At 67.0% G+C, this 53950-nt stretch carries 54 protein-coding genes (2 of these 54 running past the window's edge); 22 read left to right on the forward strand and 32 right to left on the reverse strand.

All coding sequences use genetic code 11. The annotated features are described in order from the left end of the window. Positions 1 to 928, reverse strand: the start of a protein-coding gene (locus ACWGRX_RS03400) for a molybdopterin-containing oxidoreductase family protein (RefSeq protein ID WP_452116401.1). Its footprint begins 1160 nt before the window's first position; the window shows 928 of its 2088 coding nt (coding positions 1-928); it begins with the start codon at positions 926 to 928; the stop codon falls past the left edge of the window. A gap of 220 nt (positions 929 to 1148) precedes the next feature. Here ACWGRX_RS03400 and ACWGRX_RS03405 point away from each other — a divergent pair, with 220 nt between their 5' ends. Then, positions 1149 to 1970 (forward strand): MipA/OmpV family protein, encoded by an 822-nt coding sequence (locus tag ACWGRX_RS03405; RefSeq protein ID WP_291639615.1) that lies wholly within the window; start codon positions 1149 to 1151, stop codon positions 1968 to 1970. Positions 1971 to 2080: 110 nt separating this feature from the next. Here the strand turns inward: ACWGRX_RS03405 and ndk are convergent, their stop codons facing one another. Together ndk and ACWGRX_RS03415 are read right to left on the reverse strand one after the other, a co-directional pair. Beyond that, entirely contained in the window at positions 2081 to 2503 is a 423-nt protein-coding gene (gene ndk, locus ACWGRX_RS03410; RefSeq protein WP_291639617.1) for a nucleoside-diphosphate kinase, read from the reverse strand. Between the two features lie 259 nt (positions 2504 to 2762). Next, entirely contained in the window at positions 2763 to 3032 is a 270-nt protein-coding gene (locus ACWGRX_RS03415) for a sel1 repeat family protein (RefSeq protein ID WP_452116402.1), read from the reverse strand. 369 nt (positions 3033 to 3401) lie between these two features. On the opposite strand from ACWGRX_RS03415, the gene ACWGRX_RS03420 reads away from it, so the two are divergent. Next, positions 3402 to 3773, forward strand: a complete 372-nt coding sequence (locus tag ACWGRX_RS03420; protein WP_452116403.1) for a DUF2147 domain-containing protein — start codon at positions 3402 to 3404, stop codon at positions 3771 to 3773. A 175-nt stretch (positions 3774 to 3948) separates the two neighbouring features. Here ACWGRX_RS03420 and ACWGRX_RS03425 read toward each other — a convergent pair whose 3' ends face one another. The 4 genes from ACWGRX_RS03425 to gatB all read right to left on the reverse strand — a co-directional run bounded on the left by ACWGRX_RS03425 (position 3949) and on the right by gatB (position 7484). After that, positions 3949 to 4656, reverse strand: coding sequence for a glutathione S-transferase N-terminal domain-containing protein (locus ACWGRX_RS03425; RefSeq protein ID WP_291647131.1), 708 nt, complete (start codon positions 4654 to 4656; stop codon positions 3949 to 3951). 125 nt (positions 4657 to 4781) lie between these two features. Next, complete coding sequence (locus tag ACWGRX_RS03430) at positions 4782 to 5267, reverse strand: GNAT family N-acetyltransferase (RefSeq protein WP_452116404.1); 486 nt, start codon at positions 5265 to 5267, stop codon at positions 4782 to 4784. Positions 5268 to 5302: 35 nt separating this feature from the next. Next, positions 5303 to 5809: a GNAT family N-acetyltransferase gene (locus ACWGRX_RS03435; RefSeq protein ID WP_452116405.1), complete on the reverse strand. Its 507-nt coding sequence runs from the start codon at positions 5807 to 5809 to the stop codon at positions 5303 to 5305. Between the two features lie 196 nt (positions 5810 to 6005). Then, a complete protein-coding gene (gatB, locus tag ACWGRX_RS03440; protein WP_452116406.1) occupies positions 6006 to 7484 on the reverse strand; it encodes an Asp-tRNA(Asn)/Glu-tRNA(Gln) amidotransferase subunit GatB in 1479 nt (492 codons plus the stop codon). Positions 7485 to 7736: 252 nt separating this feature from the next. On the opposite strand from gatB, the gene ACWGRX_RS03445 reads away from it, so the two are divergent. Continuing rightward, positions 7737 to 8873, forward strand: coding sequence for an efflux RND transporter periplasmic adaptor subunit (locus ACWGRX_RS03445; protein WP_452116407.1), 1137 nt, complete (start codon positions 7737 to 7739; stop codon positions 8871 to 8873). 71 nt (positions 8874 to 8944) lie between these two features. Beyond that, on the forward strand, positions 8945 to 12133 hold the full coding sequence (locus ACWGRX_RS03450) for an efflux RND transporter permease subunit (protein WP_452116408.1): 3189 nt from the start codon (positions 8945 to 8947) through the stop codon (positions 12131 to 12133). A gap of 100 nt (positions 12134 to 12233) precedes the next feature. Here the strand turns inward: ACWGRX_RS03450 and ACWGRX_RS03455 are convergent, their stop codons facing one another. After that, positions 12234 to 12824 (reverse strand): DUF2345 domain-containing protein, encoded by a 591-nt coding sequence (locus ACWGRX_RS03455; protein ID WP_452116409.1) that lies wholly within the window; start codon positions 12822 to 12824, stop codon positions 12234 to 12236. Positions 12825 to 12991: 167 nt separating this feature from the next. On the opposite strand from ACWGRX_RS03455, the gene ACWGRX_RS03460 reads away from it, so the two are divergent. Beyond that, positions 12992 to 14464, forward strand: a complete 1473-nt coding sequence (locus ACWGRX_RS03460; RefSeq protein ID WP_452116410.1) for a cryptochrome/photolyase family protein — start codon at positions 12992 to 12994, stop codon at positions 14462 to 14464. Positions 14465 to 14467: 3 nt separating this feature from the next. Here the strand turns inward: ACWGRX_RS03460 and ACWGRX_RS03465 are convergent, their stop codons facing one another. Further along, on the reverse strand, positions 14468 to 15262 hold the full coding sequence (locus tag ACWGRX_RS03465) for an SDR family NAD(P)-dependent oxidoreductase (RefSeq protein WP_452116411.1): 795 nt from the start codon (positions 15260 to 15262) through the stop codon (positions 14468 to 14470). A gap of 162 nt (positions 15263 to 15424) precedes the next feature. Between ACWGRX_RS03465 and ACWGRX_RS03470 the strand changes: the two genes are divergently transcribed. Together ACWGRX_RS03470 and sseA are read left to right on the forward strand one after the other, a co-directional pair. Then, positions 15425 to 16141: an alanyl-tRNA editing protein gene (locus ACWGRX_RS03470; RefSeq protein WP_452116412.1), complete on the forward strand. Its 717-nt coding sequence runs from the start codon at positions 15425 to 15427 to the stop codon at positions 16139 to 16141. A 51-nt stretch (positions 16142 to 16192) separates the two neighbouring features. Continuing rightward, positions 16193 to 17047: a 3-mercaptopyruvate sulfurtransferase gene (gene sseA / locus ACWGRX_RS03475; RefSeq protein WP_452116413.1), complete on the forward strand. Its 855-nt coding sequence runs from the start codon at positions 16193 to 16195 to the stop codon at positions 17045 to 17047. 125 nt (positions 17048 to 17172) lie between these two features. Here sseA and ACWGRX_RS03480 read toward each other — a convergent pair whose 3' ends face one another. Both ACWGRX_RS03480 and ACWGRX_RS03485 read right to left on the reverse strand, forming a co-directional pair. Beyond that, positions 17173 to 17880 carry an ankyrin repeat domain-containing protein gene (locus ACWGRX_RS03480; RefSeq protein ID WP_452116414.1) on the reverse strand — a complete coding sequence of 236 codons (708 nt, stop codon included), beginning with the start codon at positions 17878 to 17880 and terminating at the stop codon, positions 17173 to 17175. A gap of 255 nt (positions 17881 to 18135) precedes the next feature. Next, positions 18136 to 18342: a TOBE domain-containing protein gene (locus ACWGRX_RS03485; RefSeq protein ID WP_291637738.1), complete on the reverse strand. Its 207-nt coding sequence runs from the start codon at positions 18340 to 18342 to the stop codon at positions 18136 to 18138. 106 nt (positions 18343 to 18448) lie between these two features. On the opposite strand from ACWGRX_RS03485, the gene modA reads away from it, so the two are divergent. The 3 genes from modA to modC are packed head-to-tail and all read left to right on the forward strand — an operon-like array spanning position 18449 to position 21032. Next, positions 18449 to 19255 carry a molybdate ABC transporter substrate-binding protein gene (gene modA, locus ACWGRX_RS03490; RefSeq protein ID WP_452116415.1) on the forward strand — a complete coding sequence of 269 codons (807 nt, stop codon included), beginning with the start codon at positions 18449 to 18451 and terminating at the stop codon, positions 19253 to 19255. Continuing rightward, on the forward strand, positions 19252 to 19950 hold the full coding sequence (gene modB, locus ACWGRX_RS03495) for a molybdate ABC transporter permease subunit (protein ID WP_291637742.1): 699 nt from the start codon (positions 19252 to 19254) through the stop codon (positions 19948 to 19950). The genes modA and modB overlap by 4 nt, the downstream gene beginning before the upstream one ends. Continuing rightward, positions 19947 to 21032, forward strand: a complete 1086-nt coding sequence (modC, locus tag ACWGRX_RS03500) for a molybdenum ABC transporter ATP-binding protein (protein WP_452116416.1) — start codon at positions 19947 to 19949, stop codon at positions 21030 to 21032. The genes modB and modC overlap by 4 nt, the downstream gene beginning before the upstream one ends. Before the next feature lie 129 nt (positions 21033 to 21161). Here modC and ACWGRX_RS03505 read toward each other — a convergent pair whose 3' ends face one another. Together ACWGRX_RS03505 and ACWGRX_RS03510 are read right to left on the reverse strand one after the other, a co-directional pair. After that, positions 21162 to 21794, reverse strand: a complete 633-nt coding sequence (locus tag ACWGRX_RS03505) for a pyridoxamine 5'-phosphate oxidase family protein (RefSeq protein ID WP_291647116.1) — start codon at positions 21792 to 21794, stop codon at positions 21162 to 21164. A 214-nt stretch (positions 21795 to 22008) separates the two neighbouring features. Next, on the reverse strand, positions 22009 to 23046 hold the full coding sequence (locus ACWGRX_RS03510) for an aldo/keto reductase (protein WP_452116417.1): 1038 nt from the start codon (positions 23044 to 23046) through the stop codon (positions 22009 to 22011). A gap of 278 nt (positions 23047 to 23324) precedes the next feature. Here ACWGRX_RS03510 and ACWGRX_RS03515 point away from each other — a divergent pair, with 278 nt between their 5' ends. Together ACWGRX_RS03515 and ACWGRX_RS03520 are read left to right on the forward strand one after the other, a co-directional pair. Continuing rightward, a complete protein-coding gene (locus tag ACWGRX_RS03515) occupies positions 23325 to 24518 on the forward strand; it encodes a CaiB/BaiF CoA transferase family protein (RefSeq protein ID WP_452116418.1) in 1194 nt (397 codons plus the stop codon). A gap of 12 nt (positions 24519 to 24530) precedes the next feature. Then, positions 24531 to 25313, forward strand: a complete 783-nt coding sequence (locus tag ACWGRX_RS03520) for an enoyl-CoA hydratase/isomerase family protein (RefSeq protein WP_452116419.1) — start codon at positions 24531 to 24533, stop codon at positions 25311 to 25313. Positions 25314 to 25349: 36 nt separating this feature from the next. Here the strand turns inward: ACWGRX_RS03520 and ACWGRX_RS03525 are convergent, their stop codons facing one another. The 5 genes from ACWGRX_RS03525 to ACWGRX_RS03545 form a co-directional block, all read right to left on the reverse strand. Next, positions 25350 to 26120: an SDR family NAD(P)-dependent oxidoreductase gene (locus ACWGRX_RS03525; protein ID WP_291637754.1), complete on the reverse strand. Its 771-nt coding sequence runs from the start codon at positions 26118 to 26120 to the stop codon at positions 25350 to 25352. Between the two features lie 26 nt (positions 26121 to 26146). Further along, entirely contained in the window at positions 26147 to 26653 is a 507-nt protein-coding gene (locus tag ACWGRX_RS03530; protein ID WP_291637756.1) for a TRAP transporter small permease, read from the reverse strand. After that, positions 26650 to 27948, reverse strand: coding sequence for a TRAP transporter large permease (locus tag ACWGRX_RS03535; RefSeq protein WP_291637758.1), 1299 nt, complete (start codon positions 27946 to 27948; stop codon positions 26650 to 26652). Before ACWGRX_RS03535 ends, ACWGRX_RS03530 begins: the two co-directional genes overlap by 4 nt. A gap of 20 nt (positions 27949 to 27968) precedes the next feature. Continuing rightward, positions 27969 to 28982, reverse strand: coding sequence for a TRAP transporter substrate-binding protein (locus tag ACWGRX_RS03540; protein WP_291637759.1), 1014 nt, complete (start codon positions 28980 to 28982; stop codon positions 27969 to 27971). Positions 28983 to 29166: 184 nt separating this feature from the next. Continuing rightward, positions 29167 to 29904 carry a GntR family transcriptional regulator gene (locus tag ACWGRX_RS03545; protein ID WP_291637761.1) on the reverse strand — a complete coding sequence of 246 codons (738 nt, stop codon included), beginning with the start codon at positions 29902 to 29904 and terminating at the stop codon, positions 29167 to 29169. 123 nt (positions 29905 to 30027) lie between these two features. Here ACWGRX_RS03545 and ACWGRX_RS03550 point away from each other — a divergent pair, with 123 nt between their 5' ends. The 7 genes from ACWGRX_RS03550 to ACWGRX_RS03580 all read left to right on the forward strand — a co-directional run bounded on the left by ACWGRX_RS03550 (position 30028) and on the right by ACWGRX_RS03580 (position 36629). Next, positions 30028 to 30699 carry a cyclase family protein gene (locus tag ACWGRX_RS03550; protein WP_452116420.1) on the forward strand — a complete coding sequence of 224 codons (672 nt, stop codon included), beginning with the start codon at positions 30028 to 30030 and terminating at the stop codon, positions 30697 to 30699. Positions 30700 to 30737: 38 nt separating this feature from the next. Beyond that, the gene (locus tag ACWGRX_RS03555; protein WP_452116421.1) at positions 30738 to 32135 is read left to right on the forward strand and encodes an NAD(P)H-dependent oxidoreductase; all 1398 of its coding nucleotides are present in this window, start codon (positions 30738 to 30740) and stop codon (positions 32133 to 32135) included. A gap of 176 nt (positions 32136 to 32311) precedes the next feature. Beyond that, positions 32312 to 33292 (forward strand): amidohydrolase family protein, encoded by a 981-nt coding sequence (locus tag ACWGRX_RS03560; protein ID WP_452116422.1) that lies wholly within the window; start codon positions 32312 to 32314, stop codon positions 33290 to 33292. Further along, positions 33292 to 33837: a TRAP transporter small permease gene (locus ACWGRX_RS03565; protein ID WP_452116423.1), complete on the forward strand. Its 546-nt coding sequence runs from the start codon at positions 33292 to 33294 to the stop codon at positions 33835 to 33837. The genes ACWGRX_RS03560 and ACWGRX_RS03565 overlap by 1 nt, the downstream gene beginning before the upstream one ends. After that, positions 33834 to 35117 (forward strand): TRAP transporter large permease subunit, encoded by a 1284-nt coding sequence (locus ACWGRX_RS03570; protein WP_452116424.1) that lies wholly within the window; start codon positions 33834 to 33836, stop codon positions 35115 to 35117. The genes ACWGRX_RS03565 and ACWGRX_RS03570 overlap by 4 nt, the downstream gene beginning before the upstream one ends. Positions 35118 to 35179: 62 nt before the next feature. Then, positions 35180 to 36175, forward strand: a complete 996-nt coding sequence (locus ACWGRX_RS03575; protein ID WP_452116425.1) for a TRAP transporter substrate-binding protein — start codon at positions 35180 to 35182, stop codon at positions 36173 to 36175. Between the two features lie 280 nt (positions 36176 to 36455). Beyond that, entirely contained in the window at positions 36456 to 36629 is a 174-nt protein-coding gene (locus ACWGRX_RS03580) for a hypothetical protein (protein ID WP_452116426.1), read from the forward strand. A 79-nt stretch (positions 36630 to 36708) separates the two neighbouring features. Here ACWGRX_RS03580 and ACWGRX_RS03585 read toward each other — a convergent pair whose 3' ends face one another. Then, a complete protein-coding gene (locus ACWGRX_RS03585; protein ID WP_452116427.1) occupies positions 36709 to 37539 on the reverse strand; it encodes an endonuclease/exonuclease/phosphatase family protein in 831 nt (276 codons plus the stop codon). A 169-nt stretch (positions 37540 to 37708) separates the two neighbouring features. Here ACWGRX_RS03585 and ACWGRX_RS03590 point away from each other — a divergent pair, with 169 nt between their 5' ends. Next, positions 37709 to 39259, forward strand: coding sequence for a phospholipase D family protein (locus ACWGRX_RS03590; protein WP_452116428.1), 1551 nt, complete (start codon positions 37709 to 37711; stop codon positions 39257 to 39259). Here the strand turns inward: ACWGRX_RS03590 and ACWGRX_RS03595 are convergent. From ACWGRX_RS03595 to dapA, 8 genes are all read right to left on the reverse strand, one after another. Continuing rightward, positions 39256 to 40467, reverse strand: a complete 1212-nt coding sequence (locus ACWGRX_RS03595) for an alpha-hydroxy acid oxidase (protein ID WP_452116429.1) — start codon at positions 40465 to 40467, stop codon at positions 39256 to 39258. The genes ACWGRX_RS03590 and ACWGRX_RS03595 overlap by 4 nt on opposite strands. Continuing rightward, a complete protein-coding gene (locus ACWGRX_RS03600) occupies positions 40464 to 41432 on the reverse strand; it encodes an ornithine cyclodeaminase family protein (protein WP_452116430.1) in 969 nt (322 codons plus the stop codon). The genes ACWGRX_RS03595 and ACWGRX_RS03600 overlap by 4 nt, the downstream gene beginning before the upstream one ends. Further along, a complete protein-coding gene (locus tag ACWGRX_RS03605) occupies positions 41432 to 42700 on the reverse strand; it encodes an NAD(P)/FAD-dependent oxidoreductase (protein WP_452116431.1) in 1269 nt (422 codons plus the stop codon). Before ACWGRX_RS03605 ends, ACWGRX_RS03600 begins: the two co-directional genes overlap by 1 nt. A gap of 17 nt (positions 42701 to 42717) precedes the next feature. Beyond that, positions 42718 to 43482, reverse strand: a complete 765-nt coding sequence (locus tag ACWGRX_RS03610) for an amino acid ABC transporter ATP-binding protein (protein ID WP_291637795.1) — start codon at positions 43480 to 43482, stop codon at positions 42718 to 42720. A 7-nt stretch (positions 43483 to 43489) separates the two neighbouring features. Beyond that, positions 43490 to 44152, reverse strand: a complete 663-nt coding sequence (locus ACWGRX_RS03615) for an amino acid ABC transporter permease (protein ID WP_291637797.1) — start codon at positions 44150 to 44152, stop codon at positions 43490 to 43492. A 97-nt stretch (positions 44153 to 44249) separates the two neighbouring features. Continuing rightward, positions 44250 to 45098: a transporter substrate-binding domain-containing protein gene (locus ACWGRX_RS03620; protein ID WP_452116432.1), complete on the reverse strand. Its 849-nt coding sequence runs from the start codon at positions 45096 to 45098 to the stop codon at positions 44250 to 44252. A 118-nt stretch (positions 45099 to 45216) separates the two neighbouring features. Continuing rightward, positions 45217 to 46644 carry an FAD-binding oxidoreductase gene (locus tag ACWGRX_RS03625; RefSeq protein ID WP_452116433.1) on the reverse strand — a complete coding sequence of 476 codons (1428 nt, stop codon included), beginning with the start codon at positions 46642 to 46644 and terminating at the stop codon, positions 45217 to 45219. Positions 46645 to 46661: 17 nt separating this feature from the next. Continuing rightward, a complete protein-coding gene (gene dapA / locus ACWGRX_RS03630; RefSeq protein ID WP_452116434.1) occupies positions 46662 to 47561 on the reverse strand; it encodes a 4-hydroxy-tetrahydrodipicolinate synthase in 900 nt (299 codons plus the stop codon). A gap of 262 nt (positions 47562 to 47823) precedes the next feature. Here dapA and ACWGRX_RS03635 point away from each other — a divergent pair, with 262 nt between their 5' ends. Further along, entirely contained in the window at positions 47824 to 48471 is a 648-nt protein-coding gene (locus ACWGRX_RS03635; RefSeq protein ID WP_452116435.1) for a helix-turn-helix domain-containing protein, read from the forward strand. A gap of 305 nt (positions 48472 to 48776) precedes the next feature. Here the strand turns inward: ACWGRX_RS03635 and hemN are convergent, their stop codons facing one another. Then, positions 48777 to 50120: an oxygen-independent coproporphyrinogen III oxidase gene (gene hemN, locus ACWGRX_RS03640; protein ID WP_452116436.1), complete on the reverse strand. Its 1344-nt coding sequence runs from the start codon at positions 50118 to 50120 to the stop codon at positions 48777 to 48779. A 193-nt stretch (positions 50121 to 50313) separates the two neighbouring features. Between hemN and ACWGRX_RS03645 the strand changes: the two genes are divergently transcribed. Further along, the gene (locus ACWGRX_RS03645) at positions 50314 to 50682 is read left to right on the forward strand and encodes a DUF6455 family protein (RefSeq protein ID WP_452116437.1); all 369 of its coding nucleotides are present in this window, start codon (positions 50314 to 50316) and stop codon (positions 50680 to 50682) included. A gap of 249 nt (positions 50683 to 50931) precedes the next feature. On the opposite strand, the gene ACWGRX_RS03650 is transcribed toward ACWGRX_RS03645, so the two are convergent. The 4 genes from ACWGRX_RS03650 to ACWGRX_RS03665 all read right to left on the reverse strand — a co-directional run. Then, complete coding sequence (locus tag ACWGRX_RS03650) at positions 50932 to 52164, reverse strand: HlyD family secretion protein (RefSeq protein ID WP_452116438.1); 1233 nt, start codon at positions 52162 to 52164, stop codon at positions 50932 to 50934. Then, on the reverse strand, positions 52157 to 52606 hold the full coding sequence (locus ACWGRX_RS03655; RefSeq protein WP_452116439.1) for a hypothetical protein: 450 nt from the start codon (positions 52604 to 52606) through the stop codon (positions 52157 to 52159). The genes ACWGRX_RS03650 and ACWGRX_RS03655 overlap by 8 nt, the downstream gene beginning before the upstream one ends. Positions 52607 to 52731: 125 nt before the next feature. Next, the gene (gene ppk2, locus ACWGRX_RS03660; RefSeq protein ID WP_452116440.1) at positions 52732 to 53514 is read right to left on the reverse strand and encodes a polyphosphate kinase 2; all 783 of its coding nucleotides are present in this window, start codon (positions 53512 to 53514) and stop codon (positions 52732 to 52734) included. 16 nt (positions 53515 to 53530) lie between these two features. Further along, positions 53531 to 53950, reverse strand: partial view of a hypothetical protein gene (locus ACWGRX_RS03665; protein ID WP_452116441.1) — the 3' portion only. The gene runs 66 nt beyond the window's last position; only the last 420 of its 486 coding nucleotides appear in the window; its start codon lies off the right edge, out of view; its stop codon occupies positions 53531 to 53533.

The following is a 53950-nucleotide window of genomic DNA, read 5'->3' on the forward strand; positions in this document are numbered from 1 at the left end:
CGCCGTTGCGCTGGCGCGCGAAACCATAGCCGAGCCGGAAATAGCTGCGCTTGCGCGTGCCGACGAGCTCCGCGAAGGCCTCGATCTCCGCGACCGAAAGACCGGTGATCGCCGCCGCCCATTCCGGCGTACGCGTCGCCAGATGGGCTTCCAGTTCCTCGGGCGCATCGGTGAAGCGGGCGAGATAGTCGCGGTCGGCCAGCCCGTCGCGAAACAGCACATGCATCACGCCGCAGGCGAGCGCGCCGTCCGTGCCCGGGCGCAGCACGAGGCCGAGATCGGCCTGGTCGATGGTGGCGTTGCGGTAGATGTCGATCGCCACGATCTTGGCGCCGCGCTCCTTACGGGCCTTGACCGCGTGGTGCATGACGTTGACCTGGGTGTGCACCGGGTTGGTGCCCCAGATCACGACGCAGTCGGACTTGGCCATCTCGCGCGGATCGGAACCGGCGAGCCGGCCCGTACCGGCGATGTAGCCGGTCCAGGCCGATGTGGTGCAGATCGTCGAGAACTGGCCGGAATAACGCTTGGCATGGCGCAGGCGGTTGATGCCGTCGCGCATCACCAGCCCCATCGTACCGGCATAGTAATAGGGCCAGATCGTATCGGCGCCGAACTGCGCCTCCAGCGCGAGGAAGCGCTCGGCGACCTCGTCCAGCGCCTCGTCCCAAGAGATGCGCTCGAAGGCGCCCGAACCCTTGGGCCCGACACGCCGCAGCGGATGCAGCAGGCGGTCGGGATGGTGGATGCGCTCGGCGTAGCGCGCGACCTTGGCGCAGATCACCCCGTCGGTGTAGCTCTGGCGCTTGCTGCCACGGACACGGCCGATGCTGCGGCCGTCGATGACCTCGACCTCCAGCGAACAGGCCGAAGGACAATCATGCGGACAGACGGAAGGCAGGCGCTCGACGCGGGGAAGTTCTGTCATCCCTCCTTCCTAGAACAGGTCCAGGCTCGGCGGAAGATCGTTCCCGCCAAAGCCGGCGGCGAGACGGCGCATGGTTCCGATTCGCACCGAATCGGCCTCTTCTGGTAGGCAGCAACTTTCCGCCCGCCCCGACGCGGCGCATCAACCTCGGGTTAAGACTAATGAATCAGATTGTCGCCGTTGGTCTGGTTTGGGGCGCCTCGGCGCCGGAGTTGTGATGATGCGTTGCGTTGCGTTCCTTGCTGGCCTCGTCGGCCTGGCTTCCGTGCTTGCGGCTCCGGCAAAGGCACAATCTCCGGAATACACCCAGTACACCTCGCCTGAATCGGCCCAGAACTGGCATCTGACGCTGGGTGCGGGCCTGCGCTACCAGCCCGACTATGTCGGCTCCAACGACTACATCTTCCGGCCGCGTGGCATCATCTCGCTCGGGCGCGGCACCAGGAGCACCTGGTGGTCGGCCGAGGACGATGCGATCAGCATCGGCTTCTTCTCCGGCAAGGCCTGGCGCGTCGGCTTCTCCGGTAACCTGCTCTGGGAGCGCAAGGCCAGCACCAACGCGGCGCTGCGCATCACCGGCGTTCCCGACACCAAATTCGGCGGCGAGGGCGGCGTCTTTGCCGAATTCTACCCGACCTCCTGGCTGCGCGGCCGTGTCGATCTGCGCCGCGGCATCGTCGCGCATGACGGCGTCGTCGCCGAGGTCAAGGTCGAGGCCTTCCAGCGCATCGGCGCCTGGTCGATCGGTGCCGGCCCGCGCATGACCATTGCGAGCGCCGATTATGTCCGCACCTATTTCGGTGGCGCCTGGGCCGGCAATGGCGGCCTGCTGCAACGCTTCAACACCGGCGTCCATTCGGTCGGCGCGATCGCCCAGGCGACCTATGCCTGGAGCGACAAGCTCCAGACCACCGCCTATGTCGAGTACAAGCACCTGGTGGGCGACGCCGCCAAGGCGCCGATCGTCAAGACCTATGGCTCGCGCGACTCGATCACGGTCGGCATCTCCGCGACCTACGCTTTCGATCTCGGCTTCAATTAGCCTGATCGCCGGACATTCCGCCGTCTCGTCAGGGATGGTGGCAGAAACAGAAAGGGCGGGCCCTCGCGGACCCGCCCTTCTTTGTTATCGACGCCTGAAAGGCGATCGGCTCAGCCGACGATCTCGTTGCCCGAGAAGAACTGGGCGATCTCGATCGCGGCGGTCTCCGGGGCGTCCGAGCCATGGACGGTGTTCTCGCCGACCGACTCGGCGAAGAGCTTGCGGACGGTGCCCTCGGCGGCGTTGGCCGGGTTGGTGGCGCCCATCACCTCGCGATAGGCGGCGATGGCGTTCTCGCCTTCGAGGACCTGCACGACGACCGGGCCGGAGGTCATGAACTCGACGAGCTCGCCGAAGAAGGGACGCGCGCTGTGGACGGCGTAGAAGGTCTCGGCCTGGGCCTTGGTCATCTGGATGCGCTTCTGCGCGACGATGCGCAGGCCGGCCTTCTCGATGACCGCATTGACCGCGCCCGTGAGGTTGCGACGCGTCGCGTCGGGCTTGAGAATGGAAAAGGTACGCTGGACAGCCATCGTTGTAATCCTTGGGGCAAAATCGGGAGAATGCGGCGCGCTTATAGCGGCGCCCTCCCCCGGCCACAAGGCTGCGACGGCTTGGATCGCAACAGTCCCTCGCGCCTCATCCTGAGGAGCGGCGCAGCGGCGTCTCGAAGGATGCTCCAGGAGGCTCCGGAGCCAGCTGGAGCATCCTTCGAGGCGCGACCCTAAGGTCGCTCCTCAGGATGAGGGCTCAAAAATCGCACGCCCCCGATCGCCCGACCTGGCCTGATCCTCAGTGCCGGGTCAGGAACCTGCGCGCCTCTCGCAGCGCCTCGGCGACCTCCTCGCGGCTCATCTCCTGGGCCAGCTCGGCACGGTGGGCGGCGGCGCGGCTGCAACCCTTGGCGAGCGCGACGTTGAACCATTTCTGCGCGGCGACCAGATCGACCGGCGCCGTGCGGCCGGCGGCGTGCATCAGGCCGAGCTCATAATAGGCGTCGGCCGAGGCTTCCATCGGGATCGCCAGCGAGGCCGGGATCGCGCTCATCTCCATGCGTGCCATGACAAACCACCCTGTTTTCACTGTGGCCCGACCCTTCCCGGGCCGCGCTTCTTGATGAGGAGGTTCGAGCCAGGCGGTAAAAGACTCCGCTAAAATTTGAGATGAATCGAAACTCAACGACTCGTAAGCACACGGTTAAATCAACACTGGATTCAGCCTTCCGCTCCAAAATAGCGAATAATTTCAATGCCTTTGAAAAGTTACGCAGCGGCAGGCGTTGACGGAGGATTCACCCTCTCGGCCATTCGCCGAGAGCTGGCGAGGGACGCCGCGCCATCCGGCTCGCCCTCTTGAAGCCAATCCGGGCTCGGATATAGTTTATATCTGAACCATGCGATCAACGCTGGTCACTGCCAGAGGAGGAACGTCATGAGCCTTCGCCCGTTCGCGATCGCCGCGGCACTCGCCATGTTCGCCACCCCGTCCCTCGCCCAGGAGGTCACCGGCACTTGGCTGCGCGACAGTGGCGCTTCCAAAGTGCGCCTCGCCAAATGCGGCGAGGCTGTCTGCGGCACGATCTCCTGGCTCAAGGACAGTGGCGGCCCCGCCAAGCTGGGTCAGCGCATCTTCTACGACATGAAGCCATCGGGTCCCGGAAAATGGAGCGGCAGCGCCTTCAACCCCGAGGACGGCAAGACCTATTCGGGGACGATGAGCCTCTCAGGGGACACGCTGACCACGGCCGGCTGCGTCATGGGCGGGCTGATCTGCCGCTCGGTGAAATGGTCGCGGAGCAATTGAGGTGCGGAGCCTCTGGCGTGCCGGCTATGCTCGGAACCACAAAGTCATCCTGGACAAGCCGCGAAGCGGCGCAGATCCGGGATCCATCGAAGGGCACTGGAGCCCTATGATGGATCCCGGGCCGAGCTCCGCTCGCCCAGGATGACAGCGCGTTTCCCGGCTAGATTGAGGACGCCTAGCGCGCCTTCTGGCCGAACAGGATCGCCTTCTCCTCCGGCGTCGAGATGCCGGCCGGGTTGCGCAGCTCCGCACCGACGGCAAGCCCACGCTGGACGGCCGGACGCGCCAGCATCGTCTCGAGCCAGCGCGCGACATTGGGGAATTGCGCGATGTCCTGGCCCTGGCGCTCCCAGCCACGGGCCCAGCCGATGCAGGCCATGTCGGCGATCGAATAGGCGTCGCAGATGAATTCGCGGCCTTCGAGGCGCCGGTTCAGCACCCCATAGAGCCGATTCGCCTCATTGGTGTAGCGCTCGATCGCATAGGGCACCTTCTCCGGCGCGTAGATGCGGAAATGATGGGTCTGGCCGAGCATCGGCCCGAATCCGCCCATCTGCCAGAACAGCCATTCGTCGACGGCGACGCGGGCACGCTCGTCGGCCGGATAGAATTTCCCGGTCTTGCGGCCGAGATATTGCAGGATCGCACCGGATTCGAAGACCGAGATCGGCGTGCCGTCCGGCCCCTGCGGATCGATGATCGCCGGCATCCGGTTGTTTGGCGAGAAGGCGAGGAATTCCGGCTTGAACTGGTCGCCCTTGCCGATGTTCACCGGCACGATTTCGTAGGGCAGCCCGCACTCCTCGAGCATGATGGTGATCTTCCAGCCATTCGGCGTCGGCCAGTAATAGAGATCGATCGGCTTGGACTGCTCTTGCGACATGCGTTGCATCCTCGTCTGCGTTGAGGTTGGCCGGTCACTCTAGGGAGCCGGCCGCGGCTGCGTAAGCTCATCGGCCGCGCACCCAGGGCGGGCGAGCCATGCCGTGAGGGAGCGTAGCACCGGCCTCAGAGCTCGAGCTTGAAGCCCTCATGGCTCTGTTCGAAGCCGAGCCGCCGGTAGAAGCGGTGCGCCGCCTCGCGGGACTTGTTCGAGGTCAGCTCGACCAGCCCCACCCCGTTGCGCCGGGCGAAATCGACCGCGAAGGCGACCATGACGGCACCGATGCCGCGGCTGCGCTGGGCCGGGTCGACATGCACGCTCTCGAGCTTGGCACGTTTGCGGCCGCGATTGACCAGGCCCGGGATCAGCGTCACCTGCAAGGTTCCGACCACCGCGCCGTCGAGCTCGGCGACGAAGAGCCTGTTATGCGGGCTCGCCGCGACCTCGTCGAACGCGCTGAGATAGGCCGGATGAGCTGCCTCCTCCTCGATCTCGGCCTCCGTGCGCGTCTGCTTGGCCGCCCCCATCAGGATCAGGGCCGCGATGCGCGGGGCGTCGGCACGGGTCGCCGCGCGCATTGTGATCCCATGTGGGTTGGACACGTCGTTCATCGCAATCTCCGGGGAAAAGGCCTTGGCAGGCGCGTTCAACCGACGAACAGCCGCCTGGCCATGATCAAGGTGTTGGGGGTGTCCTCGCGCCCGTCGAAACGGGCCTGGCGCTGCAGGAAGAAACCCATGCGCTCGTAGAAGGCGATGGCGAGTTCGTTCTGGCTCTCGACCTCGAGCCGCGCCACCGGCGCATCCGGGAAGCAGGCGAGCGCGACCTGGAGCAGCGTTCGGCCGATGCCCTCGCCCTGCCGCGCCGGCAGGACGTAGAGCCGCGTCAGCAGCGCCGCATGATCAGGCTCGCTGCGGGCCGAGGCCGTGCCGACGACCTCCTCGCCGATCAGCGCGATCAGGAAAACACCGCTCTCGCGCCCGAGTTGAGCGGCGAGCGCATCGAGCGAATGCCAGGCATTGGTAATCTCGGCGACGCGACGCCAGCCATAGATGCCATCATAGGTCGCATGCCAGGTCTCGACCAGCAGCGCGCGCACGGCCGGTAGATCGGCCGAAGTCGCGTCGCGGATGATGAGACCAGCTTGCGTCACCTTGGGGCCCCACCCAACGAGAACCCGCGATCGAGCTTCCACGTCATCCCGGCCGCAGCGCAGCATAGCGCCGGAATCCATCGTCGGGCACCACGGCCTTCGATGGATCCCGGATCTGCGCCGCGGAGTTTATCCTTGGGCCGGCCAAAGGCCGGACCCGAGGGCGGCTTGTCCGGGATGACGCCGTGTTCCAGACCTAGATTCCCAGTTTCGCCTTCAGGATCTCGTTCAGGGCCTGCGGATTGGCCTTGCCGCCCGAGGCCTTCATCGCCTGTCCGACGAACCAGCCGAGCATGGTCGGCTTCGCCTTGACCTGCTCGACCTTGTCCGGATTGGCGGCGATGATCTCGTCGACCGCCTTCTCGATGGCGCCGGTGTCGGTGACCTGCTTCATGCCGCGGGCCTCGACGATTTCTCTGGGATCGCCACCTTCGGTCCAGAGGATCTCGAACAGGTCCTTGGCGATCTTGCCGGAGATCACGCCCTCGCCGATCAGGTCGACGAGGCCACCGAGCTGGGCAGCCGAGACCGGCGAGGTCGAGACCTCCTTGCCCTCCTTGTTGAGGCGGCCGAACAGCTCGTTGATCACCCAGTTCGCGGCGGCCTTGCCATCGCGGCCTTTCGCCACCGCCTCGAAATAATCGGCCTGGTCGCGCTCGGCGACCAGCACCGAGGCGTCATAGGGCGAGAGCCCGTATTCGGCGATGAAGCGCGCCTTCTTGGCGTCCGGCAGCTCGGGAAGATGCTGCTTCAGATCGTCGACGAAAGCACCGTCGAATTCGAGCGGCAGCAAGTCCGGATCGGGGAAATAGCGGTAGTCGTGCGCCTCCTCCTTGGAGCGCATCGAGCGCGTCTCGCCCTTGCCGGGATCGTAGAGGCGCGTCTCCTGATCGATCGAACCGCCATCCTCGAGGATGCCGATCTGGCGGCGGGCCTCGACCTCGACCGCCTGGCCGATGAAGCGGATCGAATTGACGTTCTTGATCTCGCAGCGCGTGCCGAAGGGCTCGCCCGGCTTGCGCACGGAGACGTTGACGTCGGCGCGCAGATTGCCCTTCTCCATGTCGCCGTCGCAGGAGCCGATATAGCGCAGGATGGTGCGCAGCTTCGAGACATAGGCCTTGGCCTCGTCGGCCGAGCGCAGATCCGGCTTGGAGACGATCTCCATCAGCGCGACGCCCGAACGGTTGAGGTCGACGAAGCTCATGGTCGGGTGCTGGTCGTGCATCGACTTGCCGGCATCCTGCTCGAGATGCAGGCGCTCGATGCCCACCGTGATCTGCTCGGTCGGCGACAGGTCGACCGCGATCTCGCCCTCCCCGACGATCGGGTGCTTGTACTGGCTGATTTGATAGCCCTGCGGCAAATCCGGATAGAAGTAGTTCTTGCGGTCGAAGACCGAGCGGTGGTTGATCTGCGCATTCAGGCCGAGCCCGGTGCGGACCGCCTGGCGCACGCATTCCTCGTTGATCACCGGCAGCATCCCGGGCATTGCCGCATCGACCAGGCTGACATGGGCGTTCGGCTCGCCGCCGAAGGCCGTGGAGGAGCCGGAGAACAGCTTGGCGTTGGAGGTCACCTGGGCATGGATCTCCAGGCCGATCACGACCTCCCAGTCGCCGGTTGCCCCCTTGATGAGCTTCTTCGGATCGGCGGGGCGTGAATGGGCGTTCATGGCGATGTTCCGGAAACGGCGGGCGGCCGGCCCTGCCAGAAATTGACGAACCCCTCAGGTAGAGCCTTGCGCAGCCGCCAGCAAGCATCTGTTGCCGCTGCGCCCCGATGGCACCACAATCCCGGCCGCGACACGCAAGGCCGCACGAATGTCGAGTGACGTATCTTGACAATCGTCAGCACTACAGCATTTCTGCCTGACCGCCGGGAAACCGCAGCTCGCGCCGGGCCCGCATTCATTTCGGAGTCACCCATGATCCGCCGTCGCTCCCGCAGGGCGCTTTTCGTCTTGGCGGCCGCCCTCCCGGCCTTTCCGCTCGCGGCGATCGCGCAGGGTGCGCCTCCTGCGCCGCCGGTCACCGTGGCGACGCCGCTGGCCAAGCGGGTCACCAATTGGGACGAATTCACCGGCCGCTTCGAAGCCGACGAGCAGGTCGAGGTGCGGGCGCGCGTCTCGGGCTTCGTCGACAAGATCCATTTCAAGGACGGCGACATGGTGAAGGCGGGCGACCTGCTCTTCACCATCGACCAGCGGCCCTATACGCTCGCGGTCGACGCCGCGCGCGCCGAGGTCGCCCGCACCAAGGCCCAGGTCGACCTCAACCAGAACGAGGTCGAGCGCGCCGAGGCCTTGACCCAGAACCGGACGATCACCGCCCGCGACATCGACCAGCGCCGCGCCAACCTCAACGGCGCGATCGCCTCGCACCAGGCGGCCGAGGCCAATCTGAAGACGGCCGAGCTCAATCTCGAATGGACGCAGGTGCGCGCGCCGCTCGCCGGCCGGCTCTCCAACCGGCGCGTCGACGCCGGCAACCTGATCGCCGGCGGGCAGTCCGGCGCGACCCTGCTGACGACCATCGTCGCACTCGATCCAATCAAGTTCGTCTTCGACGTCTCGGAGGCCGACTATCTGCGCTATGCCCGTCTCGCCAGCCTGCGCGGCGTCGCCCCGGAGGCACGCGTGCGCCTCTCGGACGAGACGAGCTGGAACCGGACCGGCAAGATCGACTTCGTCGACAACACCCTGAACGCCCGTTCGGGCACGATCCGCGGCCGCGCCGTCTTCGCCAACACCGACCGCTTCCTGACACCGGGCTCCTTCGGGCGATTGCGCCTCGATGCCGGCGAGGTCGACGGCCTGCTGGTACCGGATTCGGTGATCGTCTCCGACCAGGCCAACAAGATCGTGCTGACGGTCAGCGCCGACAACAAGGTCGTGCCCAAGCCCGTCACCCTCGGCCAGATCACGGACGGGCTGCGCGTGATCGTCAAAGGACTGACCGCCGGCGACAGGGTGATCGTCACCGGTCTCGCCAATCCCATGGTCCGGCCCGGCGTGACGGTGACGCCGCAGCAGACCGAGATCAAGGCGGCCGCCGCCAAGTAAGGCGCGCACGCCGCACGACGCCAGCGGACGGCATCGCCCGTCTGCCTGCCCTTCCTGGCCAGGACCAAAGCATGTTCCGCTTCGCCCATTTCTTCATCGACCGGCCGATCTTCGCGACCGTTCTTTCGGTCCTGCTGACCATCGCCGGCGCGATCACCCTGCGTACCCTGCCGATCGCGGAATATCCCGAGATCGCGCCGCCGACCGTGACGATCACCGCGACCTATCCGGGCGCCTCGGCCGAGGTCGTCGCGGCCACGGTCGCGGCGCCGATCGAGCAGGAGGTCAACGGCGTCGACGACATGCTCTACATCCAGTCGCAGTCGACCGGTGACGGGCGCGTCTCGATCAACGTCGTCTTCAAGGGCGGCACCGACGTCGACCAGGCCCAGGTGCTGGTGCAGAACCGCGTTTCGGCGGCCGAGCCGCGCCTGCCGCAGGAGGTGCGCACGCTCGGCCTGCAGGTCCGCAAGGCCTCGCCGGACTTCCTGATGGTCATCCACATGCTGTCGCCGGACGGCTCACGCGACCAGCAATACGTCTCGAACTACACCACGCTGAACGTCAAGGATGTGCTCACCCGCGTCGAGGGCGTCGGCGACGTCCAGGTCTTCGGCGCGCGCGACTACTCGATGCGCGTCTGGCTCGATCCGGCCAAGGTCGCCTCGCGCAACCTGACGGCGGGCGATGTCGTCGCGGCGATCCGCGCCGCCAACATCCAGGTCGCGGCGGGCGCGATCAACCAGCCGCCGGCGCAGTCGGACGGCGCCTTCCAGCTCTCGGTCAACACGCTCGGCCGTCTCACCACCGTCGACGAGTTCTACAACATCGTCGTCCGCTCGGATGCGGATGGCGGCACGATCCGGCTGCGCGACGTCGCGCGTGTCGAACTCGGCGCGCAGGACTATCTCTCGAACTCCTATCTCGACAACAAGGAAGCGGTCGCGATCGGCGTGTTCCAGCGCCCGGGCTCGAATGCGCTCGCCGCCTCCGAGGCGCTGATCCGGACGATGGACCAGCTGTCGAAGAACTTCCCGGCCGGCGTCGAGTACAAGATCGTCTACAACCCGACCGAGTTCATCGCGGAATCCGTCTCGGCGGTGGTCACGACGCTGCTCGAGGCGATCCTGCTCGTGGTCATCGTCGTGGTGCTGTTCCTGCAGACCTGGCGCGCCGCGATCATCCCGATCATCGCGATCCCGGTCTCGCTGGTCGGCACCTTCCTGGTGATGAGCGCGGTCGGCATCTCCTTCAACACGATCTCGCTGCTCGCCCTGGTGCTGGCGATCGGCATCGTCGTCGACGACGCGATCGTCGTCGTCGAGAACGTCGAGCGCTATCTCGCCCAGGGCATGAACGCCAAGGAAGCGGCGCACAAGACGATGGACGAGGTCGGCGGCGCGCTGCTCGCGATCGCGCTCGTGCTCTGCGCCGTGTTCATCCCGACCGCGTTCATCTCCGGCCTGCAGGGCACCTTCTACCAGCAGTTCGCGGTGACCATCGCGGCGTCGACGGCGATCTCCTGCTTCGTCTCACTGACCCTGTCGCCGGCGATGTCGGCGATCCTGCTGAAGCCGCACAGCCATGAGAAGCCGACCGGCTTCTTCGCGATGCTCGGCGCGCCACTGCGCTGGTTCTTCAAGTATTTCAACATGGCCTTCGACTGGCTGTCGCGAGCCTATGGCGCGGTGACCTCGCGCCTGATCCGCCTCGGCGTCATCATGCTCCTGGTCTATGCCGCACTGATCGCGGTCGCCGGCCAGCGCCTCGCCGCCGTCCCGACCGGTCTCGTGCCGCAGCTCGACCGCGGCTATTTCATCGCCGTCTTCCAGCTGCCGCCGGGCTCGTCGCTGCCGCGGACCGACGCGGTGGTGCGCAAGGCGACCGACCTTCTGCTGTCGCGCCCGGGCGTCGCCCATGCCGTCGCCTTCGCCGGCCTGGACGGGGCGACCTTCACGCTCGCCCCCAATTCCGGCGTCGCCTTCGTCACGCTCAGCGACTTCCGCGAGCGCGCCAAGGCCGGCCTCACCACCCAGGGCATCCTGAACGACCTGCGCACCCAGCTCTTCCAGATCGGCGAGGCTTTCGCCCTCGTGGTCGAGCCTCCGGCGGTTCCGGGCATCGGCACGGGCGGCGGCCTGAAGGGTTATGTCCAGGATCGTGGCGGACGCGGGCTCACCGCGCTCGAGGGCGCGACCTGGGCCGTGGCGGGAACGGCGGCCCAGTCGCCCGGCATCCAGCAGCCCTTCACCCTGTTCTCGACCAAGACGCCGCAGATCTATGCGGATATCGACAGGACCAAGGCCGAAATGCTCGGCGTGCCCGTGACCCGGATCTTCGAGACGCTCTCGATCTATATGGGTTCGGCCTATGTCAACGACTTCAACCTGCTCGGCCGGACCTTCCGGGTCACGGCCCAGGCCGACAATCCGCACCGGCTCGACATTCGCGACGTCGCCAATCTGAAGACGCGCAATGCCGATGGCGAGATGGTGCCGATCGGCTCGGTCGCGACCTTCTCGGACACGACCGGCGCCTATCGCGTGCCGCGCTACAATCTCTATCCGGCGGCGGAAGTGCAGCTGTCGATGGCACGCGGCTACTCGACCGGCCAGGGCATCGCTGCGGTGGAGAAGATCGCGAGCCAGGTCCTGCCGGCCGGTTTCGGCTTCGAATGGACCGAGATCGCGCTGCAGGAGAAGCTTGCCGGCAACACCGCGATCATCGCCTTCGGCCTTGCCGTCGTCTTCGTCTTCCTGCTGCTGGCGGCACTCTACGAAAGCTGGACCTTGCCGCTCGCCGTCATCCTGATCGTGCCGATGTGTATCCTCGCGGCGATGATCGGCGTCAGCTACAAGGATTTCGACCGCAACGTGCTGGTCGATATCGGGCTCGTGGTGCTGGTCGGTCTGGCGGCGAAGAACGCGATCCTGATCGTCGAGTTCGCCAAGCAGGCAGAGGACGAGGGCATGAGCCGGCGCGATGCCGCCATCGCCGCCGCGAGAACCCGTCTGCGGCCGATCCTGATGACCTCGCTCGCCTTCATCCTCGGCGTGCTGCCGCTGACGATCTCGGTCGGCGCCGGCGCGGAGATGCGCCAGGTGCTCGGCATTGCGGTGTTCTCCGGCATGATCGGCGTCACCCTGTTCGGCCTGCTGTTCACGCCGGTCTTCTATGTGGTCGTGCGCTGGCTCGCCTCGCTCGCTCCCCAGAAGAAGAAAAAGCCGGCGACGGAAGCCACGGCGCCCCAGCCCCACTGAGGCGCGAACGTAAACGAACCCCGCCCCGGCCACCCGGCCCGGGCGGGGTTTTCGCTTCCGGAGGGCGAAGCCGAGCGCCGGCTCTCAGTTCTGCAGAATCTTAGTTCTGGAGAATCTTGGAGCCCTTGATCGTCACATCGGAACTCGCAACGGCATTGATCCTGCCGCCGGCCCGGATGTTGACGTCCTTGCCCTTGAGATCGACCGAGCCATCCTTTTTCAGGTGGAGGGAGGCCGCACCGGAATCGAGCAGCATGCCGTCGGCAGCCTCGACGCTGAGCGCCCGGCCGCTGGCGATGGCAAAATCCTTGCTGCTGTCGATGTCGATGCTGACTGCGGCCGCGACCTCGAAGGCGCGCGTCGTCAGGCTGATCTGCCTGTTGGCATTAAGGTTGAGCGCGGTCGCGGCGAAGATGCCGATACCAGTACCGGCCGCCAACCTGATGCCGGCGCCGGATTGCAGCGTGTAGGCGCTGCCGACACTCGTCCTGAAATTGCTGCCGGCGTTCAACGTCAGCTCGGCCCCGGCGCTGATCGTGCAGTTGCCGCCCACGGTGATGCTCAAGCCGGTCGGCGCGCTGATCGCGACCGAGCCGCCACGGCCGACATTGATCGCCTGGAGCAAGGCCGCGAGCTGGGTTTCGAGTGCGGCCACGCGGCGCGTCAGCGCATCCACTTCCGGTGTCGCCATCAGACTGCCTCCCCGACGATGCCCGTTCTCGACCCGCAGCCGCGGCGAGTGTATCACGGCCCCGGCCGGAGGCAGCACGCAATGACGTTACGGCAGACCGGACCATCTCCGATCCGGGACGCCTGGCAACGGCGGAAAGCAGTGCCGGAAGGAGCAGCAGAGACGTGATGCAAGGCCCCGCCCTGGTCTGGTTCCGCGAGGATCTGCGTCTCTCCGACAATCCGGCCCTGACCGCCGCTCTCGATCACGGCCCGATCCTCTGCCTCTACATCCTCAACACGTCGCCGAAGCGGCGGGCGCTCGGCGGCGCGGCGCGCTGGTGGCTGTCGCGCTCGCTTACGGCGCTTTCGGCCGCGATCACGGCGCGCGGCGGCGAGCTCCTCGTGATGCGCGGCGATCCCGCACAGATCCTGCCCCGTCTGGTTCGGGAAGCCGGCATCGGCTTCGTCGCCTGGAACCGGCGCTATGAGGCGCCGGCCATCGCGCTCGACAAGGCCCTGAAAGCCGAGCTCGCGGCGAGCGGGGTCGCGGTGGAAAGCTTCAACGCCGCCCTGCTCAACGAGCCCTGGCAGGTGAAGAGCAAGGCAGGCGGGCCGATGCAGGTCTTCACGCCTTATTGGCGCGCCGCCCGCGAGCGCGGCACGCCGCACCCACCCCTGCCGGCGCCGGAGGCCATCCGCAAGGCGGAGCTGCCGGCCTCCCTGCGCGACATGACGCTGTCGATCGACGAGCTCGGTCTCGAGCCGGGCAAGCCCGACTGGGCCGGCGGCCTGCGCGAAAGCTGGACGCCCGGTGAGGACGGAGCCCAGGCCCGCCTGACCGATTTCCTCGACGAAGGCCTCGCCGGCTACCGCACCGAACGGGACCGGCCGGACCGGCCGGCGACATCGCGGCTCTCGCCGCATCTGCGCTTTGGCGAGATCGGCCCGCGCCAGATCTGGCAGGCCGTGCAGATGGCGCTCGAAGCCGGCGAGACGACGGGAAGCCCGGCCGACGCCGAGAAATTCCTGTCCGAGATCGGCTGGCGCGAATTCTCCTATCACCTGCTGTTCCACAACCCCGAGCTGGCGACGCGCAACTTCAATCGACGCTTCGACGGCTTCGGCTGGGAGCAGGACATGGCCGGGCTCGCGGCCTGGCGGAAGGGACTGACCGGCTACCCGATCGTCGATGCCGGCATGCGCGAGCTCTGGCAGACCGGCTGGATGCACAACCGCGTGCGCATGGTGACCGCTTCCTTCCTGATCAAGCATCTGCTGACCGACTGGCGTGCCGGCGAAGCCTGGTTCTGGGACACGCTGGTCGATGCCGACCCGGCCAACAACGCCGCGAGCTGGCAATGGGTGGCGGGGTCCGGCGCCGACGCGGCGCCCTATTTCCGCATCTTCAACCCGGTGACCCAGGGCGAGAAGTTCGATCCCGACGGCGCCTATGTCAGACGCTTCGTGCCGGAGCTCGCGAAGCTCGACGTCAGATTCGTCCACCGCCCCTGGAGCACGCCGCAAGCCATTCTGCACGAGGCCGGAATCAGGCTGGGCGAGAACTATCCCCGGCCGATCGTCGATCTCGACTTCGGCCGCAGGCGCGCGCTCGCCGCGCTGGGGCAGCTCAGGGCGGACGGCGCCGCCGAGGAAGCCTGAGATTCAGCCGTCGCGGTTCGTCCCGCCGGCCAGGGCCCGCGCCGCGCGGAAATAGAGCGGATAGGGCAAGAGCCGGATCAGTTTCAGCGTCCAGGCGAGGCGCCGCGGGAAGACGATCTCGAAGCCGCCGCGGGCAAGGCCGTCGGCGATACGGGCCGCCGCCGCCTGTTCGCTCATCAGCAGCGGCATCGCAAAACTGTTGCGCTTGGTCATCGGCGTGTCGACGAAGCCGGGATTGACCAGCTGCAGGCGGATGCCGAGCCGGTCGCATTCAAAGCGCAGGCTCTCGCAAAGATGGATCGCCGCAGCCTTGGAGGCGCCATAAGCACCGCTCCCCGGCATGCCGGCATAGCCGACGAGCGAGGCGTTGACGGCGATCTGGCCCTTGCCGCGATCGCTCATATTCTCGATCAGGGCCGAAACCCCACGCACCACGCCGAACAGGTTGACGGCGAAGATGCGCTCGAAAGTCGCCGCATCCAACGCGTCGGGCCGGTTGCCCTGGGCCGTACCGGCATTGAGGAAGGCGAGCGCGATCGGCCCGTGGACGCTCTCGATACCCTCAACGACGGCGCGCATCGCCTCGGGATCGGTGACGTCGCCGGCATGAGCGACGATGCGTCCCGGCAGGCCTGCGCCCTGCAGAGCGACCTCCTCGAGCAGTTCGAGGCGCCGCGCCGTGATCGCGACGGTCCAGCCGCGCCGCGCCAGTTCGAGCGCCACCGCCGCGCCGATGCCGGAACTCGCACCGGTGATCCAGGCGACGCCGTCCTTCGGCTGCATGCGTGGCATGGTCATCGAGGGGTCCCCGCACCGGTGATGAACCGGCGATCCAGCCCGGCAACCTAGTCACAGCAGCGGCGCGGCGGAAGCCCCGTCGGCGAAGAGGATCATCGATCGCAGGCATCTTTGCCGCGGCCGCCGGGCCTGCGATAAGCTGACGATCCCAGGGAGATCTACATGCCGACCGAATTGCTGTTCCGCGCCGACGCCTATCAGAGCGAAACCACGGCGACCGTTCTTTCCGTCAACGAGCGCGGCGGCATCGAGCTCGACCGGACGGTATTCTATGCCACCGGCGGTGGACAGCCGGGCGATGCCGGCCTCCTCGTCACGGCCGATGGCCGCGAGATCGCGATCGGCACCACGATCTATGATCCCGAGGACAAGAGCCGCATTCTGCATGTGCCCCTGGAGGGGCAGGCCGCTCCGGGCGTCGGCGACAAGGTCACCGCCCGGCTCGACTGGGAGCGCCGGCTGAAGCGCATGCGCATCCACACCGCACTGCACCTGCTCAGCGTCGCCCTGCCTTACCCGGTCACCGGCGGCGCCATCGGCGAAGGCGATGGCCGGCTCGATTTCGACATTCCGGAAGGCGGACTCGACAAGGCCGAGATCGACGAGAAGCTGAACGAGTTGATCGGCCGCAATGCGGAAGTCAGCGAAAGCTGGATTACCGATGAGGAACTCGACGCCAATCCCGGCCTGGTCAAGACCATGTCGGTCAAGCCGCCGCGCGGGTCCGGCCGGGTCAGGCTGGTGAGAATCGACGAAATCGACCTCCAGCCCTGCGGCGGAACGCATGTCCGCAACACCGCCGAAATCGGCAAGGTCGCGGTCACCGGCATCGAGAAAAAGGGCAAGCAGAACCGGCGCGTCCGCATCGCACTCGCCTGAAGACTTGTCTCCAAGTCACTGAAACCAGACTCCTTCGAGGAACCCCGCTCCATGGCCAGCAACGATGTCTTCGTCTCCACCCAATGGCTGGCCGAGAGGCTCGACGCGCCCGACATCGTCGTCGTCGACGGTTCCTGGTATCTGCCGGCGCTGGCGCGCGATCCCGCCGCCGAATATGCCGAGCGGCGCATCCCCGGAGCGGTCCGCTTCGATATCGACGCGGTCAAGGACACGGAATCTGCTCTGCCGCACATGCTGCCGCGCCCCGAGGCCTTTGCGGCCGCCGCCGGCACGATGGGCATCGGCGACGGCATGCGCATCGTCGTCTATGACGGGCTCGGCCTGTTCTCGGCGCCGCGCGTCCGCTGGACCTTCCGGACCTTCGGCGCCCGCGACGTGGTGATCCTCGATGGTGGCATGCCGCAATGGCTGGCCGAGGGCCGGCCGGTCGAGGAAGGCGCGCCCCGCGCCCGCCAGCCGCGCAGCTTCACGGCACGGCTCGACCATTCCGCCGTCGCCGACATGAACGACGTGGCGAAGGCGCTCGAAACCGCCTCGGCACAGGTGATCGACGCAAGACCGGCGGAGCGCTTCCGCGGCGAGGCGCCCGAGCCTCGTCCGGGCGTCCGCTCCGGCCATATGCCGGGCGCGCTCAACCTGCCCTCCTCGGCACTGGTGGCGAACGGCAAGCTCAAGGCACCCGATGCCCTCGCCGCCGCCTTCCGCGAGGCCGGCGTCGACCTCGATAGGCCGATGGTGACGAGCTGCGGCTCGGGCGTCTCGGCCGCGATCCTCTCGGCGGCGCTGGAGACGCTCGGCAAGCCGGCGCGAGCGATCTATGACGGTTCCTGGTCGGAATGGGGCGCGAGCGACCGCCCGATCGCGACAGGGCCGGCCAAGAGCTGAACCAGGAGCGCCGCCTAGATCACCGCGCGTCCGTTCGGACGCGGTCACGGTGATCTATCTCAGTGTTATCGCATCGGAGTTTTCCGAAAAGTGGAGTCCACTTTTCGGTCCGATGCTATGCCCGGCTAGCGCCGCTCCAGAACGGCCACCATCGCGGCATAGCCGCGGCGCCGGGCATGATCGAGCGGCGTCGCGCCATCGCGGTCGGCAAGATCGCGGCGGGCGCCGGCAGCGACGAGCGCGCGGGCGGTCTCGACATGACGCGGGCCGCCATCGCCGAGGATCACGGCCTCGATCAGCGCGGTCCAGCCGAGATTGTTGACATGGTCGAGCGGCGCGCCCGCCGCGATCAGCGCCTTCACCACCGCGTCATGGCCGAGATGCGCGGCGGCGATCAGGGCCGTGCCGGCATAGGGGCTGGTCACGGCCCGGGCGTCGCCGCCGATGGCGAGCGCAACCCGCATCGTCTCGACATCGTCGTTGACGGCCGCAATGGTGATCGCGTCATAGCGCTGTCCGTCGAGGGCCCGCGGATCGGCCCCCGCCGCGGCCAGCGCGCGCATAATCTCGCGCCTGCCGGCATGAGCGGCGACATGCAGCGCCGTGCGGCCATGGCCGTCGCGGGCATCGAGCTCCGGCTTCCGCGCCAGAGCTCGCTCCAACGCCGCCATGTCGCCCCGATGAGCTGCGGCATGCGGCCCGGCATAGGCGGCGATCTCGGCCTGCGACGGTGGAATCTGCGCGACTGCCGGCCGGCCGAATCCGACCGTCGCCGCCAGCCCGAAAACGGCACCGACGAGGCGAAATCCGATTGCGCGTTGCCCGAAAACCATGATCGCGGCCTCCCGTTTCCGCGATCGGCGCAAGAGGCGGCAACCTGCTCAAAAAAAGGACAGCGATTCTGCCCTTTCCCTCTTGTACCGCTCCGCGGAACGCCCTATCTCTTGTGCACCGCAGCAGAGATGCTGTGGCGCCCTCCTTGGGCGTTTCCTCCCTAGACTTCGGCCTGCGCTTCGGCGCGGGCCTTTTTCTTTTCAGGAGGCTAGCCGGGCCGATGCCGGCCGGCAATCGCTCGGGCGATTCAGACGTCAGTCGATCGCGATCATCACATCCGAGGCCTTGACCACGGCATAGGCCTTCTGGCCGACCGCGAGCTTGAGCTCGTCCACCGCGGCATTGGTGATCGCGGAGGTCACGACCGTGCCGCCGACATCGAGGCGGACATGGGCAGTCGTCGCCCCCTTGGTGATCTCGATGATGGTGCCCTTGAGCTGGTTGCGGGCGCTGATCTTCATGGTCTTCTCCAGATGGAACGGCGAGCCGCGGCATGCGGACTCGACCTTTGCCGTTTAGCGCTATATTCAAACGAACATAGCGACAACAGCCAAAGCGAGGTCAGCAATGTCATTCCCCCGCCGTCAAGTCCTGGGTTTTGCGGCCTCGCTGCTGATTGGGCTCGCCGCAGCAACCTCTCAGGCACAGGCCCAGTCGAAGGAGCTGGTGATCTTCGCGGCCGCCAGCTTGAAGAACGCGCTCGACGAAGCCGCCGCCAGCTGGGTCAAGGAGAGCGGCAAGCCGGCGCCGAAGATCTCCTATGCCGCCAGCAGCGCGCTCGCCAAGCAGCTCGAACAGGGCGCTCCCGCCGACATGTTCCTTTCGGCCGATCTCGACTGGATGGATTATGTGGCCGGCAAGAAGCTGATCAAGCCCGAGACCCGCGTCAGCCTGCTCGCCAACCGGATCGCCCTGATCGCCCCCTCCGATTCGAAGACGACCGCCACGCTCGCGCCAGGTGTCGACCTCGGCGCCACGCTCGGCGCCGGCCGCCTCGCCATGGCCAATGTCGATTCCGTTCCGGCCGGCAAATATGGCAAGGCGGCGCTGGAGAAGCTCGGCGGCTGGGACAAGGTCAAGGACAAGGTGGCGCAGGCCGATAATGTCCGCGCCGCGCTGCTGCTGGTTTCCCGTGGCGAAGCCCCGCTCGGCATCGTCTATGCGACCGACGCCGCCGCCGACCCGAAGGTCAAGGTGATCGCGACCTTCCCGGAGGACAGCCACCCGCCGATCATCTACCCGGTCGCGGTGACCAAGGATTCGGCCAATCCCGACGCCGCCGCCTTCCTGACATTCCTGCGCGGCAACGGCGCCAAGGCGTCGTTCGAGAAGCAGGGCTTCACGGTACTGAACAAGCCCGCCAGCTCTTCGTGAGCGACTGGCTTTCGCCCGAGGAATGGACGGCGGTCCGGCTGAGCCTGCTCGTCGCCAGCACTGCCATGCTGGCGAGCCTGCCTTTCGGGATCGCCACCGCCTGGCTGCTGGCGCGGGGGCGCTTCTGGGGCAAGTCGCTGCTGGATGCGCTCGTTCACCTGCCGTTGATCCTGCCGCCCGTCGTCACCGGCTACCTGCTGCTGATCGGCTTCGGGCGGCGCGGGCCGATCGGGCAATGGCTTTATGACTGGTTCGGGATCGTGCTCTCCTTCCGCTGGACCGGGGCGGCCCTCGCCTGCGCCGTGATGGGCTTTCCGCTGCTGGTCCGGGCGATCCGCCTGTCGATCGAGGCCGTCGACCGCAAGCTCGAAGATGCGGCGGGGACGCTCGGCGCGAGCCCGTTCTGGGTCTTCCTGACTGTGACGCTGCCGCTCTGCCTGCCCGGCATCCTCGCCGGCATGATCCTGTGCTTCGCCAAGGCGATGGGCGAGTTCGGCGCGACCATCACCTTCGTCTCCAACATTCCCGGGGAGACGCAGACCCTGCCCTCCGCGATCTACACCTTCACCCAGGTGCCGAATGGCGATGCCGGCGCGCTGCGGCTGACGCTGATCTCGATCGCGATCTCGGTCGCGGCCCTGTTCGCTTCCGAGGTGCTGGCGCGGGTCATCGGAAAGCGGATCGCAGTCGAATGACGAACGCAATCGAGATCGCGGTCTCGCACCAGCTCGGCGCCTTCAGGCTCGCGGCCGATTTTACCTCGGACGGCCGCCTGACCGCGCTGTTCGGCCGCTCCGGCTCCGGCAAGACCTCGCTGGTCAACATCATCGCCGGGCTCACCCGCCCGGAGCGCGGCCGCATCGCCATCGACGGCCAGGTTCTGCTCGACAGCGAGCGCGGCATCTTCGTGCCCAAGCACAGGCGCCGGATCGGCTATGTCTTCCAGGAGGCGCGGCTCTTCCCGCATCTCACGGTGAGGCAGAACCTGCTCTACGGCCAGTGGTTCGCGCCCAAGGCGGATGTCGGCAGCGACATCGGCGACGTGCTCGATCTGCTCGGCATCGGCCATCTGCTGCAGCGCCATCCCGGCAGGCTCTCCGGCGGCGAGAAGCAGCGCGTCGCCATCGGCCGTGCCTTGCTGGCCAAGCCGCGGCTCCTGCTGATGGACGAGCCCCTCGCCTCGCTCGACGAAGCGCGCAAGGCCGAGATCCTGCCCTATATCGAGCGCCTGCGCGACGCGTTCGGCATTCCGATCGTCTATGTCTCGCATTCGGTCGCCGAGGTCGCGCGGCTGGCCTCCAATCTCGTCGTGCTCGACCAGGGTCGCGTCATCGCCAGCGGCAGCACGATCGATCTGATGTCGCGCCCCGACGTGCCGATCCTTTCGGCGGCGCCGGAAGCCGGCTCGGTCCTCGATGCGCGGATCCTGCGCCATGAGCCCGAGCACGGCCTCTCCATACTCGAAACCCAGGCCGGACAGGTGCAGGTGCCGCATCGGGCGCAGGCTCTGGGCAGCCAGCTGCGCGTCCGGATCCTGGCCAGCGACGTACTCGTCAGCCTGAAGCCGCTGGACGGCATCAGCGCGCTCAATGTCCTCAGCGGCACGATCGCCGAGATCGGGGCGCGCCGGAGCGGCGGCTCGGCGCTCGAGATCGGCATCGACTGCAACGGCGCCAGCCTGCTGGCGCGTCTGACGAGCAAATCGGCGGAGCATCTGCGCCTGGCGCCGGGCAACCGCGTCTACGCTGTGATCAAAAGCGTCTCGATCGACGGCTAGGTATTTCCGCGCTTCCCTGAAGCCGGAAATACCCTAGCTTTCTGCTTCTTCGCATTTTCTTCACGCGAACCGGCGCCCACTTCGCTCGAAAATGCTCAATGAGGCGAGCGCGGCTCAATCGAGCGCGGCTCAATAGAGCCGCGTCCGATAGGCCTCCTCCAGATTGGCATCGGCCTCGGCGGCGTCGACTGCTCTGGTCTGCTCGGCGACGATCCGTCCGAGCGTCGGGAAGCTGCCGCGCTCGATCTGTGCATCCTGCGCCCAGAGCTTCGAGCGGATCAGGGCCTTGCCGCAATGGAAATAGGCCTCGTCGACCTCGACCAGCAGGCCGAGCTTCGGCGTCTTCTCCTGCACGGTCGTGGGTTCGAGCAGCGCCGTGTCGCGCGTCAGCCTCGCCCGGCCATTGACCCGCAGCGTCTCGTTGATCCCCGGCACGAAAAAGACCAGGCCGACGCCCGGAGAGCTCAACACATTGCCGAAACTGTCGACCCGGTTGTTGCCACGCCGGTCCGGGATCAGCAGCGTCTTCTCGTCGAGCACCTGGACGAAGCCCGGCCCGTCGCCGCGCGGGCTCGCATCGGCCCGCCCCTCGCTGTCCGAGCTCGCCAGCACCAGGAAGGGCGAGAGCGCGATGAAGTCGCGGCAGAAATGGTCGAGCCGGTCGAGCACCTTGCGCTCGGCGATGAGATGGACCTCGCCGACCACGGCTCGCAACTCCCGTGCGTCCGCAACTTCGGTGCCAGGCTTCTCGCTCGTCGTCATCCCGCCCTCCGGCCGGTCGCGCCCCCGGCTGCACGATCAGCCGAGGCAGGCTCCACTCGCTCCGATCTAGCATGAACGGGCGGAGCCGCCGAGGCCTCACCCCGCAGAGCCGCCCCGGCCGTTGCCATGGCGATTCAAAGCCGTGCGAAACTGATTCCGCTTCCCGGCGGAAGCCTTTGAGATACCGCCGGAAACATGAACAGCCGCTGCAACCTCAGCGCTGGTCCGGCTTGGTGCGATTGGCACCTTGGCGCTCCAGCATCCAGCCGGGATATTCGCGCGGCAGGGCGCTGATCGCGTCGAGCGCCTTGAGCTCGTCAGGCGAGAGGACGATGTCGACCGCCGCGAGATTCTCGGCGAGCTGCTCCCGCCGCTTGGCGCCGACGATCACGCTCGTCACCGCCTGCTGGTGCAGCAGCCAGGCGAGCGCGATCTGCGCGACGCTGCGCCGATGTGTCTCGGCGATGCCGCGCATCACATCGATAACGTCGTAGCCGCGCTCGCGGTCGACCGGCGGGAAGTCGAAACTGGCCCGGCGCCCCTCGCCGCCCTGCTCGTTGCGCCGGTCGTATTTACCGGAGAGCAGCCCGCCGGCGAGCGGACTCCAGACCATCAGGCCGACCTTCTCGGAGAGCAGCATCGGCACGATCTCGCGCTCCAGATCGCGCCCGGCGATGGTGTAGTAGGATTGCAGCGAGGCGATGCGGGAGAGCTGGCGCCGCTCGCAGATGCCGAGCGCCTTGGCGACCTGCCAGGCCGCCCAGTTCGAGACCCCGACATAGCGGACATGGCCCTGGCGCACGAGGCTGTCGAGCGCCTCCAGCGTCTCCTCCATCGGGGTGACGCTGTCGAAGGCATGGATCTGGTAGAGGTCGATATGGTCGAGCTGCAGCCGCTTCAGGCTCTCCTTGACCTGGGCCATGATATGGTAGCGACTGGCGCCGCTGGCGTTCGGCCCCTGCCCCATGCGGCTGAAGACCTTGGTCGCGATCACGACCTCGTCGCGCGCGATGCCGAGATTGCGCAGGGCCTGGCCGGTGATCTGCTCCGAGCGCCCCTCGGCATAGACATTGGCGGTATCGATGAAATTGATGCCGGCATCGAGCGCCGTCCTGACCAGCGCATCGGCCTCCTGCTGCTCGAGCCTGCCGATATGTCCCCAGAAGCCCTCGTCACCGCCTCCGAAGGTCATGGTACCCAGGCATAGTTCGGAGACGAGCAGGCCGGTCTGGCCAAGCGTGTGATAGCGCATGACGTTCTCTTTCCATTTGAGGAAAACGCCCGGGTGGCGTCGATCGCGGCGTTTTTTTGGCGTCGACCGTCACCGGGCTGGCTCGAAGATAATACCGTGCGAACGCGACACAATGTCGGGGCCGCAGATCACGGCGCCGCTCTCCGTCTCGTGGCGCCGCGGCGCGAGCGCGTCGCACATGGCCATGCCGCGATTCTTGCATACAAAATGGCTTTAACATTGACGCTCCCGGCCGATGACGGGATAGTCGCGCCCCCTGTAGAGCCTTCCGGAACATCATGCCTCGCCCGACACCTTCCACTGCGCTCGAGAACCTCCGTGTCCTCGACCTCTCCCGCGTCCGTGCCGGCCCGACCTGTGCCCGGATCTTCGCCGATTTCGGCGCCGACGTGCTGAAGATCGAAAGCCCGCCGGGCGTCGACCCGAACGAGAACATGAGCGGGGCACGGCATGGCTACGACATGCAGAACCTGCACCGGAACAAGCGCTCGCTGACGCTCAACCTGAAGAAGGAAGCCGGCAAGGCGGTTTTACGCCGGCTGATCGCCGATGCCGACCTGCTGATCGAGAATTTCCGCCCGGATGTGAAAGACCGGCTCGGCCTCGATTTCGAAACGCTGCATGCGCTCAATCCGCGCCTGATCCTGGTCTCGGTCTCGGGCTTCGGCCAGAGCGGCCCCTACAGGCTGCGCGCCGGCTTCGACCAGATCGCCCAGGGCATGGGCGGGATGATGTCGGTCACCGGCCTGCCCGGCCAGGGGCCGGTCAGGGCCGGCATCGCGGTGGCCGATTCCGCGGCGGGGCTCTACGGCGCGATCGGCGCGCTGGTCGCGCTGCAGGAGCGCGCGGTTTCCGGCAAGGGCCAGTGGGTACAGACCTCGCTGCTCGAGGCGCAGATCGCGATGATGGATTTCCAGGCTGCGCGCTTCCTGGTCGAGGGCACGGTGCCGCCGCAGGCCGGCAACGACCACCCTTACGCGACGCCGATGGGCGTCTATGCCACGCGCGACGGCCATATCAATCTCGGCGTCGGCGCCGAGGGGCATTGGCGCTCCTTCTGCGGCGTGCTCGGCCGGCCGGAGCTGGCGAGCGACCCACGCTATGACAGCGTCGAGAAGCGCTATGCGGCACGGCCGGAACTGCGCATCCTGCTCGAGGAGATCATGTCCGCGCAGGACAGCGCCCACTGGCTCGACGCCTGCGAGAAGGCCTCGGTGCCGGCCGGGCCGATCTATTCGGTCGACGCCATGTTCGACGATCCGCAGGTGCAGCATCTCGGCATCGCGCAGCCCGTCACCCATCCGGTTCTCGGCGACATCCGCGTCATCGGCGAGCCGGTCGGCCTGTCGCGCACCCCGGCGAGCGTGGTTTCGCCGACGCCGGATGCCGGCGAGCACAATGATGAGATCCTCGCCGAGCTGGGCTATGACGCCGCGGCGATCGCGCAACTGCGCGCCGACGGCGCCATCTGAAGAGGTTTTCCGATGACCGACGAGATTCTCTACGACGTCGCCGACGGGATCGGCACGATCACGCTGAACCGGCCGCAGGCACGTAACGCCCTGACCTTCGCCATGTATGAAGGGCTGGCAAAGATCTGCAGCGATCCCGAGAGCCATGGCGCGCCGAAGGTGATCGTGATGACCGGCGCCGGCGAGAAGGCTTTTGCCGCCGGCACCGACATCACGCAGTTCCGCGACTTCAAGACGGCCGAGGATGCGCTCGCCTATGAGAACCGCATCGAGAAGGTGATCACGGCGATCGAGAGCTGCTCCGTGCCGACGATCGCGGCGATAGCCGGCGCCGTCACCGGGGGCGGTGCGGCGATCGCCTGCGCCTGCGACCTCAGGATCGCGACGCAATCGGCCCGCTTCGGCTTTCCGGTAGCGCGCACGCTCGGCAACTGCCTGTCGATGGCGAATTACGCAAGGCTCGCCAGCCTGCTCGGCCCGGCCCGCGTCAAGGACATCATCTTCACCGCCCGGCTGGTCGAGGCCGATGAAGGCCATCGCGTCGGCCTCTACAACGAGCTCGTCGCCGACCACGCCGCGCTGCTGGCACGCACGAAGGAGCTCGCCGAGACCATTCGCGGCCATGCGCCGCTGACGATGCGCGCCACCAAGGAAGCGCTGCGCCGGCTCACCGAAGCGGCCAGCGCCGGCGTCGACGGCGATGACCTCGTCGCTCTCTGCTACACCAGCGCCGATTTCCGCGAGGGCATGGAAGCGTTCCTCGGCAAGCGGACGCCGAACTGGCAGGGCAAGTAGCCCGCCTGAACTGTCCGCTGCCCGGTACCCGCGCCGTCAGACGCGGGTGCCGCCATCGGCCATGATCACCGAGGCCGTCATGAACGAGGCCTCGTCGGAAGCGAGCCAGAGGATCGGCCAGGCGACCTCGCGCGGATCGGCCCAGCGACGCTGGATGTTGTGGTCGACCTTCTCGGTGCGAAGGTCCTGCTCGCTCTTGCCCTGCGGGGCGAAGCGGCGGACATGGAACGGCGTCAGCGTCAGGCCGGGGCAGACCGCATTGACCCGCACGCCGCGATCGGCCTCCTCGAAGGCTAGCGTCTTGGTCATCGAGATGATGCCGGCCTTGGCGACGTCGTACTGCCCCATGCCGCCGCGCGGATTGAAGGCATGGGTCGAGGAGATGTTGACGATCGCGCCCTTCCCCGCCTGCCGCAGCGCCGGCAGCGCCTCGCGGGCAAGATAGGCATAGCTCAGCAGGTTCACCGACAGGATCTTCTGCCAGGTCTCCGCCTTGGCCTCGTCGAGCGGCTCATAGGAGCGGATGCCGGCATTGTTGACCAGGATGTCGAGCCGGCCGAAGGCGGAGAGCGTCTCCGCGACGATCGCCGCCGCCGAAGCCTCCTGCCCGACATCCCGGGCGATCTCCAGGACCTCGGCGCCCGGCAGCGCGGCGCGGATCCGTGCCCCGACCTCGGCGAGCGCTGCGGCGTCGATGTCGACGAGCGCGACCTTCGCGCCCTCCTCGGCGAAGAGTTCGGCGGTCGCGGCGCCGATGCCGCCGGCCCCGCCGGTGAGGATCGCAACCTTGCCTTGAAGCCTGGGCATTCGCATCGTCCTTGAGATCGGAGGGGTCAGCCGACCAGTGTCGCTGTCGATTCGAGGGTCTCGCCACGCCGGATCACCCGCCAGATCCAGACCAGGCTGTAGATCGCCATCAGCGCGCCGGTGACCGGGATGGCCGCGTACCACCAACCCTTGTCGAGCCGCAGGAAAGGCGTGGTCTCGCCCGCCATCGCCATGAATTCGCGGCCATAGACCACGAGGACCAGGGCGAAGCAGAACATCACGGCATGGATGCCGATCTCCAGGAGTCGGCGCATCGGCACGGGCAGCAGGTCCTCGAACAGCACGACGCGATAGAGCGAGCCCTCGCGCCAGAGCGCGAGCGAGGTCAGCATCACCAGCCAGATGAAGAGCAGCTCGACGATCTCGTCATAGCCATGGATGGTGAAGAGCGGCACGAGCCGCAACACGATGGCGCTGCCCAGCAGCAGGAAGAGCCCGAGCAGGCAGGCGACCGCCCCGCCCTTGCAGAGAGCCCCGACCAGCCGGTCGGCGAAGCGCAGGGCGGCGATCATCGTGCGACTCCGTAGCCGAGGGCGTGCGGCAGCCAGAGCGAGATCGCCGGGACATAGGTGATCAGCATCAGCACCGCGATCAGGGCCAGCACATAGGGCCAGATCTCGCGGGTGATCTCGGCGATCGAGATCTTGGCGATGCCGGCGACGACATAGAGACACAGGCCGACAGGCGGCGTGACCAGCCCGATCATGATGTTGAGCACCAGGATCACGCCGAAATGGACGGGATCGACGCCGATCTTGGCGATGATCGGCAGCAGCACAGGATAGGCGATGATCATGATGGCGATGCCCTCGATGAACATGCCGAGGATCAGCAGCACGATGTTGATGATCAGCAGGATCACCCAGGGCTCGGAGGACAGGCCGAGGAAGGCGCTGAGGATGGCGTTGGGGATCTGCTGCTGGATCAGCACCCAGCCGAAGGGCGCCGCGAGCGCGATGATGAACATCACCTGCGCGGTCTGGCGCGCCGTGTCCCAGAGGACGTCGAGCGTCGCCGCCCAGTCGAGCTCGCGATAGACGAAGCGCCCGAGGACGAAGGCATAGGCGGCAGCGACGACGGCGGCCTCGGTCGGCGTCGCGATGCCGGTGAAGATGACGAGCAGGATCACCGGCGGCAGCAGCAGCGCCGGCCCGGCCTTGGCGACGGTCCTCACGGCCACTGGCAAGGGCGGCAGCGCGTCGCCGCGCGGCAGGTTCATGTGCTTGGCCGAGACGGCGATCAGCGCCATCAGCGCCACCGCCATCAGGAGGCCGGGCACGATGCCGGCGAGGAACAGCGCCCCGACCGAGACATTGGCGAGGCTGCCATAAATGACGAAGGGGATGCTCGGCGGGATGATCGGACCGATGGTCGAGGAGACCGCGGTGATCGTCGCGGCGAAACGGCCGCTATAGCCAGCCTTGGTCATGGCCCGGTGCTCGATCACGCCCATGCCGGCGGCATCGGCCACTGCCGAGCCCGACATGCCGGCGAAGATCACGCTGCCGACGACGTTGACATGGGCGAGGCCGCCGCGGATCCGGCCGACGCAGAGCTGCGCGACGCCGAAGATGCGCTCCGTGGTGCCGCCGACATTCATCAGATTGCCGGCCAGCACGAAGAACGGGATCGCCAGCAGCGGGAACGAGGTTGTCCCCGCATAGGTGCGCTGGATGAAGATGACGAGCAGATCGGGTCCGGCGGTCGCCACCATGGTGACGATGGCGACGAGGCCGAGCGCCACCGCGATAGGCAGGCCGATCAGGATGACGAAGCAGACGCCGAGCAGAATGGCGGTGATGAGCATGGTCGGCGTCTGGTTCCCGGTCAGGCGCGAGCGGCTGCGACCAGCTTGGTCCAGCTGTTCCAGGTCTCGTCGCCCAGTGCCTTGCGGAGCTGATCGTAGGCGGGGCCCATCTTGTCGCGGAAGGGCGCGACATCCGGCCGGGTGACCGCGACGCCCGCCTTCTCCATGGCGGCGAGATTGCTCTCCTCATTGTCGCGCACGCCCTTGCGCGCGCCGGCGCCGGCCTTGGTGCCCTCCTCGCTGATGATCTTGCGCTGCTCCTCGGTGAGCTTGCCGCTCCAGACCCGCGGATTGGCACAGAACATGATCGAGGCGTAGATGTGCCGCGTCAGCGCGATATGCTTCTGCGCCTCGTAGAACTTCGCGGCGAAGGTCGTTCCGACCGGATTGTCCTGGCCGTCGACGACATTGTTGGCGAGCGCCAGATAGACCTCCTGGAAGGCGATGGTCTGGGTGCTCGCGCCGAGCGCCTCGAAGGCCGCCTTGATCGCGAGCTCGGGCGGGACGCGGATCTTCAGGCCCTGCACGTCGGCCGGCTGGTTGATCGGCCGGCGGCTGTTGGTGACGGCGCGGAAGCCCCATTCCAGATTGGCGATCCAGGTGAAGCCGGCGGCCTTGAGCTGTTCGGCGATCCAGTCGCGCCCGGTGACGTCGAGCGTCTTGTGGGCGTGCTCATAGCTGTCGAACTGATAGGGGATGTTGATGACGCCGATCGTCTTCGACAGCGCCTCGATATTGGCTGGGTTCAGCATCATCATGTCGATGGCGCCGAGCCGGGTCTGCTGCGCCGCCTCGACCGGCGAGCCCAGGGCATTGTTCGGGAAGATCGCGATCTTGACCTGGCCATTGGTGCGCTCGGCGATGCGCTTGACCATCGCCTCGGCCTCGATGTGCACGGGGTGGCTGGTGTCGGCCGGGTGGGTCAGCCGCAATTCGACGGCTGCACGAGCCGGTCTGATCGCCGGCAGCCCGACCGTGAGCGCCGCACCGGCTCCCAGCAACGAGCGACGCGTCCACGTGATCTTCCCGACCATGGTGCTCTTCCTTCCCCGGTGATTGCAGCCGGTCGCCAGCTTCGTCCGCGGCAACCTTACGAGCCGTCTGCGCGGCCTCACCCGAAAAGTTGCATGCAAGAATGCGGGCCGTCAACCGCGTTCGGCGGCTTCGCCGCTCATGCCGTAGCTATGCCGGAGCAGGGCCGCCATGCTTCTTCACGCGTTACGCTTCGGACCGCGCGGCTTCCTGCTTGGCACGAAGCGAGGCGACCAGCCCTTCGAGCCCGTTGCGGACATGATCGCGCAGGGCCTGTCCGGCTCGGGCGGAATCGCGGACCGCGAGCGCATCCAGGATCTGCTGATGCTCCTGGATCGCGGTGCGCCAGCGCGTCGGCCAGAGATTCGAGGAAAAGCGGGCGCGATCGACCCGGAGCGCCAGCAGCTCCCAGACCCAGAGCAGAATCGAATTGCGCGAGAGCTCGACGATCCGGCGATGAAAGGCCTTGTTGGCCTCGAAATAGCCGGGAAGCTCGTCACGGGCGTGATGCAGCAGCATGCGGTAGTGAAGCATGCCGATTTCGGCGACGGCCTCGTCGCTGATGTTCCTGGCCGCGAGCTCTCCGGCCAGCCCCTCGATCGCGGTGACGACCTCGATCAGCGCGACGATCTCGTCGAGATCGAGCTCCGAGACCACGGCGGAATGATTGGGCAGAGCCCGCAGCAGCCCGTCCTGGATCAGGGTTTTGATCGCCTCGCGTACCGGCGTGCGCGAAATCGCGAGCTGTTCGCAGAGTTCGCGCTCGTTCAGCTTGGCGCCGGGCGCCAGCACGCCGGTGACGATCAGATTGCGCAGCTGGGCGACGGCATTGGCGTGCAGATGGCCCTTGCGCTTGCCGGGTTCCGGCTGCGGCAACTGGGCCAGGAGCGCCGCGAGCGGCGTGTTGTCGTCCGAAGTGACCATGAGCGCTTGTACACCGCATGCATGCTTGACTGTCAAAATTTCTTGCATGCAAGATGCCATCTATCTATCGAGAGCGCGCCCGCGGCCTCCCGCTGGCTGACCCGACCTCCGCGAGATCCTGTCATGAAGATCATCGACCTCAGCATGCCGATCGCACCGCATTTCCGCTGGCCGGTCGAGCTTTCGATCAAGGGCGACATCGCCTCTGGCGACCAGTTCCGCGTCTCGAAGATCGCCGGCCCCTGCCATGGCTTCTCGCATGTCGACGCCGCCGCCCATTTCGTCGCCGGCGCGCCGACGATCGAGACGACGCCGCTTTCGCAAGTCGTCGGCGCCTGCCGTGTGCTCGACCTCAGTGCCCGTCCGGCCAATGCACCGATCGAGCCGGAGCACCTCGCCACGGCCGATCCCGGCGGCAAGGAGGGCGAGATCCTGCTGCTCGCCGCCCATTGGAACGATCGCCGCGACCATCAGGACAAGAGCTTCTGGACAGAAGCGCCCTGGCTGACGCTGGAATCGGCGCAATGGCTGGCGGCGCGCAAGCCGAGCGCCGTCGCCTTCGACTTCCCGCAGGACTACCCGATCCGCCTGCTGCTCGAAGGCAAGGAAGTGCCGAAGCCGGAGCATGTGACGCATCACGTCCTGCTCTCGCACGGCGTCACGCTGATCGAATATGTCTGCAACACCAGCCGCCTCAGTGCGCCGCGCAACCTGTTCTCGGCAGCGCCATTGCTGATCCCGAACGCCGACGGCGCGCCGGCGCGCTTCTACGCCATCGAAGGCCTGCCGGTCTGACGCGGCCCGCTTCAATCACGAACTGAAAGTCCAAGACCTTGAACATCGAGAACTTCTTCGTGCTCCGGCCGGATGCCGCCGGGCGTGTCGTTTCGGCCGCCCTCGTCGGTGCGGGCGAGTTCGGCGCGAGCTTCATCGGCCAGGCCCGCCGCACGGCACATATCGCCCCGCGCGTGGTCTGCGACCTCGATCTCGGCCGCGCCCGCAAGGCCGCCATCGCCGGCGGCTTCAATGAGAGCGACCTCGCCGACTGCCACCATGCGGCCGAGGCGAAGAGCGCCCTCGACCGCGGCCTCGTCGCGCTGATCGACAATTCCGACCATCTCGCCAGCCTGGCCGTCGACCTGGTGGTCGAGGCGACCGGCGATCCCGAAGGCGCCGCCCGCGTCGCCCTCGCCGCGATCGAGAACGGCCGCCACTGCGTCATGGTGACCAAGGAGGCGGAGTGCATCATCGGACCGATCCTGGCACATCGCGCCAAGGCGAAAGGGGTCGTGCACACTCCGGTCGACGGCGACCAGCCGAGCCTGCTGATCAGCCTGATCGGCTGGGCGCGCATGCTCGGCCTGCCGATCGTCGCGGCCGGCAAGTCGAGCGAGTCGGATTTCGTCTGGGATCCGGAGGCCGGCACGGTCACCGCCTGGGAGACCCCGGCCGAGGCCAAGGATTTCGCTGCGGCCTTCGGCCGCCTCGGCAGCGACCCGCTGCCGCTGCTGGCGGAGCGCGCCAAACTGCCCTTCCCGCGCGCCACCGTGCCCGATCTCTGCGAGATGGGTATCGTCGCCAACCATACCGGGCTGATGCCTGACATCGCCGAGATGCATGCGCCGATCGCGCGTACGACCGAATTGCCGAGCCTGTTCCGGCCGGCAGCCGAAGGCGGCCTGCTCTCCGGGCGTGGCAAGGTCGACATGTTCAACTGCCTGCGCCGGCCCGACGAGCTCTCCTTCGCCGGCGGCGTCTTCGTCATCGCCGAGGCGCCCGATCTGGCGACCGGCGCGCTGTTCGCCGGCAAGGGCATCCCCTGCTCGCCCGATGGCCGCTATGTGCTGGTGCACAACCCGGTCCACCTCCTCGGGGCCGAGGCGCCGATGTCTGTGCTGTCGGCTGCGCTGCTCGGCCAGTCGACCGGCGGCGCCGAGGTGCTGCCGCGGGTCGACCTCGTGGCGCGCGCCAGCCGCGACCTCGTCCCCGGCGAGACGCTGACCATGGGCTATCGCCATGTCATCGGCGGGCTCGAGCCGCTGCTCCAAGCCGCACGTCCGCTCGGAGCCGACGAGCCCGTGCCCTACTACCTGACCGCCGGACGGCCGGTGGTGCGCCCGGTGGCACGCGGCGCGGTGCTGACCTGCGCCGACATCGCGCTCGATGAGACCACGACGCTGGTGCAGTTGCGGCGCGAGCAGGACGCGCTGTTCAAGACCGGAACGGTTTGACACAAAATTAAGGCTATGCTGTATGCTGCATACAGAATAGCCTGCCAAACGATCGCTCAAGCGACGAGAGCATCGAGGAAACATCGGGGGAGACCGCGATATGTGCCCAGTCCCGGCCTCCGACCGGCCCGGCCCGCAGTCAGGCCGCGCCCGAACAGCCCGCGGAAACTGAGCAGATGCCGATTGCCTCCCCCGAACAACGCGCCCGCTTCCTCGAAACCGGGGATAACGCGCTCCTGCCGATCATCGATCCGCATCATCATTTCTTCGATCTCGGCCGGAACCATCATCCCTGGCTGAACGACCACATCCTGACGAATTTCCGCTACGGCGATTACGCGGCGATCCGGCGCGATTTCCTGCCGGAACACTATCGGCGCGTCGCCGCCGGCCATCTCGTCCTCGGCAGCGTGCTGATGGAAGGCGAATGGGATCCGCGCGACCCGGTCGGCGAGATGCGCTGGACGGCGGAGGTTGCGGCAGAGCACGGCGCTCCCGACGCGGCGATCGCCCAAATCTGGCTCGACCGGGAGGATGCCGCGGCCGTGGCCGACGCCTATCGCGACATGCCGATCGTGCGCAGCGTCCGCCACAAGCCGGCCGCAGTGAGCCGCGAGGCGCATCACGCGAGCTTCAGCGCCCCGGGTTCGATGCGGGACCCGAAATGGCGAGACGGCTATGCAAGGCTCGCCCCGGCCGGCCTGCATTTCGACCTGCAGACACCGTGGTGGCATCTCGACGAGGCGGCCGAGCTCGCGCGCGACTTCCCCGGCACCACGATCATCCTGAACCATGCCGGCCTTCCCTCGGACCGCAGCGCCGAGGGGCTCGCGGCCTGGCAGGCCGCGCTCGATCGGCTGGCGCAGCAGCCCAATGTCGTCGCCAAGATCTCCGGCATCGGTATGCCGGGCCGCGCCTGGACGCTCGATCTGCAGGCGCCGGTGATCGCGGGCGTGATCTCGGCCTTCGGCGTCGAACGCTGCGCTTTCGCCAGCAATTTCCCGGTCGACGGGCTCTGCGCCGATTTCGGCACGATCTACGACGTCTTCAAGGCGGCGACCAAGAACCGGCCACCGGCGGAGCGGTTGGCGCTGTTCCACGACAATGCCACTCGCTGGTACCGCCTGGCGCCCGAAGCCACGACCGGAGCGAGCTGATGCCAATGCGCGCCACGCTGCTGAGGCTCACGGAGAACCTGCTGATTGCCGGCTTCGTCGTGATGATCGCGATGGTCTTCGGCAATGTCGTACTGCGCTACGGCTTCAACTCCGGGATCATCATGTCGGAGGAGGTCTCCCGGATGATCTTCGTCTGGCTCACCTTCGGCGGCGCTTTCCTCGTCGCCAAGGACGGCCAGCATCTCGGCATGACCACTGTCGTCAACATGCTCGGCCGCAATGGCCGCTGGTGGTGCCGGCTCGCGGTCGAGGGGCTGTCATTGCTGTGCATGACGCTGCTGATCCTCGGCTGCTGGCAGCAGGCGGTAATCAATCTCGACAATCACGCGCCGGTCACCGGCGTGCCCATTGCCGTGGTCTATTTCGCCGGACTCGCCGGCGGCATCGGTATCGCGGCCCTCAACCTGACCGCGCTGGCCCGCCTGCTGAGTGGCCGGATGCCAGATGACGAGCTCGTCATCGGCGCGGAATCGGAAGAGCTCAGCGCCTTCGAGGCGCAGCAAGCTGAAGAGAAGCGGCGGTGACGGTCTTCGTTTTCCTGGGCTCGCTCCTCGGCGCCATGGCGCTGGGCATGCCGATCGCTCTCGCTTTGCTCGTCTGCGGCGTCGCGCTGATGCTGCAGCTCGACACCTTCGACGCGCAGATCCTGGCACAGAACCTGGTCGGAGGCGCCGATTCCTTCCCGCTGATGGCGGTGCCGTTCTTCATGCTGGCGGGCGAGCTGATGAATGCCGGCGGTCTCTCGCGCCGCATCATCGCGCTCGCGGTGACCATCGTCGGCCATGTCCGCGGCGGGCTCGGCTATGTCGCGGTGCTGGCGGCGCTGGTGATGGCGAGCATTTCCGGCTCGGCGGTCGCCGACACCGCGGCGCTCGCCGCAATCCTGCTGCCGATGATGCGGCAGGCCGGCTACAACCTGCCGCGCGCCGCGGGGCTGATCTCGGCCGGCGGCATCATCGCGCCTGTGATCCCGCCCTCGATCGGCTTCGTCGTCTTCGGCGTCGCGGCCGGCGTCTCGATCACACGGTTGTTCATCGCCGGTCTGGTGCCCGGCATCCTGATGGGCCTGGCGCTCATCCTCACCTGGTACATCGTTGCGCGCGACGAGCCGGCCGCGCGCACGCAGCGTGCCAGCCTGCGCGAGGTCGGCCATGCCGTGCTGGACGGGCTCTGGGCGCTCGGCCTGCCCTTCCTGATCATCGGCGGCATGCGGGCCGGGGTCTTCACCCCGACGGAGGCTGCCGTCGTGGCTGCGGTCTATGCGGCGGCGGTCGGCGGCTTCATCTATCGTGAGCTGCATCTCAAGGATCTGCGCCCGGCCCTGCTCTCGGCGCTGAAGACCTCAGCCGCAGTGATGTTCCTCGTCGCGGCGGCGATGGTCTCGGCCTGGCTGATCACCATCGCCGACATTCCCGGCCAGGTCTCCGGCATCCTCGGCCCGCTGATCGAGTCGAAGACGCTGCTGATGCTGGCGATGATGTTCCTCGTCATCATCGTCGGCACGGCGCTCGACTTCATCCCGACCGTGCTGATCCTGACTCCGGTGCTGATGCCGATCGTCAAGCAGGCCGGCATCGACCCGGTTTATTTCGGCGTGATGTTCATCATCAACAACGCCATCGGCCTGCTGACCCCGCCGGTCGGGACGGTGCTCAACGTCGTCTGCGCCGTCGGCCGCGTGCCGATGGACAAGGTCATCCGCGGGGTGATGCCGTTCCTGATCGCGCAATTCGCCGTGCTGCTGCTGCTTATCCTCGTACCCGAGATCGTCACCGTGCCGGCGCGATGGCTCTACGGGCGCTGAGGCGCCCGCCTCGCCTCACCACGAGACCAGACGCTACAAGACCAAACAAGGAGGACGCCATCATGACCATCACCCGCAGGACCGCCCTTGCCGGCGCCGGCGCCGGCCTCGCACTCTTCGCTATCGGCCGCCCGGCCCTGGCGCAGACCACGAAGCTGCGCTTCGCCCACCCGCATCCGGAGGCCGATAGCTGGCACAAGGCCGCCCTGCTCTTCGCCGAGCAGGTCAAGGCCAAGAGCCAGGGCCGCTACGAGGTCCAGGTCTTCGCCAATGGCGCGCTCGGCTCCGACGCGCAGACGATCAGCGCGGTGCGCGGCGGCTCGCTCGACATCTGCCTGACCGGCAACCCGTTCTTCACCGGGCTCGCGCCCAAGCTCAACGTGCTCGACCTGCCCTTCCTGATCCAGAGCCGCAAGCATGCGGCGATCGTGATGGACGGCCCGATCGGCGACGGTCTGCGCAAGGAACTCGAGGGCTCGAACCTCAAGGCGCTCGCGACCTGGGAAATCGGCTGGCGCAACCTGACCAACAACCGCCGCCCGGTCGCGACCGCCGCCGACATCAAGGGGCTGAAGATCCGCACCACGCCGAACCCGGCCCATATCAAGGCTTTCCAGCTGCTCGGCGCAGTGCCGACGCCGATGGCCTTCACCGAGCTGTTCACGGCGCTCGAGACCGGCGCCGTCGACGGCCAGGAGAACCCGGTGACGCTGATCCTGAACGCGAAGTTCAACGAAGTGCAGAAGCATCTCTCGCTGACCCGGCATGCCTTTACCACCGGCCCCGTCGTGATGAACAAGACGAAGTTCGACGCGATGCCGGCCGATATCCAGGCGATGCTGCCCGCGATCGCGGTCGAGATCGCCGCCATTCAGCGCCAGATGAACGAGGACACCGAGGGTTCGAGCCTCGCAGCCCTCAAGAAGGCCGGCATGCAGGCGGTCGAGACGCCGGATCGCGACTCCTTCGCCAAGATCGTCACCGCCGAGGTCGAGAAGGAGTTCGTCGGCAAATACGGCAGCGAGACGCTCGACGCGATTAAGAAGGCGGCCGTCTGAAGCGAACCCGCCAGCCATTATTGCCGCCGCGCCCCATCCCAGGGGCGCGGCCAGCATTCTCTTCCTGAGCCGTGCCTCTCGGGAGAGCGTTCTTCCAGCCTCGCGCCGATCTTTGGAAACCGGCTTCATTGACCCGCAAGGGCCGAGCGCGAATGATCGGGGGCGCCTCGGCTCCGGGCCAGGTGTTCGCGGGGATTGCCCGGAGCGATTTTGCGCTGCGTCAACAACGCCGAGAACACCGCGATGCTATCCTGGGCCTGTCGCCGCCTGGAGACCCGCGATGTACGCCGTGCTGTACCTGACCAAGCGAGGCCTGCTGCGCCTGTCGGCCTTCCTGCGCTGGACGCGGGGCGCGGATGGCGACGAGATCGAGCAGTTGCGCCGCCGCTATAGCACCGGACCGAGAAGTGGAATCCACTTTTCGGAAAACTCCGATGCGATAACAAAAAGATAGATTGCCGTGACCGCGTCCGAACGGATGCGCGGCGATCTAGCGGCCGTTATGAACGCGCTGTCGTGCCACCGCCTTCGCCTCAATGCGGCGAGCGATCCTCCGACAGCAAATGTACCTGGGCCTTGATCGGCAGATGATCGGAAGCGATCCGCGCCAGCGGTGAATCGTGCAGCTCGACACTGGCCACCAGATCTGCCGGATAGGCGACGATACGATCGAGCGCCAGCAACGGAAAGCGCGCCGGGAAGCTCGGGATGGCGGCCTGGAGCGGACCGAATTTCGGGGCGAGCCCCTGCAGCGCCGAGCGCCGCCCGACCCGCCACTCGTTGAAGTCGCCCATCAGGAACACCGGACGGCCATCGGTCGGCTTGGCGGCACCGATCAGCGTCTCGACCTGGCGCGAGCGCGAATGGCGCAGCAAGCCGAGATGCGCGCCGATAATGCGGACGTCGCCTCGTGGCAGCGAAAGGTCGACGATCAGTGCGCCGCGCGGCTCGACGCCGGGCAGCACGATCTCGCGCGTCGCCGTGACGATGCCGGGGCGGAACAGCACGACATTGCCGTGCCAGCCATGGCCGCGCCCCTGCACGGGCGCCGCGATCAGGCCGGTGCGCCGCTTCAACGCCTCGAGGTCGAGCAGGCCGGCGCGCTCGCCAAAGCGCTGGTCGGCCTCCTGCAACGCGATGATGTCGGCGCCGATCTCGTCGATCACGTCGACGATGCGCGCCGGATCGAAGCGCCGGTCGCGGCCGACGGCTTTGTGGATGTTGTAGGATGCGATCAGGAGATCGGTGCTGCGCGGCGGCTTGCCCGAAGGCGACTTGCCGGTGCGATCGCGGCTCCAGGTCGAAATCCGCACGGGGCGCAGCCGGCGGATCCGGGCCAGGCCGCGAAACTCCGTATCCTGCATGACGTCATCGATCTCCATAGCGGGCGGCAAGCAACTGCCGTGCCGGAATCGCAGCAGGGCGGCAGGAGATCAATGCGTCAAACATGGCAAAGGTTCGGTCGCCCCGTGAAAGATTGAACGACATCGGCGATAGCTCGTTATGATGGAAGAGGCAAAGCGGCAGGCGGGAATGCACATTTTCGAGATCGCACTGATCGGGGTCGTCTGCTTCGCCCTCTGCTCGCTGCTCGCGATCTATTCCTATGGCCGCTTCGGCAGGCGTGCCCGCGGCCTGCCGACCCGGGCCCTGCCCGTCGAAGAGGCTGAAACCGCGCTCGACCGCGCCGTGGCGCCGCTGCTGCGCCAACATCCCGGCAGAAGCGGCCTTCTCCTGGTCGCCGACAACCTCCAGGCTTTCGCCGTGCGCGCCTTCGCTGCGCGCAATGCCGGCCGCAGCCTCGACCTGCAATATTACTACTGGCTCGACGACCTGACCGGCGGCCTGCTCGCCCGCGAGGTCATCGCCGCCGCCGACCGCGGCGTCCGGGTGCGCCTGCTGATCGACGACATCAACACGCGCGGTGACGATGCGAGCTATCTCGGGCTCGACCGCCACCCCAATATCGAAGTCCGGCTGTTCAATCCGAGCCGCAACCGCTCCAATTCCCTGCGGCGCGGCATCGAGCTGGCGCTGCGCGCCTTCAGGGCGACGCGGCGGATGCACAACAAGGCCTGGATCGCCGATGGCCGGATCGCCATCATCGGCGGGCGCAATATCGGCGATGCCTATTTCGACGCTTCCCGCACCGCCAACTTCCACGATCTCGACATGCTTTTGGTCGGCGAGGCGGTGCCGCAGACCGAGCGGATCTTCGACGATTTCTGGAACAGCCCGATGGTGATCCCGCTCTGCTCGCTGAGCCGCTCGAAGCTGCGCCGCAAGCTTGCGAGCCAGGCCAGGCGGCCAGCGCGGCGCCTGCTCAACGCCGCGCCATTCCTGACCAATCTCGCCGAGCGGAAGGAGGCGAACGTGCTGCCCGAGGCGGGCCGTTCCCTGCTCTGGGGCGCCGATGTGGAGGTCGTCTCCGACCCCCCGGCGAAAGCCTGGGACCCACGCGGCACCGGCTGGCTGGCGGAGCGCCTGCTCGCCTCTCTCTCCACCGCTCGGCACGAGCTCAACATCACCTCGCCCTATTTCATTCCGGGCAGGAAAGGGACCGCCGCCTTCGCGGCCATGGCCCGGCGTGGGATCAAGGTCTCCGTGCTCACGAATTCCCTCGCGGCGACCGATGTCGTCGCCGTCCACGGCGCCTATGCCAAATATCGCAAGCCGCTGCTCGAAAGCGGCGTCGCCCTGTACGAGCTGCGGCCCGAGATCATCCGCGACGGTCCTTCGCTGTTCGGCTCGCGCGGCGCGAGCCTGCACACCAAGGCGTTCACGGTCGATGACACGACCGGCTTCGTCGGCTCGTTCAATTTCGACCCGCGCTCGGCTTCGCTCAACACCGAAATGGGCGTGATCTTCAAGGATCCACGGCTGGTTGCGCAGATGCGGACGATATTCCTGGCGCAGACCGCCCCGGAATGCAGCTACCAGGTCGCGCTCGAAGGCCGCCGCCTCGTCTGGAACGATGCGAAGGACGCAGTTCCGCAGCAACTGCGCTTGGAGCCGGGCGCGAGCCTCGGACGGCGTATCACCGCCCTCGCCATCGGGCTGCTGCCGATCGAATCCCAGCTCTAGGTCGCCGCCCCGGCCTTGATCGCAGCCTGCCGCGGTGCTTGCCCAGCCGGAAGCGGTGCGAGGCAGCCCGGCAACTCGGAGAGCGAGCGTACCCCGAGCATGCCCATGGTGACGGAGAGCTCGTTGCGCAGCAGGTCGAGCACCCGGCGCGCCCCGGTCTCGCCTGCAATCGCCACGCCGTAGAGCGTCGCCCGGCCGATCAATACGCCCGATGCGCCGAGCGCCAGGAAACGGGCGATGTCGGCGCCGCGCCGGACACCGCTATCGGCGAGGATGGCGAGGCGGTCCCCGACAGCAGCGACGATGGCGGGCAGGACCTCGACCGGCCCCGGTGCGCAATCGAGATTGCGGGCGCCATGGTTGGAGACGACAATGGCGTCCGCGCCATGTTCGGCCGCCTTGCGGGCGTCGTCGACGCGCAGCACGCCCTTGAGCACGAGCTTGCCCTGCCACCGCTTCCGCAGCAGCGCGACATCCTCCCAGGTCACGTCGGTCGCAAGAGACATCTCGTCAGAGAGCGAGACGCGGCCGAGCTGGGTCCGGAACTCGTCCGGATAATGCGCATAGGTCGGCACGCCCGACGCGATGAGCGAGCGCAACAGAACCTCGCAGGTCCAGCGCGGATGCAGCGCGAGGTCGATGCCGGCCCGCAGCGAGGGCTTGAGCGGAATGCCGAAGCCGTTGCGCAGATTGTATTCGCGGTTCGGGCCGACCGCGGTGTCGACTGTAAGCACCAGAGTGCGCGCACCCGCCGCCCAGGCCCGGTCGAGCAGCGCCAAAGTGCGCTCGCGGTTCTTCCAGACATAGAGCTGGAACCAGAGTTCGGCCCCGGATTCGGCGGCGATGCGCTCGATCGAGGTGATCGACTGGGTCGAGACACAGAACGGGATGCCGGCCGCGGCCGCCGCCCGCGCGAGAGCGATCTCTCCGTCGCGCCAGACCAGGCCGGCAACAGCGGTCGGCGCGATGACCAGCGGGCTCGGCTGTTTGCGGCCGAGCACCTCTGTCTCCTGCGTGCGCTGGGAGACGTCGACGAGCACGGAGGGCGCAAGCTTCACCGCATCGAGATCGCGCCGGTTGCCGCCGATCGAGTTCTCGTCCTCGGCGCCACGGTCGACATATTCGAACAGTCCGCGCGGCAGGCGCCGGCGGGCAGCGCGCCGCGCATCCTCGATATTGAGGATCGCGTCCAGGCCGGTCAGGATCATCGTTCGAGCCTCGTCCCTGCACCGGCCGCGCGTGCCTTGCGAACGACCAGCCCCGCCAAAGCGAGATCGGCCAGCGCGAAGCCGCGGAAGCAGAACATCCGGCGCCCCTGCCCGGCCGGCCCGGCACCGCGCGCCGCGATCTGGATCAGGTCATCCTGGAAGCGGACAGTCTCGACCGGCTGGGAATTGACGTCATAGGGCGCGGTCGACTGGGCGAGGCTGTCGGTCGCGAGGAAGTCGAAGGCGGGCAATGTCTCCGGGCGCCAGCTGCGGCCGATATCGACCGCCGAAGCGAAGGACGAGGCCGGCATGCGGCCGGCATCGAGGAAGGGCTTCAGACCAGGAGCGCCCGGAACCATCGAGATGACGATGTCGGAGCGCGCGAGGAGGTCATCGGCCTCCGCAACGATCTCGGTCGCAAGCCCGCGCGCCGCCGCGGCTTCGGCCAGGCGCTCCGCCGAGGCGCGGCTGCGGCTCAGCGCCAGCACCGTCTTCAGGCCGGGATAGAGATCGAGGAAGGCGTCGAGATGGGCATGGGCCTGCAGGCCGCAGCCGACGAAGCCGATGGTGAGCGGCTCGGCCGGGGCGAGATAGGACGCCGCCGCAGCCGACATCGCGGCGGTGCGGATCAGGGTGATCTCGTCGCCGTCCAGTACAGCAAGGGGCAGGCCGGTCGCATAGTCGCTGACGCAGATCAGGGCGCTGATGCCGGGTGCCGTGCTGCCAGGCGCCACCGGCGCCATCGCCACCCATTTGACGGTCGCGATCGCTTCCGGCTCGGAAGCCGCCGACATCGCCTGGAAGCCATGGCCCGGGCCGAGATCGAGCGATTTCTTCGGCAGACTGCGGTTCAGCCCGGCGGCATGGTCACGGAAGGCCTGGAGCACGGATTCGCGAACCTCGCCGGGCGAGATGCCGAGTGCACAAACCTCACGGCGCGAAAGATAGAGCAGACCGTCGCTCATCAGCGAAACCTTCCTGCCGAGAACGGCACCGGGTCGAAGGGAGGCGCGCGGCCGTCGAGCAGCGCCGCGAGCAGGCGGGCCGAGGTCGGCGCCTGGATCAATCCCGTATGGGCATGACCGAAGCAATGGAAGATGTCGGCACTGCCGGAGGAGACCCCGATACAGGGCAGGCCATCGGGCGTCGACGGGCGATGCCCCATCCAGCGGTCGAGCCGGCTCTCGTCGATCTCCAATTGCGGGAACATCTTGCGGGCGAAGCCGAGCAGGATCTCGGTGCGGCGCCAATCCGGCGGCGCCGAGATCGCGGCGAGCTCGACCTGGCCGGCGAGCCGCAGCCCTTTGGAGGTCGCGACCACCGCCATCAGCCCGTCGGAGGGCATCAGGCCGCAAGGGATGTCGAAACCCGGCTCAGGTAGGACGACGTGATAGCCGCGCTCCGAGATCAGCGGCACGCGGTCGCCCGCCTGCCGCGCCAGCTCGCCCGAGCCGATGCCGGCGGCGATGACAGCCTTGTCGCAGGCGACCGGGCCGGCTTCGGTCCGCACCGCCTGCAGCCGGCCGACCGCGAAATCGAAACCCGTGGCCCGGGCGGAGATGCGCGTACCGCCGCGGCGCAGGAGCAACGCCTCCAGAGCGCGGCAATAGGCGCCGGGGTCGACGACATAGGCGCCGCCATCGAGCCGGGCACCGAAACGATAGCGTGGCGCGAGCTCGGGCTGGACGAGCCGCAGCTCCTCCTCCCCGACCTCGCTGAAGGCGACGCCGAATTCGCGCCGCAACCGCCAGACGCGCTCCTCGGCCAGGAACTCCGAGCGGTCGAGATAGACATACATGACGCCTTCGCGCCGGATCAGCTCGGGAACGCCGGCCTCCGCGGCGAGCGCGGCATGCTCGTCGACGGCAGTCCGGCAGAGTTCGAAACGGGTGCGGGCGCAGGCCTCGACCAGATCCCAATTGCGGCCGGCGAGCACAAAATCGCGTAGCCAGCCCGCCAGCCCTGGCAGGTCGCGCCAGCGGATGACGAAGGGACCGGTCGAATCGAGCAGGAAACCCGGCACCTTGCGCCAGAGCCCGGGCAGCGAAATCGGTATGATCGCGCCGGGGTTGAGCCAGCAGCCATTGCCGTAGGAGGCCGCCTGCCGGCCGCCCGGTTCTGCGGGCTCGATCAGGGTCACCCGATGGCCGGAGCTCTGGATCTCCAAAGCCGCGGCGAGGCCGACGATGCCGCCCCCGATGACGGCGACATGCGAGCCGGAAGAAGCCGTCATCGTCCTGCTTTCAGGGTTCAGCCGCGATTGTGGAAATGGCTGAGGAAGGCGCGGGTCGCCTCCTCCTTCGGGCTGTCGATGACCTCGCGCGCCGGCCCTTCCTCGACGATCACGCCGTCACGCATGAAGACGAGGCGGTCGGCGACCTCGCGGGCGAAGCCGATCTCATGGGTGACGATGATCATGGTCATGCCCTCGGCCGCGAGAGCCCGCATGACACCGAGAACCTCGCCGACAAGTTCGGGGTCGAGCGCCGAGGTCGCCTCGTCGAAGAGCATCACCGAAGGCTCCATCGCCAGCGCGCGAGCGATCGCGACGCGCTGCTTCTGGCCGCCGGAGAGCTTGTTCGGGAAGACGTCGACCTTGTCGCTGAGCCCGACCTTGTCGAGCAGCCGGCGGGCGAGCGCATCGGCCTCCGCCTTCGGCATGTTCTTCACCGAGAGCGGCCCCTCCATGACGTTCTGGAGCACGGTCATGTGCGGAAACAGGTTGAAATGCTGGAACACCATGCCGGTGTTGGAGCGGAAGCGCGCCTGCTCGCGCACGCCCGGCAGCTTGGCGCCGCCATCGAAGGCGAAGGCATCGTCGCCGATGCGGATGCGCCCGCCTTCGGGGATGACGAGCAGGTTGAGGCAACGCAGCAAGGTGGACTTGCCGGAGCCGGAGGGCCCGATCAGCGCGATGACCGCGCCGGCCTCCACCTTGAGGTTGATGTCACGCAGGACGACGAGATCGCCGAACTGTTTGCGCAGGCCCGAGATTTCGATCTTGCTGGTGGTCATCTCTGCCTCAATTGCTCTGCGACAGGCGCTTTTCGGCGCGCTTGACGATCACGGTCGCCGGCAGCAGGACGACGAAATAGATCGCGGCGATCACGCTGTAGACCTCGAGGGCGCGATAGGTCTCCATCGCGACGATCTGGCCCTGATAGAGCAGGTCCGGCACCGCCAGCACCGAGACCAGCGAGGTGTTCTTGAACTGGATGATCGACTGATTCATCAGCGGCGGGATCATCCGCTTGATCGCCTGCGGCAGGACGATGCGGCGCATCACCTTGCCGGGCGTCATGCCGAGCGCGAGCCCCGCCTCGCTCTGCCCGGCCTCGATCGAGACGATGCCGCCCCGGATGACCTCGGCATAGAAAGAGCCGCCATAGAGCGAGAGCGTCACGACGGCCGCGGTCAGCGCGTCGATCTTGATGCCCGTCAGCATCGGCAGTGCGTAATAGAACCAGAGCAGCAGCACGAGCAGCGGCGTCAGCCGGAACATCTCGATATAGAGCCAGGACAGCCAGCGCAGCGTCGGCGAACGCGACAATTGCGCGAGACCGGCGACGAGCCCGACCACGAGGCCGAGAATGACGACTGCGATGGTCAGGCCGATGGTGACCGCGGTTCCGGTCAGGAACAGATCGCGATAGCCCCAGACGGCATCGAAACGCCACGTATACATGATTTTCCTCTCGCAAGCCTGCCCGGCGACCAGGCCGCAGGAACCGGTGGAACCGGAAAAGGGTCCCCGGCGCTAGGCCGGAGACCCTGTCCCACACTCAGAAGGTGACGCCCGGCGGAATGTCGTCCAGCGTCAGGTCGACCTGGGCGAGACTGTTGACCACCGCTTCGCGGATCAGGCCGAGGCCGCGCGAATAGGTGATCCAGGCCGAGGCGAAATCGCGCCAGGTCTTGTCGGTCTCGCGGCGCACGATGGCGTTCGAGGTCGAGCCGAACATCGGCTGCGGCACCACGACCTTGCCGAGTCCGGGATCACGCTTCACGGCGCGCACGCCACCCATCCAAAAGATGCTCTGGGCGTCGACGCGACCGCTGCGGAGCGCGAGGGTCGCCTCCTCCAGCGACTTGAAGCGGACGATCTGCGCCTTCGGGCAAAGCCGGGCGGCGACATGGTCGTGCGCCGAGCCGACATCGACCGAGATCTTGATCTTGGGGTCGTTGAGATCGGCCCACATCTTCGGCTCGAAGCCGGGCCGGGCGATGACGACGAGCGCGCTGTCATAAACCGTGGAGGTGTAGTCGACCACCAGAGCGCGCTTCGGCGTCAGGTTCATGCCGAACATGATGTCGATCTTGTCGGCCTGGATATCGAGGACGGCATTGCCCCAGGTCGTCTCGACGATCTCCAGCTGCACATCCATGTCGGCGGCGAGCGCCGTGCCGATGTCGATGAACTGCCCACCCCATTTGCCGGTCGCCCGGTCCTTGAAGGTCCATGGCTGGCCGGCGGCGACGGCGCCCATCCGGAGCTTCTTAGAGCTGAGGATGCGCTCGAAAGTGTTGGTGGTGGCAGCCTGCGCGCTGGCTTCCTTCGAAGCCAGGGTCAGCGCCGTTGCGGCAACGGCGCCGGCACCGAGCAGCCCGGCGAGATCCCTGCGTGTCGTCATGTCGTCTCTCCCGATTGGAATAGTGCTCCAAGGTCGTTGGAGCGCGATCCCGCCTGTGTCGGCGGGTAGGCCGTCCCGCGCTCCGGCAGGAGCGCTGGCGGATTTGCTTGCGGCACCCTCACCCGGCCTTCGCCGGAAGGAGGACGCCGGGATTCATCAGATTGTGCGGGTCGAACAGTGCCTTGACCTTGCCCATCAGCTCGTAGCGCAGCGGATCTGCAAGGCGTTCGAGCTCCTCGGTCAGCTTGCGTCCGACGCCGTGCTCGGCGCTGAACGTGCCCCGGAAGCGCGCGGCCACATCATGCACCGCCTGCTCGACCTCGAGCGCGAAGGCCTCGGTATCGCCGAGCGTCGCCCAGAAGGCGCGCTGGAACATCAGGATGTAGTGCACATTGCCGTCGCCGAGATGGCAGACGACCTGCGTCACGGCCTGCGGATAGCGCTCGGCGGCGACCAGGTCGGCGGCCGCGATGAAGCCCGCGACATCGCTGGTGCGGACGGCGACGTCATGGACGACGCCGATGCCTTCCTTCTTGTTGGCCTCGGAGACCGAATGCCGGACATGCCAGAACTCGTCGGCCTGCTGCTGCGAGGTCGCGACGACCGCGTCCAGCACAGTGCCGTCTTCCAGGCAGGTGCCGAGCACGTCTTCGAGAACGGCGCCGAGGCCGGTCGAAGCATCCTCGCTGCCGAGTTCGATCAGCACCGACCAGGCGGGAATGGCGTCGAAGGGGATGCGGATGCGCTCGACATGGCGAACCACCAGCTCGAACTGGGAGGCGGAAACCAGCTCGAAAGCCTGGATCGCGCTGCCGGCCCGATCCTGCATGGCGGCGAGCAGGGCGACCGCGGCAGAGGGGTTGGCGACCGAGACCCAGGCATGGGCGGTGTTCGGGGTCTGCGGGTGCAGCCGCAGCGCCGCGCCGGTGATGATGCCGAGCGTGCCCTCCGCGCCGATGAAGAGATGGCGCAGCATGTAGCCGGTATTATCCTTGCGCAGCGCCGCGAGATCGTCGAGCACGCGGCCATCGGCGAGGACGACCTCGAGCCCGGCGACGAGATCGCGCATCGGCCCGAAGCGGACGACGCCGGTGCCGCCGGCATTGGTCGAGATCAGCCCGCCGATCTGGGCGCTGCCCTCACTGCCGAGATGGAGCGGGAACTGGCGGCCCGCTTCGGCCGCAGCGGCATGCAGGTCGCCGAGCACGACGCCGGCATCGACGGTCGCGACATTGCCGGCGCGATCGATGGCGCGGATCTTGTTCATCCGGCGCAGCGACAGGACGATGCCCGGCCTGTCCGCGTGGCCGCTCTCCGGTACCGCGCCGAAGCAGAGCCCGGTATTGCCGCCGACCGGGAAGACCGGCTGGCCTTCCTCGGCGCAAAGCCGCATCACGGCTGCGACCTCGACCGTAGAGGCCGGGGCGACGACGCAGAGCGCCCTGCCCTTGCGCCTCTCGCGCCAATCGGTCAGCCAGGGGGCCATCTCGCCGGGATCGGCGATGAGCCCCTTGTCGCCAACGATATCGCGCAGCCGATCGAGCACGATGCGGTTCCCTTCGTTCAGGCGAGGCTGACCGATTTCGCCTGTTTGGCGGCGGTCTCGAGCTTGGCGATCGTCTCGGCGCTCGGCCCCTGAAGCGGCAGGCGGACACCGCCAACCGGCATGCCGGCCAGCGCCATGTAGCGCTTCAGCGGGCCGGGATTGGTCTCGACATAGATCGAATCGATGACCGGATCGATCTTGTCCTGGAGCTTCAGCGCCTCGTTCAGCTTGCCCTGCTTGGCGAGCTCGAAGATCTCGATCCAGATCTTCGGATAGATCGTCGCCGAGGCCAGCACGCCGCCGCGGGCGCCGAGCGCGACATGGGTCGCGAACAGGGGCTCCTCACCGCTGAGAATCGCGATCTTGTCGCCGGCGTATTTCACCGTGCGGATATAGTCCGGCATGTCATAGGACGAGTACTTCATGCCGATGATCGAGCCGTCCTCCGCCATCGCCTGGACCGTGTCGGCGAAGGCGGAGACGGTGGTGCGGCGCGGGATCTGGTAGAGCATGACCGGCAGGTCGAGCGAATCCCGGTAACGCCGGAAATAGGCGCGCATGCCGTCCTGGGTGCCCGGCGCATAATAGGGAGTGACCGTCATCACCGCGGCCGCGCCCACGGCCGCGAAGTCGCGGCCGGCTTCCAGCGCATCCTCGAAGCCGGTCGAAAGCACGCCCGGGATCACCGGCTTGCCGTCGGCAGCCTCGACGCAGGTCGCGACGATGGTGCGGCGCTCGTCGCGCGAGAAGGCGGGATATTCGCCGGTGCCGCCGATCGGCACGATGCCGGCCGCGCCAGCATCGAGCTGGAAGCGCACCAGCTTCTTCAGGGCCTTGACGTCGACAGACCCATCCTCGGCGAGCGGAGTGACGATGGCCGTATAGAGGCCGTTCAACTGGTCTTTCGTAAGCGTCATCAAGCGTTTCCCTTGTCTAGCCGCCAACCGGATTCAAGCCGGAGCGTGCCCGCAGACGGAGCATCCCGCTTCGGTTTGCCGGCTCGTCAGCCGAGCCAACGCTCGTCCACCATTCGACCAGTGTCAACACTAAGATAGAAAAATCCACTATCCGACATTTTGTGGAGCATCATGGATCAAGCGCTTTCCATGCCCTATGCTGCCAGCTATGACAGTCCGGGCGAGAGGCGTTGCGCCTCGCGGCCGCGCCAAGGAGATCAGGATGCCGGAAATCTCGTCGCTCGACCGGGACGACACGGCCCGCGGCGCAAGCCGCCCCGCCGATCACGATTCCGAAGATGCGCGGGGCCATCTCGACATTGGCGCGCGCCTGCTGAAGGTGCGCAAGCGTCGGCAACTGACCCTGCAGGATGCGAGCCGGCTGACCGGCGTCTCGGCTTCGGCCTTCTCTAAGATCGAGCGCAACGAACTTTCGCCAACCATCTCGACGATGCAGCGCATCGCCCAAGGGCTCGGCATCGAGCTGGTCTCCCTGCTCAACGATCAGGACAACGATCCTGGCGCCTTCCGGGGCCGGCGCAGCGTGACGCGGGCCGGCGCCGGAAGCCGCCATGCGACGGTGACCTGCAACAACATGCTGCTGTGCGCCGACCTCAAGAACAAGCGCGCCACGCCGATCCTGACCACGGTGACGGCACGCTCGCCGGACGATTACCCGGCCTGGGCCAAGTCGGAGGCCGAGATTTTCGTGATGGTCCTGGAAGGGACGCTGATCGTGCACAGCGCGCTCTACGAGCCGCTCGAACTCAACAAGGGCGACTCGGTCTATTACGACGCGAGCACCGAGCACACCTGGACCTCCTCGGGCCCGACCGACGCCGTCGTGCTCTGGGTGCTGGTCGATCTCTGAGCCTGGCACTCCGCCGCTGGCGGATTGTCGAAAACATCCGAGGTTCAGCCTGCACCATCATGTCCGACGAAGCACGGCGGAAAGCCGGAAACCATCGCAGACTTCCGGCTCTTGATGATGGGTTGTGCGGCTGGGCGAGTGTGCCGCCTGCCCGCAGAAGCGACCTGACCGAGGCAGAACCACTTCTGAAAATCTCTTTTACCTCAAAGACCTGAAGCGAATTTCTGCAACCTGGATTCGGGCTGTCGCCAACGCCGCTCGTCCCGGACGAGCGGCGCAGACCCACAGGCTCCGGCGCTTGCTGCTCAGACCGCCCGGCTGAATTGGCGCGGCGACTGGTCGAGATGCGCGTCGAAAGCCGCGGCGACCTTGCGGACGAACAGGCGTGCATCCTCGGGCAGAAGCACCCGACTGCCGTCGAAACGGATCAGCCCGTCCCGCGACAGGTCCTCGAGCTTGGCGAGCGACGGAGCCAGGACCCCGCGGTCGACGGGATGCTGGTCGCAGACCGCATCGATGTCGACGGCGAGATCGCACATCACCCGCTCGATCAGCGCGGCGCGCAACCGATCCTCCGCGGTCAGCCGATAGCCCTTGCCCGTCGGCAACGCGCCATCGGCGACGCGCTCGGCATAGCGCCCGATCACCACCTCGTTCTGAACGAAGCCCTGCGGCAGGCGCCCGATCGCCGAAGCGCCGAAGCCGATCAGAGCGTCGCAGCGATCCGTGGTGTAGCCCTGGAAATTGCGATGCAGCCGCCCCTGCGCAAGAGCCTGCGCCATCGCATCGGTCGGCCGGGCGAAATGGTCGAGCCCGATTCGGACATAGCCGGCGGCGACGAGCTGCTGCGCCATCGCCTCGGCCTGCTCGTGCCGCGCCCGCCCGTCAGGCAGATCCTCGACAGCGATCCGGCGCTGATGCTTCTTGAACTCCGGGACATGGGCGTAGCCGAAGATCGAGAACCGGTCCGGCCGCATGGCGAGGCATTGTTCCACGGTGTCGCGGCAGGACTGGAGCGTCTGCTTCGGCAGCCCGTAGATCAGGTCGAAACTGACCTCCTCGATGCCGGCACGACGCAGGCCAGAGACGACATTCGCGGTCTGCTCGACGCTCTGGATGCGGTTGATCGCCTTCTGCACCGCCGGATCGAAGCTCTGCACCCCGAGGCTGGCGCGATTGACGCCCGCCGCGGCGAGTGCCGCGGTCATGCCGGGCCCGAGCCGGCGCGGATCGATCTCGACGGCGATCTCCGCCTGCGGGTGAACGGCAAAATGCTGCCGCAGCAGCGCGACGAGCCCGACAAACTCCTCCGGCTCGATGATCGTCGGGGTGCCGCCGCCGAAATGGATATGGCGCACGTCGAGCGGAGCGGAACGCTGCGCCGCGACCAGAGCGATCTCGCTGCGCAGCACGGCGAGATAGTCGACGATCGGACCGTCGCGGAGCGCGACCGTGGTGTGGCAGCCGCAATACCAGCACATCGAGCGGCAGAAGGGGACGTGCAGATAGAGCGAGGTCGTCGTTCCCGCCGGCAGCGCCTTCAGCCAGCCGGCATAGGTTGCGGCGTCGATCCCGGCGCTGAAATGCGGCGCGGTCGGATAGCTCGTATAGCGCGGAAGCCGCTCATCCGCATAGTGCGCGCCCTGCATCGAAAAGCTCCGGAACCTCGTCTGTTTGATCGCTCTTACCCCGCGCCGCGGCACCCTTCTTTGATCGAGTGCAAATGCAATGAAGCCCCCAGTGCCGGCGCGGAAGCGGGCCGGGCGATCGCATCCGGATTTGAGCCAGAACAATGTTCCGCACCGTCAGCTGGTGGATGCTGGGCTCCAAGAGGAGGAAACCATGCATCTTTCCGAACTCGCCCAGCGCTGGCGGCAGCGCCATTCCAGCTTGCGCGAACTCGATGGGCTCGGCAGCGACGGTTTGCGCGAGCTCGCCGGCGACGTCGCCCTGCAGCAGGCCGATCTCTATAATCTCGTTTCGCGCAGCCCGGCAGATGGCGCCTTGCTGCCGCGCCTTCTCGCCAGCATCGGGCTCGACGCCGATCGGGTAAGTCGGCAGCAGCCGGCGGTCATGCGCGACATGGCGCGTGTCTGCGCCGGCTGTGACAGCGCGCGCCGCTGCCGCCGCGAGCTCGACCGCGAGGAAGCGGAGCTCAGCTACAAGACCTATTGCCCGAACGCCGAGACCATCGGCGCGCTGCGCCGCTAGATCGCCGCGTCCGTTCGGACGCGGTCACGGTGATCTATCTCAGTGTTGTCGCATCGGAATTTTCCGGAAAGTGAGATCCACTTTTCGCGCGGATCCGATGCTGTCACGAAGAGCTCGGTCGCTGATCCTCCGGTGGGAGGATACGTGGCGACCAGCTCGGCCGAAATGGACTGCTCATCGCGGCCCGCCGGCCTGACCGGGCCGAGAGGGCAGAGCAAGACTCCGCCCGCCCCGACGTGCAGCCGCCCCTCAATGCCCACCGAACACGAGCAGCTGGATCGGCAGGACCAGCGCCTGGATGCGCAGAAGCAGCGCGTGCACGAGGCCGACCGCGTCGACGCCGTGGAGGATGATCTTGCGCCCGGTCGAGAGCTTCCCTGAGGCGATCAGCTCGTGATTGCTCGAATAGGCATTGGCGATGCAGGTGCTGCCGGGGGTGACGCCGTCGAGACCGTCAGGATAGAGCGGCTCCAGGAAGGCCAGAAGCGTTCCCGGCTTCGCAACCTGCTGCACGTCTAGCAGGGTCTCGCCGCTGCGGAACTGGCCGGCAGCAATGAAGTCCTGCACATTGGTGACGACCATCGGGATGATCACCCAGGGCTTGGAGAGACAGGTGGCTTCCGCGACCATGCCAGGCTTCATGACCTGCGCCTCGAGCTGCGAAAAGCCGGCCTGAAGCGCGGTCCTGCCTGCCTCCTGCGGGATCAGCACGCCCGCCGGCCGCAACAGCGGATTGACGACATCGCCGACGCGCAAGGTGAACTGCTCGACGCGCCCGGTGACCCCGGCGCGCACCACTGTCCGGCCGAGATCGGCCTGCGCCTGCACCAGCGCCGCCTCGGCGCTCGCCCTCTCGGCGGGCAGCAGGGTCGTGATCCGGGTTTCGGCGCTGGCTTTCGAAGCGACGGCCGCGGAAACCGCGGCCTCGCGCCCTGCGACGAGGTTTTCCAGCCGCTCGATCTCACGCCGCGCGACGATGTCATCATTGCGCCGACGCAGTTCCTGCTTCGTCTCGAGCTCGTCGAGCGCCTGCTTATGGGCACTGCGCGCCTCGAGGATTTTGCTTTCATCGGTGAGAAGCTCGGTCTTGGCCACGACGATCGCGGCCTCGACCTCGGCGACCTTGGTCCGCGCAGTCTGGACCGCCGCTTCCTGGCGGCTGCTGTCGAGCCGGAAGATCGGATCACCCTTTGTGACATTGCCGCTGATGCCGATATTGACCTCGGCGACGCGGCCATTGATCTCCGGCACGATCGGAACGGTGCGGAACATCACAGAAGCGTTGGTCGTCGACGGATGATTGTAGAAGATCACCGTGATCAAGGCGACAGTCAGCATGAGGCAGGAGGTGATGCCCCAGCGCAGCTCGAACCAGACCGAGTAGAAGGTGATCTCCTTGCCGAGGCGCTTGCCCTGCGCGAAGCGCCTGTAGAGGTAGTCCGGCACGATGGTGAGGAGCGAGCAGACCAGGAGTTCAAGCATGGCCCGGCTCCTTCCGGACCACGGCGTCGCTCGCGCCTGCGGTGTCGCCGTCGCCGGGCGGCGACGCGTCGTCGCCCCCCACTTCGGACGTCGGTGACTTCACCCCGGCGATGCGCTCAAGCGCATGGGCCATTCGGCCGAACTGGCCCGAGAAATCGGGAATGTCGATCAGCGCCAGGAGCAGCCCCGCCACCCAGAACAGATGGACATGGGTGAACAGGGCGAGCAGGCCGAGCACGGCCACGATCTCGAACTGCAATTTCTGCGACTTGTGCGCCATCCGCTCGGGCAGTGTGTGAAGACGCAGGAAGATGAGGCCGACGCCGAGAACCGACAAAAGGAGGATGACGCCGGTGACGACCAGCAGCGTGTCGGTCTCCCCCGGCGCGGTGATGAAGCCCGGCAGATAATGCGGTGCCAAGGGATGAAGGCCAGCGGCCATCGGAACACTCCGGTTCAAGAGCACGCCGTAATCAGCCTGCCGCACGAGCTAATCGGATCACAGTTTCTGCATCAACAGTTTAGAGCAGTTGGCTGCGATCATCCTTTCGAAAGGTGTGGGGACGCCTAGGCTATCCAGTTGCGTGCAAACTCGGCCTCCTCATAGCCATGCGCCTTCTGCCGCTTGGGTAGCTTGATCTTCTCACGCGGCAGCGCTTCATAGGGAACCGAGCTGAGTATGTGCGAGATGATCGCAAGTCTCGCCTTGCGCTTGTCGTCGGAATGAACCGCATACCAAGGCGCCCAGGCCGTATCGCTCGCGCGAAACATTTCGTCCCTCGCCCGTGAGTATTCGTACCAGCGCGAATAGGACTTCAGATCCATCGGAGAGAGCTTCCAGATCTTCCTGGGGTCGTTGATGCGCTCCTCCATGCGGCGCGTCTGCTCCTCCTGGCCGACCTCGAGCCAGTATTTCAGCAGGATCGCGCCGGAATCGACGATGGCCTTCTCGACGCCCGGCACGACCTGGAGGAAGCTCTTGGCCTGCTCTTCCGTGCAGAACCCCATGACCCGCTCGACGCCGGCCCGATTATACCAGCTGCGGTCGAAGATCACGATCTCGCCGGCAGCGGGCAGATGCGGCAAATAGCGCTGGACATACATCTGCGAGCGCTCGCGCTCGGTCGGCGGCGGCAGGGCGACGACACGGAAGACACGCGGGCTGACCCGCTCGGTGATTGCCTTGATGACGCCGCCCTTGCCGGCGCCATCGCGCCCTTCGAAGACGATGCAGACCTTGCCGCCGGCATGTTTCGCCCATTCCTGGAGCTTGACCAGCTCGCCATGCAGCTCGCGCAGTTCGCGCTCATACTGCTCGCGCTTCATGGGCTTGTTCGAATCTGCCTTCATCGTCGTGCTCCGGCCGCTAGGACCAGCTCAGGAAGAACGCGACATCGCCCGGCAGGCCCCCAGGCCAGTCGACGATCATGGCGCGCAGCTTGTACTTCGCCGGCTGAAGATGCTGCTTCCAGAACTCATAGGCCTGACGCGGTCGTCCGGTCAGCGTGGTCGGCCAATCCGCCTCGGCATTGTTGATCGCCCGGCCGCGATCGCTGCAAAGCGCGCTCGGGAAGCGCATGACGAGGACCTCCTTCTCGCCGCGTTCGGCGGCGGCGCGGGTCTTGTTCGCCAGGCTGTGCTTGATCTCGGCAATCTTCTCCGGCGTGACGGCGATCTCTTCCTGCAAGGTCGCGACGAGTTTCTTGCGGGCCTCCTCGGCCCTGTCCATGGCACCCAGCAGCTTCGAGGCCTTGGCCATTTCGAGCTCCGCCATATAGGATCGGAG

The organism is Allobosea sp. NPDC055594 (assembly GCF_053618995.1).

What these genes read in the sequence shown, in the direction of transcription:
- ACWGRX_RS03405 (WP_291639615.1), top strand. Translation starts at nt 1,149, where the DNA reads ATGCGTTGCGTTGCGTTCCTTGCTGGCCTCGTCGGCCTGGCTTCCGTG.
- ndk (WP_291639617.1), bottom strand. Translation starts at nt 2,503, where the DNA reads ATGGCTGTCCAGCGTACCTTTTCCATTCTCAAGCCCGACGCGACGCGT.
- ACWGRX_RS03415 (WP_452116402.1), bottom strand. Translation starts at nt 3,032, where the DNA reads ATGGCACGCATGGAGATGAGCGCGATCCCGGCCTCGCTGGCGATCCCG.
- ACWGRX_RS03420 (WP_452116403.1), top strand. Translation starts at nt 3,402, where the DNA reads ATGAGCCTTCGCCCGTTCGCGATCGCCGCGGCACTCGCCATGTTCGCC.
- ACWGRX_RS03425 (WP_291647131.1), bottom strand. Translation starts at nt 4,656, where the DNA reads ATGTCGCAAGAGCAGTCCAAGCCGATCGATCTCTATTACTGGCCGACG.
- ACWGRX_RS03430 (WP_452116404.1), bottom strand. Translation starts at nt 5,267, where the DNA reads ATGAACGACGTGTCCAACCCACATGGGATCACAATGCGCGCGGCGACC.
- gatB (WP_452116406.1), bottom strand. Translation starts at nt 7,484, where the DNA reads ATGAACGCCCATTCACGCCCCGCCGATCCGAAGAAGCTCATCAAGGGG.
- ACWGRX_RS03445 (WP_452116407.1), top strand. Translation starts at nt 7,737, where the DNA reads ATGATCCGCCGTCGCTCCCGCAGGGCGCTTTTCGTCTTGGCGGCCGCC.
- ACWGRX_RS03450 (WP_452116408.1), top strand. Translation starts at nt 8,945, where the DNA reads ATGTTCCGCTTCGCCCATTTCTTCATCGACCGGCCGATCTTCGCGACC.
- ACWGRX_RS03455 (WP_452116409.1), bottom strand. Translation starts at nt 12,824, where the DNA reads ATGGCGACACCGGAAGTGGATGCGCTGACGCGCCGCGTGGCCGCACTC.
- ACWGRX_RS03460 (WP_452116410.1), top strand. Translation starts at nt 12,992, where the DNA reads ATGCAAGGCCCCGCCCTGGTCTGGTTCCGCGAGGATCTGCGTCTCTCC.
- ACWGRX_RS03465 (WP_452116411.1), bottom strand. Translation starts at nt 15,262, where the DNA reads ATGACCATGCCACGCATGCAGCCGAAGGACGGCGTCGCCTGGATCACC.
- ACWGRX_RS03470 (WP_452116412.1), top strand. Translation starts at nt 15,425, where the DNA reads ATGCCGACCGAATTGCTGTTCCGCGCCGACGCCTATCAGAGCGAAACC.
- sseA (WP_452116413.1), top strand. Translation starts at nt 16,193, where the DNA reads ATGGCCAGCAACGATGTCTTCGTCTCCACCCAATGGCTGGCCGAGAGG.
- ACWGRX_RS03480 (WP_452116414.1), bottom strand. Translation starts at nt 17,880, where the DNA reads ATGGTTTTCGGGCAACGCGCAATCGGATTTCGCCTCGTCGGTGCCGTT.
- ACWGRX_RS03485 (WP_291637738.1), bottom strand. Translation starts at nt 18,342, where the DNA reads ATGAAGATCAGCGCCCGCAACCAGCTCAAGGGCACCATCATCGAGATC.
- modA (WP_452116415.1), top strand. Translation starts at nt 18,449, where the DNA reads ATGTCATTCCCCCGCCGTCAAGTCCTGGGTTTTGCGGCCTCGCTGCTG.
- modC (WP_452116416.1), top strand. Translation starts at nt 19,947, where the DNA reads ATGACGAACGCAATCGAGATCGCGGTCTCGCACCAGCTCGGCGCCTTC.
- ACWGRX_RS03505 (WP_291647116.1), bottom strand. Translation starts at nt 21,794, where the DNA reads ATGACGACGAGCGAGAAGCCTGGCACCGAAGTTGCGGACGCACGGGAG.
- ACWGRX_RS03510 (WP_452116417.1), bottom strand. Translation starts at nt 23,046, where the DNA reads ATGCGCTATCACACGCTTGGCCAGACCGGCCTGCTCGTCTCCGAACTA.
- ACWGRX_RS03515 (WP_452116418.1), top strand. Translation starts at nt 23,325, where the DNA reads ATGCCTCGCCCGACACCTTCCACTGCGCTCGAGAACCTCCGTGTCCTC.
- ACWGRX_RS03520 (WP_452116419.1), top strand. Translation starts at nt 24,531, where the DNA reads ATGACCGACGAGATTCTCTACGACGTCGCCGACGGGATCGGCACGATC.
- ACWGRX_RS03525 (WP_291637754.1), bottom strand. Translation starts at nt 26,120, where the DNA reads ATGCCCAGGCTTCAAGGCAAGGTTGCGATCCTCACCGGCGGGGCCGGC.
- ACWGRX_RS03530 (WP_291637756.1), bottom strand. Translation starts at nt 26,653, where the DNA reads ATGATCGCCGCCCTGCGCTTCGCCGACCGGCTGGTCGGGGCTCTCTGC.
- ACWGRX_RS03535 (WP_291637758.1), bottom strand. Translation starts at nt 27,948, where the DNA reads ATGCTCATCACCGCCATTCTGCTCGGCGTCTGCTTCGTCATCCTGATC.
- ACWGRX_RS03540 (WP_291637759.1), bottom strand. Translation starts at nt 28,982, where the DNA reads ATGGTCGGGAAGATCACGTGGACGCGTCGCTCGTTGCTGGGAGCCGGT.
- ACWGRX_RS03545 (WP_291637761.1), bottom strand. Translation starts at nt 29,904, where the DNA reads ATGGTCACTTCGGACGACAACACGCCGCTCGCGGCGCTCCTGGCCCAG.
- ACWGRX_RS03550 (WP_452116420.1), top strand. Translation starts at nt 30,028, where the DNA reads ATGAAGATCATCGACCTCAGCATGCCGATCGCACCGCATTTCCGCTGG.
- ACWGRX_RS03560 (WP_452116422.1), top strand. Translation starts at nt 32,312, where the DNA reads ATGCCGATTGCCTCCCCCGAACAACGCGCCCGCTTCCTCGAAACCGGG.
- ACWGRX_RS03565 (WP_452116423.1), top strand. Translation starts at nt 33,292, where the DNA reads ATGCCAATGCGCGCCACGCTGCTGAGGCTCACGGAGAACCTGCTGATT.
- ACWGRX_RS03575 (WP_452116425.1), top strand. Translation starts at nt 35,180, where the DNA reads ATGACCATCACCCGCAGGACCGCCCTTGCCGGCGCCGGCGCCGGCCTC.
- ACWGRX_RS03580 (WP_452116426.1), top strand. Translation starts at nt 36,456, where the DNA reads ATGTACGCCGTGCTGTACCTGACCAAGCGAGGCCTGCTGCGCCTGTCG.
- ACWGRX_RS03585 (WP_452116427.1), bottom strand. Translation starts at nt 37,539, where the DNA reads ATGCAGGATACGGAGTTTCGCGGCCTGGCCCGGATCCGCCGGCTGCGC.
- ACWGRX_RS03590 (WP_452116428.1), top strand. Translation starts at nt 37,709, where the DNA reads ATGCACATTTTCGAGATCGCACTGATCGGGGTCGTCTGCTTCGCCCTC.
- ACWGRX_RS03595 (WP_452116429.1), bottom strand. Translation starts at nt 40,467, where the DNA reads ATGATCCTGACCGGCCTGGACGCGATCCTCAATATCGAGGATGCGCGG.
- ACWGRX_RS03600 (WP_452116430.1), bottom strand. Translation starts at nt 41,432, where the DNA reads ATGAGCGACGGTCTGCTCTATCTTTCGCGCCGTGAGGTTTGTGCACTC.
- ACWGRX_RS03605 (WP_452116431.1), bottom strand. Translation starts at nt 42,700, where the DNA reads ATGACGGCTTCTTCCGGCTCGCATGTCGCCGTCATCGGGGGCGGCATC.
- ACWGRX_RS03610 (WP_291637795.1), bottom strand. Translation starts at nt 43,482, where the DNA reads ATGACCACCAGCAAGATCGAAATCTCGGGCCTGCGCAAACAGTTCGGC.
- ACWGRX_RS03615 (WP_291637797.1), bottom strand. Translation starts at nt 44,152, where the DNA reads ATGTATACGTGGCGTTTCGATGCCGTCTGGGGCTATCGCGATCTGTTC.
- ACWGRX_RS03620 (WP_452116432.1), bottom strand. Translation starts at nt 45,098, where the DNA reads ATGACGACACGCAGGGATCTCGCCGGGCTGCTCGGTGCCGGCGCCGTT.
- dapA (WP_452116434.1), bottom strand. Translation starts at nt 47,561, where the DNA reads ATGACGCTTACGAAAGACCAGTTGAACGGCCTCTATACGGCCATCGTC.
- ACWGRX_RS03635 (WP_452116435.1), top strand. Translation starts at nt 47,824, where the DNA reads ATGCCGGAAATCTCGTCGCTCGACCGGGACGACACGGCCCGCGGCGCA.
- hemN (WP_452116436.1), bottom strand. Translation starts at nt 50,120, where the DNA reads ATGCAGGGCGCGCACTATGCGGATGAGCGGCTTCCGCGCTATACGAGC.
- ACWGRX_RS03645 (WP_452116437.1), top strand. Translation starts at nt 50,314, where the DNA reads ATGCATCTTTCCGAACTCGCCCAGCGCTGGCGGCAGCGCCATTCCAGC.
- ACWGRX_RS03650 (WP_452116438.1), bottom strand. Translation starts at nt 52,164, where the DNA reads ATGCTTGAACTCCTGGTCTGCTCGCTCCTCACCATCGTGCCGGACTAC.
- ACWGRX_RS03655 (WP_452116439.1), bottom strand. Translation starts at nt 52,606, where the DNA reads ATGGCCGCTGGCCTTCATCCCTTGGCACCGCATTATCTGCCGGGCTTC.
- ppk2 (WP_452116440.1), bottom strand. Translation starts at nt 53,514, where the DNA reads ATGAAGGCAGATTCGAACAAGCCCATGAAGCGCGAGCAGTATGAGCGC.